Origin of the sequence: Candidatus Galacturonatibacter soehngenii, assembly GCF_008830185.1 — a bacterium.
Taxonomy (GTDB): Bacteria; Bacillota; Clostridia; order Lachnospirales; family Lachnospiraceae; genus Lachnotalea; species Lachnotalea soehngenii.
Genome location: NZ_WAGX01000006.1, coordinates 1 through 57671, shown reverse-complemented (window position 1 = coordinate 57671; position 57671 = coordinate 1). Strand labels below are relative to the sequence as shown.

The following is a 57671-nucleotide window of genomic DNA, read 5'->3' as shown; positions in this document are numbered from 1 at the left end:
AAAATGATTTAGGCTTTATTAAAGATACCAGTGAAATTGAGGACTATATTATAAGCGCCAATGAGCATGATACTACCATTGTAGTTCCTGCCTTTACAGGCTTATCCGCACCGCACTGGATTAATGATGCAAAAGCCATGATTTGCGGCATGACAAGAACGACAAAGAAAGCTGAAATCATTAAAGCAAGTGTAGAAAGCATTGCATTTCAAATTCAAGACGTAATAAGTGCAATGGAAAAGGATAGCCAAGGTAAGATAAAAGAAATGCGAGTAGATGGAGGTCCAACTAGAAATAAGTACTTAATGCAGTTTCAAAGTGATATAGGTAATCTACCTGTAGAAGCTTCAAATACAGAGGAATTATCTGCCATAGGAGTGGCTTATATGGCAGGAATTGCCTTAGGACTTTATAAGGAGAACAAGGTATTTCATAATCTTTCATATCAAAGTTATATGCCAAAAATGTCGCAAGATGAAAGAGAAGAAAAAATGAAGCGTTGGGAAAAAGCGGTAAATATGCTTCAAACATTCTCATAATAAGAGAGATAATGTTTAAAATTTTACTACGCTACAAGTTACAAAAACCGACTAATGTATTGTGAAATGTGCTTAAATATTGTATAATGTGGATATTCGAAGGGAAAGTCGGTGACGTCGTGGATATCTACAATAGTTTTAATGAAATATTAGTGAATCTTTTTAATGATATCATGGATATTGAAGAAAAAGCTCTGATTACAGATGAATTCAAGGATATTACCGGCAATGATATGCATATCATCGATGCAATTGGAATTGGCAGTCCGCGCAATATGTCCACGGTTGCCAAGACCATGTCTGTAACGGTAGGTACGCTTACCATTGCCATTAATAGCCTTGTGAAAAAAAACTATGTAGAACGTGTTCGAAGCGAGGAAGATAGAAGAGTCGTTCTTTTATCTTTGTCAGAAAAGGGCAAAAAGGCATATCATCATCATCAAAAATTCCACGACGATATGATTAAAGCTACTATAAAAGGTCTTAGTAAAGATGAGACACTTGTTTTAGTAAAAGCAATTACGAATATGACGGAATTTTTTAAAAACTACCATTAGTTATTTTTATTTGATTGCTTTTATCCACTCCTGCATATATTTTTCAATAATATAGAAGGGAGCTGGGCCTGTATCCAGTAAAAATTTATGAAATTGAATTAAGGAAAAGTCACTGCCTAATGATTTCTCGGCAGTGTTTTTTAATTCCATAAATTCCAAATAACCAATGCAATATTTTAAATAATTCGTAGGTTCTGATATGATTGCTAAGTAGACTTTTTTGACTGAATCCTCATTATCAATGCCATAGTCTGCCAAATAATCACTTGTATCACTTAGCGTCCAGCCATCATAATTGATTCCTATATCCATATTTGCATATAAGTATAAAGTAATCGCGTTGTTTAATTGCAATAGCTTCGAAAGATTGGAATCAACATCAGCTAACTGATAGGAATACATTTCAACATAAGTTGCCCATCCCTCGGTATAACCACTATAGTTTAGAAGTTTTCGAATAGGTTCGCTGTTGTTGTAATTAAAGTAGATGTTTTGGTATAAGTGTCCAGGATAGCCTTCGTGTGCAAGTGTTGTATAGAGATCAATTTTGGAGTAATTGCTTTGGGGATTAATATAGATTGAGTTATCGGCTATGTTATCAATGGGAGGCGTTAAATAAAAAGCAGGGCTTAAATGTTTTGATAAAGAGGGATGCACATACTTTACAGTATAATAAGCCTCTGGGGGGGCAGGAAAGTCAATCGATATTTTCTCTTTCAAATCTTCTAATATTAAAGAAGGATCAGTTAAGTCAAATTGATAGGAGTCGGATGTAGCTAAAATAGTGGGATCTTTCGCCGCAATTTGTGCCATTTGAGTTAAATCATTTTTCATGTATGCATTAAGAAGCTTTTTTAATTCAAAAACAGATTTTGATGAACCAGTACTTCTTTTTAATAAAGCTTCATAGTATCTTTGACCATTTTCAAAATAACATAGGCCTTGCGAATTTACACTTGAATCAACAAGGGAATTAATTCCGTCAACTAATATTTTATATGCGGGTATTACATCGCTGTATAGAATGGATTTATTTTGTAATTTATAATTTGCTTTGGCAGAATCGCTAATGGTATTTAGTGCATCGATTCTGGTATTAAATGTATCAAGTAAAAAATTATGTTCAGGTTCTTTGATAAAGTCATTGCACTGGTCTATGATTTGTTTTGCGACTTCTTCGGACATAAAAAGTCCCAAGTTAGATTTTTCTTTTTCAAAAGCGATAATAGAGAAATAGTAGTCATCCATTTTCGTTAGTAAAGTTAAATAATCAATTACATCTTGTTCGGAATGAAAGCTATACTCGGCTAAAAGAACAGGAAGCTGAGCCTGTGTACCAGTTGTAGGACTTAACACTTCTGAATAATAAATTAAATCTGAATTTGCAAGTGTATTGGAATAATAATCATATAAAATATCATAGGTTAGCTGCTGATTTGTATTTAGCTCTTTATAAGGAAATGATTTAAGGATATCAAAGTTTTCTTGCGTTTTCTTGTTGATTGCATGAAAGGATTCATTTGAAAAATCACCAAAGGTAATTGGATACTCCTCAATTGCATAATTCTTAGGATTTTGTAAGGTGTAATGGAGAGAAACTGTGTTTTCGATCACCTCGGACTGGAATAACTTTGTGGTAAATGATTGAAAAGAGGCTTGCGTGCTTTCGATATTAGAAGCCTGATGATAAATATCCTTAAGAGTAACAAAGTAGAAAACAATGGCAATTACGAAAAGAAAACAGCAAAAAAGCCCAAGATGCTTTTTAAATTTATGTAACATGATTGCTCCCAATAATATAGTTAATATAATATACAAAAAAAATACTATAAATATGTCTGTTTCAAAGAATCAAAACTTTTAACTTTTTGCTTTACTGGATAATTAAGAAAAGATAAGTTATAGTAGTAAAAGTACATGATTTTTCATTGACAAAAATATATAGTAGATGTATTATATTATTCATATAGGATTAGTATGAAATAAGGTGGTGTAGGTATGAAGCAAAAAGAAAAAGATAATAAAATAAATTCAAATGAAATAGATGAAAAAAGATTAATTGAAGAATTTAAAAAGCTTGTTAGTATTGATGCAATTTCTTTTCAAGAAAGAGAGATGGCAGATTATTTAAAGGATAAGCTTCAAGAGCTTGGTTTTACAGTAACAGAAGATGACGCAGGTAAACATTATAATTCTAATACAGGCAATCTGTTTGCCTTTAAGAAGGGAAGCATAAAAGGAAAACCGATTTTGTTTTCTGCTCATATGGATACGGTAGAACCAGGGCTAAATAAGAAAGCAATCGTTTTAGAAGATGGAAAAATTATAAGTGATGGTTCAACCATTCTAGGAGCAGATGATGTATCGGGAATCGCAGCAATCTTAGAGGCAGTTTGTGTTTTAACAGAGAACCAAAAGGAGCATCGTGATATTGAAGTATTTTTTCCGATTGCCGAAGAAGTTTATTTAAAGGGTAGTGAAGTGTTTGACCATAGCGTTATACAAGCAAAAGATGCCTATGTCCTTGACTTGTGTGGCCCAATAGGAACCGCTGCCTTACAGGCACCAAGCTTAATATCCTTTACGCTTGAGGTGATTGGTAAAGCCTCACATGCGGGTTTTGCACCAGAAGAAGGGGTTAACAGTATACAAACAATGAGTTCGATTATCAGCCAGATTAAGCAAGGACATGTAGACCATGAGACGACGGTTAATATAGGAATCATTGAAGGGGGAACGGCTACAAACATTGTTTCAGACTTTTGTAAAGTAAGAGGAGAAATTCGAAGCTATCGTCATGAAAAAGCGATGGAGCAGTTGGAGATAATTGAAAAGATTGCAAAACAAGAAACAGATAAATTGGGTGCAACCTATCAATTGAAGGAAAACGTTGAGTGTTACGCCTATGAAACCTCAAAGGAGAGTTCAGTTGTAACACGTTATGAAAAGGCATGTAAAGAGTTACAAATACCTGTTCATCTTACAAAAACCTTTGGAGGTAGCGATAACAATAATCTGGTAAGAAATGGGATAGAAGGGATTGTAATTGCTTGCGGAATGGAGCAGGTACACTCATGCAAGGAGTATACGAATGTAGACCAATTGGTGCAAAGTACAAAACTTTTACTAAAGCTAATGGAAAGTGAGATATAGGTTATGAAAAATCCTCTAAGTTATCAAATAACAGAATACGATTGTGGACCTACTACGGTATTAAATGCGATAAATTATTTATTTCCTAGAGAAGAAATATATCCAGATGTTGTAAAAACCATTATGCAGTATTGTATGGATTGTTATAATGACAAGGGTGAAGCCTACAAATATGGAACATCAGGAATGGCAATGAGATTTTTATCTGGTTGGTTGAATCATTTTGGTGAGGTAAAGGACTGGCCGATCTTTTGTGAAATGATAACGGGAAAAGACGTTTACTTAGGCCAAAATAGCCGTATTGTAGAGTGTTTACAGCAAGGGGGAGTTGTTGTTGTGCGAGTTATGCTCGGCTGCTGGCACTATATGCTTTTAACAGGTATGGATGATAAATATGTGTATGCATTTGATCCTTATTATAGAAAGAATCCTTTTAAAGAAAAGGGAATTAAAATGATTTCAGATTCTCCAAAGCGGATGAACCGTAAAATATTACATGCAATCTTAAATGGTGAAGGAAACGGCAACTATGAATTAGGAGAACCAAAACAAAGAGAATGCGTGCTAATTTATAATACAAGAAGCAGAAAAACAATAGATGACATTGAGTATATTATTTAGGATAAGAAATAACACTTTGAACGAAATTTGTATTGATAGCAAGTTATTTCGTATATTAGTAAGAACCACCCTATTATTGAGGATTATATATATTTCCACAATAGTAGGGTGTTTTTTGCGAGATCTTTTAAAGATGGATGTTGGTAATATTTACATAAAATAATCTGAAATATAAATAAATATAAGAAAAATTACTTACAACTGAGGAAGGTGAAAAAATGACAAAAATATGCTAATATTATATTTATAGAGGATATATTGTTAATATTTGAACATATTAATAAAATTAGTAATCATGAGGTTATTTTAAAAAATGACAAGAAATAGAATTAGAAAAAGGACTTAATCGTATTAAAGTAATGGCTAAGAACAAAGCAAAGCTTGATTTAACATTACAGGTTAGCGCTGGTGAGTTAAAGAGTCTCGGATTTTAATTTAGTTGACAATGGGATATAACTTAATCTGGTCTTGACAACTCAAACACACTATGATAACCTTTAAAAAAATGCAATGTAAAACACTGTGATAAAGAGAGTAAATTTGTAATTCATTTTACAGAGAAATCCCATGATGAAAATCATGCTGAGAGGGATATTTGAATGCAGATTGAAGATGGCTTTTGAGTGGCGTACCGACCAGTTTAACTGTTAGGCTACGACAGGAGTTCGCCTGTTATAGCGAAAGAGTATACGGAAATGAGAGTTTCTAAGTACTTTATGAGGTCTGTTTTGCGAAAAACAGATAAAAAGAAGTGGTAACGCGATATAAAATCGCCTTCTGTGTATAAAGCATAGAAGGCTTTTTTTATTTTAAAAATATGTGTTGCTATTTTCATGGATGCGAGCCGATGAGCAAAGCTTACGCTTCGTTATGTGTAATAAGGAAAGAGAGGAAATAAAAATGGAAAAGAAAAAATATTATATGACAACTGCAATCGCTTATACGTCTGGAAAACCACATATTGGAAACACGTATGAAATTGTGTTAGCAGATAGTATAGCAAGATTTAAAAGATTCGAAGGCTATGATGTGTTTTTCCAAACTGGAACGGATGAGCATGGTCAAAAAATTGAATTAAAAGCGCAAGAAGCAGGAATTACTCCAAAGGTATTTGTTGATGGTATTGCCAACCAAATCAAAGGTATCTGGGATTTAATGAATACTTCGTATGACAAATTTGTAAGAACAACAGATGAATATCATGAAAAGCAAGTACAAAAAATGTTCAAGAAATTATACGAACAAGGTGATATTTATAAGGGACATTATGAAGGGATGTATTGTACACCTTGTGAATCTTTTTTTACAACATCTCAATTAGTCGATGGAAAATGTCCAGATTGTGGAAGAGAAGTAAAACCAGCAAAAGAAGAGGCATACTTTTTAAAATTAAGTAACTACACAGAACGCTTAATTGAACACATTAAGGCTAACCCAGAGTTTATTCAACCAGAATCCAGAAAAAATGAGATGATGAATAACTTTTTACTACCTGGATTACAAGATCTTTGTGTATCAAGAACCTCCTTTAAATGGGGAATACCAGTCGATTTTGATGATAAACACGTTGTTTATGTATGGCTTGATGCATTAAGCAACTACATCACAGGAATTGGCTATGACGCCGATGGAAATCACGATGAGAAGTTTATAAAAAATTGGCCAGCAGAGCTTCACTTAATTGGAAAAGACATTTTAAGATTTCATACCATCTATTGGCCGATTATGTTAATGGCTCTTGATTTGCCTCTACCAAAACAAGTATTTGGGCATCCTTGGTTGTTACAAGGAGATGGAAAAATGAGCAAATCAAAAGGTAATGTTATTTATGCTGATGATTTGGTATCTATCTTTGGAGTGGATGCAGTTCGCTACTTTGTACTTCATGAAATGCCATTTGACAATGATGGAGTTATTACTTGGGAGCTTTTGGTTGAAAGAATCAATTCGGATCTTGCCAACACCCTAGGAAACTTGGTAAATAGAACCATATCTATGTCCAATAAATATTTTGGTGGAACAGTAAATAATGCAGATGTAAAGGAAGCAATCGACGAAGAATTAAAAGCCTTAGCACTAGAAACTCCTAAAAAGGTACTGGCGAAAATAGAGAAGCTTAAAGTAGCAGATGCGATATCAGAAATATTTACCCTGTTTAAAAGATGCAATAAATACATTGATGAAACAATGCCATGGATTTTAGCAAAAGAGGAAGAAACAAAGGCTCGATTAGAAACCGTGCTTTACAATTTGATTGAAGGAATTACAATTGGTGCATCGTTGTTAGCATCTTTTATGCCAGAAACAGCACAAAAGATATTGACTCAGCTAAATACCAAACAAAGAACCTTAGAGGAGCTTAGCCAATATGGACTTTATCCATCTGGTAATAAAGTGACAGAAAAGCCTGAAATCTTATTTGCACGCTTAGACTTAGAAGAAGTTTTGGCAAAAGTAGAAGCGCAAAAAGAAGAGACAACACCAGTAGAAGACGATGGTATCGATATTGAGGCAAAACCAGAGATTACTTATGATGATTTTGCAAAGCTTCAATTCCAGGTAGGTGAAATAATAGCCTGTGAAGAGGTAAAAAAATCTAAAAAATTATTATGTTCTCAAGTAAAAGTAGGAAGTCAGATAAGACAGATTGTATCAGGAATTAAGGCACATTATACACCAGAGCAGATGGTAGGAAAAAAAGTAATGGTAGTAACGAATTTAAAGCCAGCGAAACTTGCAGGTATCTTATCAGAGGGAATGCTTTTGTGTGCAGAAGATGAACAAGGGGCACTAAGTCTAATGATTCCAGAGAAAGATATGCCAGCTGGAGCAGAGATTTGTTAATGGAGAAATGTTATGATATTTGAAAGTCATGCCCATTATGACGATGAGGCTTTTGAAAAAGATCAAAAGGAGCTATTAAGTTCCCTTAAAGAAAATGGAATTGAATATGTTGTAAATGTGGGAGCAAGTCTAGCTTCCACAAAAGCAACCATAGAATTAATCAATCAATATTCTTTTCTATACGGTGCGGTTGGAGTGCATCCAAGTGAAACAGCAGAGTTAAATGAAGAAAATTTTAAATGGTTAAAAGAACAATGCCTTCATGATAAAGTGGTAGCGGTTGGAGAAATTGGTTTAGATTACTATTGGGATGAACCTGCTAAGGATATCCAAAAAAAGTGGTTTGAGCGACAGCTTTTGTTAGCAAAGGAAGAAAAACTTCCCATCATTATTCATAGCAGAGATGCGGCACAAGACACATTAGAAATGATGAAGTGTCATGCAAGAGACCTAGAAGGAGTCATACATTGCTATTCTTATTCAAAGGAAACAGCAAAAGAATTCTTGGACATGGGATATTATCTTGGAATAGGTGGAGTAGTAACTTTTAAAAATGCAAAAAAACTAAAGGAAGTAGTAGAATATATGCCAATGGATCGTATTTTGTTAGAAACAGATGCACCATACCTTTCACCAGAACCAAATCGTGGAAAAAGAAATTCTTCCCTTAACTTGGTATACGTAGCAAAAGAGATTGCGGCAATTAAAAATATCAGTTATGACGAAGTAGTTGATATCACGAATCAAAACGCAAAGCAATTATTTCGAATAAAAGATTAGAAAAAGATACAGTTTCTAAGAGTGATTCAATCACTTCTGACTGTATCTGTATCCGTCCAGTTTTTGATTACTGGGCGGTTTTTATTTTATTTAAATCAGTGCTTTATAAATCACCGTAAAGCCACTTATTCTCAGCAATCAGTAAAGACTGCTCTAAAGGATCTGGTTGCTCATATAAAGTTCGGTCTATGTGATGTGATAAGCAAGAACTTTCGCTAAAGTTAATTAATTGTCTTCCACAGATTCCACATTCTTTTATGCTATAAACAAATTTTTTATGCTTTTCATCATAAAAATGTAAATACATAGCTTTGTCTATTTCATTCATTTTATGGTAGGTGATGTGCCTGTGCCAGCGACGAAAATCTTGGAAAGCATAGTCTGCCGCTTCGTTCGTTAAGCCAAATAGATTGGATACATCATTTAAATTTTTACACTTCGCATAATAAATAGCGATACGTGGTGCAAGTAATCTACTTGCAAAGTAATTGGCTTCTTGTTCTATATTTTTTGAGCGATTTTGGGAATGCTGTAATACAATGTGCCCCAATTCATGCGCAAAAGAAAAATTAAGTCTTCCTGGAATTACTTTTTCATTGTATAGAATAAGCCCTTTCCAGCAAAAAGCATCATCGCTCATTTTAAGACAGAACTCTCTGAAATTCTCATCCTTGTAGGTATAGGGGAAACAAGTTATGTTATAGTATTTGAATATTACATCAAAGTTTAAGGGAAAAGATTTAATATTACACGTTTGAAATACCTCTAAAATCTTTTCATCGATATATTTACGATCCATATAAATGTTCCTAACTTAATTATTCTAAGGTTGAAAGCATCTTTATTAGTTCCATTTTCTCATCTTGTGACATCTCTTTTCCGTTTCTTGCAATTAGCTTTTTGATATCTTCATATGATGGTTCGTGTGTTGGTTTGTGATTCGTATCATCGAAGTCGTCAAGAGTTAATCCTAATACTCTTGCAATTGCTTTTAGTGTTTCTAACTTTGGATCTTTTGTTACTCCACTTAGTATTTTATCTAATGTAGTTTTTGGTATGCCTGCTTTTTCCGCTAATTCAGCCGATGTTAGTCCAAGTTTTCTCTTGTATTCTTCAATCTTTTCTAAACCCATGATTATACCTCCTATATAAATATAATTTATCACCGTTAACTGCTAAAGTCAAGGGAAAAGTAATATAAAGCATAGATAAATTAGCAGTTAATTGAAAAATATTTACAAAACTTACTTGACTGTAGCAATTGAAGGTGATATTATTTATAAAAATAGCAATTAAATGCTATAAACAAACCAAACGGTAAAATTATTTATAAAAACAACCAATCAGAACATATGTTCTTAGTGTATCAATGAAATATAATTTTGTCAATAAGGGGAAGGCAGTTTACAAATCAAATCATGGTTGATATGGGACAAGCTAATTATTACAAAGTCAGAGTATAAAATTCCAATGATTATTGAAGTAAACAGACAAATTAAAAGAAAAGGGGTGTTAATTTGACGAAGGAAGAGTTAAAAAAAGAGATGGAAGAAAAGAAGGAGTATCTAAAATCCTATCAAGATTATTATAAAAGAGCGAAGGTATTACAAGTTGAGATAGATGAACTACGACATTCTAAAATGTTTCCCCATGTCAAAAATGATGGAATGCCACATGGTAACAGCATTAGTGATTTGTCCTCCTACGCTGCAAAACTGGATGAATTAATCAACGACTTAGAAGAATTAAAATTAAAGAAAATAAAAAAGTATCAAGAAATTACGCATCAAATCGAGTTAATGGAAAATGAAATGGATAAGAATTTATTAACATTACGATACCTTAGAGATTTTCGTTGGGAAGATATTTGTATTAGTTTAAGCTATGAGTGGGCACAAATACATAGGCTTCATACCAAGGCATTAAAAAATTTTAAAATCCATGATATAGAATGATACACACATATGTGCTAATATGATATCATGTTAATAAATAGATACGGGTAGCTACCTACAAGAATTGCTGGAATATCATAATCGATACGTTCATTGTCAAGAATGAAGGACTAACAAATTCATATCTTTCCTTATATTAAAATTGGAATCATCAAATGATGGTTCTTTTTTTATATAAAACCTTCCGAGGGATTGAAAAAGAAAGTGATAATTTATGTCCGAAATGACATTAAACTATAGCATGACAAGATAAAAATTGATGCATCGCATAAGAAGATCATTCTTAAACAGGCGATAGAAAGGAGTAATATGAAAAATTAAACCAAGTAAAAATGTAAAGGAGGTGCAATACGTTAAATTGGCTATCTAAAAAGCTTAAATCTTTTATAAAGGAGGTCTTTAAGCATTGATTTACAAAACGATAATAGGCATATCACAAGCCTTAAAGGAAGAATTCAAAGAAAACTGTGTTGTGTTTAATGAAGAAGAACAGGAGTTAAAATCTTCTTGCTTCTTAATCGTACCTACTAAATACGAGCAAAAACAAAAATTAGGTAATAGATATGAGCTATTACAATCTTTTGAAATACGCTACATTCCATTAAATGCAAAAGAATATACACTAGAATGTGCTAATGTAATGCCTAAGTTGTTTGCTACATTAGAGTATATAACAATAGACGGTGATTTAACAAGAGGGACAAATATGAGTGCACAGATACAAGATGGTATGTTGCATTTCTTTGTAGATTTCAATCTGTTTGTACTTAAGGTTGAGGAACGATTTAACATGGAGACAATGCAATCTGGTGTATTGTTAAAGGAAGGAGAATAAAATGTCAGTAAAAAAAAGGATGAAAACGTCCAATACATTTACAAAAGAACAGATTTTAAACGCAAAGAAGTATATTCACTTAAAAGATTTGGTGAATGTACTTCTTTTTGATTCTAAGACTTACACATTTGTGGAAGTTGATAAACTAATTCAAGATTTTAAGAAAGGTAAGGTAAAATAATGTTAGGTGGAGGAAGTTATACAATTCAAAACAAAGTACTGCCAGGTGCTTACATTAATTTTGTCAGCGTAGCAAGAGCGAATGCTGCATTATCAAATCGTGGGGTGTGTGCAATTCCCATGCCATTAAATTGGGGAATTGATGGAGAAGTATTCACAGTAGAAAATAGTGATTTTGAAAAAGATTCACTTAAAATATTTGGGTACAGTTATGATGCAAATGAAGTAAGAAACATTAGAGAAGTGTTTCAAAATGCTAAAACGCTACATATTTATCGTATCAATAGTGGAGAAAAGGCGTCAAATGTTTATGCAACAGCACGATACAGTGGAACAAGAGGTAATGATATCAAGATTGTCATTCAGACAAACGCAGATGATGAAACGAAGTTTGATGTCATTACCTACTTAGAAACAGCTAAAGTAGATACGCAAACAGTTACAGAAGCAAAAGAGCTAGTTGCAAATGCATTAGTTACATTTCATACTGATGCTATATTAGAATTAACTGCTGGGATTGAACTAACAGGTGGATCCAACTTAACTACAATATCAGGTACACAATATCAAGAAGCATTGGATAAGCTTGAAAGCTACTCCTTTAACACCCTTGGATGTATATCAAGTTCAAGCACAATTAAGGCATTGTATGGAGCTTATACAAAACGAATGAGAGAGGAAGTAGGCGTTAAGTTTCAAACCGTTATCCATGGATATCCTGCAGATTATGAGGGAATTATTAATCTTAAAAATAAAGTGACTAATGAAGGGGTAGAAGAATCTGCTTTGATTTATTGGACAGTAGGAGCACAGGCTGGTTGCGCTGTAAACAGATCAACTACGAATCAAACATACAATGGAGAATACGAAGTTTTTACTAATTATAAGCAATCTGAATTAAATGCAGCAATTGAAGCAGGCGAATATGTATTTCATAAAGTTGGAACAGAGGTTAGAGTGCTTACCGATATTAATTCTTTTGTAAGCTTTACAAATGATAAAAATTCCGATTTTAGTATAAATCAAGTGATTAGAGTGTTAGATCAGATGGGAAATGATATAGCGGTACTGTTTAATACTAGATATTTAGGAAAGATTCAAAACAACGAGTCTGGAAGAGTTGGTTTTTGGAATGATCTAGTAACCTACAATAAAGAACTTGAAACCTTAAATACAATTGAAGGTTTTCAAAGTACAGATGTTACAGTAGAAGCAGGAGATGATAAACGTTCTGTAGTTGTGACAAATGTAGTGCAACCCGTAGCAGCAATGGAAAAATTATACATGACCGTGCGAGTGGCTTAAGAAGGGAGAACAAAGTATGATGAAAATGAATTTACAGCATTTTGCTGAAACAACAATGAATGCAAAGGACGCCGTAAGTGCTAAGTTAGGTTCTTGCTATGTTACGATTGGGGATAATCGTTACCTGCTTATGCAGTTAAAAAATATTGAGATTAAATACGAAAAGGATAAAAGTGAAGTTCCAATTCTTGGACGTACGACAAAGGGGAATAAAACCAATGGCGGTAAAATTACTGGTTCAGCTACCATTTATCATAATACAGATATTTTTACTGAAATGATTTATCAGTATCAAGAAACAGGATTAGATGTATATTTTGATATGGTTCTTACAAATGACGATCCAACCAGTGCAGCAGGAAGCAGAAGTGTCACGATTAATGGATGTAATATTAATGGATCTTTAATTGCAAGTATGGATGCAGATGGTGAATGGTTAGAACAAGCAATTGATTTCACAGCAGAAAGATTTGATATTGCAAAAGCATATAAAATTTTAAATGGAATGCAATAATAGGAGGATAAAAATGAGTCAATTTAACGCTTTTTTAAAACAAAATAAGGTACAAAGAAAAAATATTCAGTTTGCAGCAAGTGAAAATTTTAAGGATAAAAATGGTGCACCAATTTTATGGGAAATCCGTCCTTTAAGAACAAAAGAAGCAGATTATATTCGTAGTGAATGTACTACCATCAAAAATAAGAAAGTGGATGTAGACAATGCAAAGTTTAATCGAATGATTGCAGCAAAGTGTACGGTATTTCCAAATTTAAACGATAAGGAGCTTCAAGATAGCTATGGTGTAATGGGAGCAGAAGACTTGATTGTAGAAATGCTTGATAACGACGGAGAGTATCAGTTATATTGTCAAAAAATTCTTGAAATTTCTGGATATAACAAAAATGATGCGCAGTTGGTAGAAGAAGCAAAAAACTAATAAGTGAAGGCGATGGAGAAGCAAATTATGCGTACTATTGCCTTCATAAACTTAAAATATTACCTTCGCAATTTGCATCAATGGATCGATATGAGAAAGCATTTATCATTGCCTCGATTGATTTGAAAATTGAGGCAGATAAAAAAGAAGCTGCCAGAGCAAAAAAAGCTGGAAAGAAGTAGCTTCTATAAACGGTTAATCTATATGCAAAAGTGACGTTATCAGTTATGAGATATAAAAAGAATAAATGGTTTTTATAATAATGATATAAAAGCTACTTTCTAACAGGAGGTGGCTTTTATTTTGTTTGGAGGTGGCAAATGGAAAATATAGGTACGGAATTAGCTGTGTATAATACATTACCAACGGTATTTAACACAATGAATCAGTCGATCAGTTTTTGTATTGTTAGTTTTGAAACGTTGCAAAAGATTATGAGAAGAGGTATGAATACAACAGAAATCTATGAAGCATGTGAGGTAATAGATGATACCACTGCGGCGGCACAAAACTTAGAAAATCAGGTAAATGACATTGAACCTGCTACACAAAAGGTTGCATCGGGATTTTCGGGTTGGGACAAAGCCGTTTCGATGGGAAGTAAGGCTTTAGGTTTTGTTAAAGATAAGCTTGAAAAGATTGGTGTCATGGATGTAAGTGGTGCTTTTGATGCATTAGATTCCTCAAATCTTTTTTCAAAAACAGTTACTAATATGACAGGTGATGCAAATTTGGCAAATGCGGCACTTGCAAGTTTAAAAAGTACAGTTTCAGGAACGGCATATGGACTTGATACAGCAAGTAAGTCCGCACAAGGTTTTTTAACAAGTGGAATGTCTCTTAACGATGCAACGAATCAGGTTCGAATATGGGGAGATGCAGTCAGTTATTATGGCGAGGGAACGAACGAGCAATTAGAAAGTGTAGTTGGCGCAATAGGAGAGATGTATAGCCAAGGAACCGTTGAGCCAGAACAACTTAATCAGCTGTTTGACGCAGGTATTGGTGCTGCTGAAATATATGCACAATCAGTAAACAGATCGGTAAGTGACGTAAAAAACGATTTGTCCAACGGAGCTATATCAGCACAAGAGTTTATAGGAACGCTAAGTCAAGCCCTGGACTCTGGAGCATCAAGTGGAGCGGCTAAGACTATGGAAGGAACCTGGGTGTCTACCTTTGATAAGATGAGAAATTTCTTTACAAGCGGGTGGGTATCAATATTAGAAAGCGTTGATACGGCATTAGCCTCACAAGGACTTCCTGGTTTAAAGGAAATGGTGGCAGGATTTGGAGGAATTGTAGGGCAAGTTATGGGTGGAATTGCAAATTCAATGAATGTTGTTATTGCAATTGCAAGCATTTTGTTTAATATTGTAAGCGCCGTAGGTGGGGCTATATATGATAATTGGGATATTCTTAGTCCTGTCATATATGGTATTGCAACTGCAATGGCTTACTATGCAGGTTTTTTAGCTATTACAAATACGCTTGAATTGATAAGCAAGGGACTGAAAATAGCAAATGCTATAGTAATGGCTGTACAAACAGCAACATCATGGGGACAATTTACTGCTTTATTGGCTGTTCAGGGTGCACAATTAGGATTAAATGCAGCTTTGTTAGCGTGCCCACTCACTTGGATAGTATTAGCCATCATAGCGGTTATCTCCATCATTTATATAATTATTGGAGTAATAAATCATTTTGCAAATACTTCCATTAGTGCAACTGGGGTAATAGCTGGAGCATTTGCAGTGCTATGGGCTCATATTATGAACGAATTTATTATACCAACATGGAATATATTGGTGGCAATAGCAAACTTTTTTGCAAATATATTTAATGACCCAATAGCAGCAGTAAAAGTTTTATTCTTTGATTTGGCACAAACGGTTATAGGCTACATTTTAAACATGGCAAATGCAATAGAATCAGTAATTAATAAAATTCCCGGAGTAAAAGTGGATATAACAAGTGGACTCGATAATTTATATAAGCAAATAGAAGTAGCTTCTCAAACGGTAAAGGATGCAGGTGGCTGGCAGTCAACAGTAGAAAAAATGGAATTTATAGACTATACGGATGCAGCAAAGACAGGATATAAATTTGGAGAAGGAATTGACGAAAAAATATCAAATTTATTTTCTGGAACAAATGATACAGCATTTAATTTATTAAAAGAGTTAGATGATAAAAAGTTAAATCCATGGGAAGGAGCTAATAATATAGATACGACCTTAGGTAATATCAATGAAAATACAGCAGTTGGAGTTGACAATACAGGAAAAATTGCCGATTCCATGGAAATAACCGAGGAAGATTTAAAGTATTTAAGAGATATCGCAGAAAGAGAAATCATAGATAGAACAATTTTTCAGTCGCTTAATGTGGATATGGGCGGTGTTACGAATACCGTTAATAACATGAGTGATTTAGATGGTATTGGAGATTATTTGGGTGATTTAATAACAACAACAGCAGCATCAAGCATGGAGGGATAAATTATGTATCGTATGTATTTAGGAAAACTAAGAATACCAGTATTTCCTGAAAAAATTACAATGAAGATAAATGGAAACAATAAAACAGTTAACCTTATAAATGGTGGAGAAGTTAACATTATAAAGCCAACTGGTTTGACTGATATTGAATTTGATATTTTGCTACCCAATCAAAAATATCCATTTGCTACCTATGGCAACGGAGATTTTCGAAGAGCTTGGTATTATTTAGCAAAGTTAGAATGGCGTAAGCAAAAGAAGAAGCCATTTCCGTGGATTGTTTACAGGACCTTACCTGATGGAACAAAGCTCTTTTCTTCAAGTATAATGGTAACGCTAGAAGAATACACAATAAAAGAGGATGCAAAAGAAGGATTTGATGTTGTCGTATCGCTAAAGTTTAAACAATATGCTAATTATGGAGTCAATAAAGTAAAACTTGTAACAAATTCAGATGGAACAGTATCAATAAAACTCCAAAAAGCGAGAGCAATATTGTCTGACAAAAAACTGCGAGTGCCAACTACACACAAAGTTGGCACCAATGAAACGTTATGGAGTATTTGCAAGTATTATTATGGAGATGCTCTTGATTATAGAACCATTTGGTTAGCCAATAGAGACAGGCTAAAATTAAAATCACCGGAAGAGATACCTGTTGGAGTCATATTAGAGATACCAAGACGAGATTGAGGTGCGTTATGAAGATACAATTATTAACTTATACTCAAAATGCTATTTATGAACCTTGCGTAGAGGAAGAAATTGAGCTTACAAGTGAGAGAAAAGGCATGCCAGCAAAGCTTGTGTTTAAGGTGCTAAAAGACAAAGGCTATCCGATGTATGAGGGGCAAGCGGTCACATTAAAAATAAATAATAAAGGGGTTTTTTATGGATACATATTTAGTAAAAGTAGGGATAAAGAGCAAAGAATTACTTATACCTGTTATGATCAACTAAGATATTTGAAGAATAAAGATACTTATGTTTATACTGGGTTAACAGCAGGGCAAGTAATACATTTGATTTGTGCAGACTTTAATCTGCGTGTGGGAAGTATAGCAGATACTGGATATGTAATAGCACAACGAATTGAAAACAATAAAACTTTATTTGACATTATTCAAAATGCTCTTGATATTACAATGACGAATACAAATACCCTTTATTGCTTGTATGACAATTACGGTTCCATTACCCTTAAAAATATATCGGATATGAGAGTCCCTATCGTAATAGATTCTGAAACAGGTCAAAATTTTGATTATAAAAGTAGCATTGATGAACAAACGTACAACAAAGTAAAGCTTACATTTGACAACAAGGAAACAGGCAAAAGAGATGTCTATATTGCCCAAGACAGTAACAACATGAACCAGTGGGGAATTTTGCAATATTTTGATACTTTACAAGAAGGTGAAAACGGTTCGGAAAAAGCAAATCAGTTATTGTCTTTTTATAATAGAAAGAGTAGGAACCTAACAATCAAAGATGCATGGGGCGATGTTAGGGTTAGAGCTGGATCATCAATCATTGTTTCTCTAAAACTAGGAGATATTACAGTCAATAATTTCATGATGTGTGAAAAGGTGGCACATAAATTTAGCAATAACCTACACACAATGGATTTAACATTGATAGGAGGTGAATTTATAGCATAATGGCAAATTTAAATGAATCAATCAAAAAAGTAGCTTTGGCAGCCGTAAACGAAGGAGAGCCAGCTACTTTTTGTTTTGGAACTGTTACAAGTGCAAGTCCTCTAAAAATTCAGGTTCAGGATGATCAAAAGTTATTACTTACAAAAGAGTTTCTTGTGTTAACTAAAAATGTAATCGATTATGATACAGAGGTTCAGATTACTTGGGAAACAGAGTTGGAAAATGGACCTGATTCACATAAGCATGAAATAAAAGGAAAAAAGAAAGTTAAGATATTAAATGCCCTTAAGCAAAATGACAAAGTGGTAATGATAAAACAGCAAGGCGGACAAAAGTATTTAGTAATTGATAAAATAATGGGATGAGGTGGTTAGGTGATTCCTAATTTGAATTTAGATGATGATATATTAGAGGATTTGAATGAAAAAAACGATCCATCATACACTTATAAAATGGATAAAGAGAATTACAGAATTTTAGATTATTGTGATGGATTGGAAGCGGTAAAGCAAGCAGTTTATAAAATACTAAACACAGAGAGGTATGATTACACAATCTATTCTCAAAACTACGGGATTGAACTGGAGGAACTATTTGGAGAACCCACTTCTTATGTCATTCCAGAACTGGAAAGAAGAATAATAGAAGCCCTTTCAATGGATGACAGAATAGAAGAGGTTTATAATTTTGATTTCAATACAACAAGTAAAGGCATTGTTGCAGTGACATTTCATGTTGATACAATACATGGCTCTACGAAAATAGATATGGAGGTAGAATACTGATGTATGAGGATAAAACATATGAATCGCTACTTAACGAAAAATTGAGTAAGGTAGATTCAAAATTTGATAAGCGAGAAGGCTCGATTATTTATGATGCGCTAGCGCCAAATAGCGCTGAAGTCGCCATGATGTATCTTCAACTGGAATGGATGTTTGAGCAAATGTTTGGGGATACCGCAGACAGAGAGTATCTAATAAAGATGGCAAAAGATACAAGAGGGATAGAACCTAAACCTGCAACTTATGCAATATTAAAAGGAGCATTCAATATTGCAGTTCCAATAGGTACGAGATTTAGTCTTGGTACTCTTAATTACATAGTTACAGAGTTAATTGACGATACAAATCATACTTATAAAGTACAGTGTGAAACAATTGGCACAGAAGGCAACAAGCACTTTGGAACAATGATACCTATTAATTACATATCTGGTCTTTCAACATGTGAACTTACAGAGTTATTAATACCTGCCCAAGAGGAAGAAGACACAGAAGTATTTCGTAAAAGATGGAGAGATTCTTTTAATGCAACAGCATTTGGTGGAAATAGAGCCGATTATATGGAGAAGATAAAAGCAATTCAAGGTGTGGGTGGTGCAAAGTGTTATCGAACAACAAATGAGCTTGGAGAGTTAGTAGGAGGGCATGTGAAATGTGTGATAATGTCATCTGATTATGCAATTCCATCTACTACATTAGTACACACAGTACAACAAAGAATTGATCCAACACAGGATATGGAAGGGTATGGATTGGCTCCAATCGGACATATTGCGCACATACAAGCAGTTAAAGGAAAAGTAATTAACATTTCTTGTAAGATTACATATGAACCTAGATATGGATTTGCAGATGTGAAAAGTTATATTGAAGGTGCAATTGATAATTATTTTAAATCATTAATCGAAACATGGGAAGATAGCGACCACTTAATTGTAATATTAAAGAAAATTGAATCAGAAATCATAGACGTTATTGGAGTAAAAGATATATCTGATACTTTATTAAATGGAAGCGCAAGTAACGTTATATTAGATCCTGATGAAATACCGATAAGGGGTGAAGTGATTGGATAGAAAACTTATTAAATATCTTCCTTTATTCATGCAGACATATACAGAAATTGAACAGATTATGAATGCAGAACAAGAACAAATAGAAGGCCTTTGGGACGCACTTAAAGGATTATTAAAAGAAGCTTTTGTGAGTGATGAATCAGAAGTAGGCGCGAAAAGATGGGAAAGTATTTTAAATATCACGCCGCTTGATACAGAATCTTTACAACTAAGAAATTTCAGGATTCAAAGCAGATTGATAGAAGATTTACCATTTACGCGTAGAACTTTAAAAAATCAATTAAAGGCTTTATGTGGAGAAGATGGCTACAAAACTATTCTAGATGGCGATAACTTTACACTTCATGTAAAAGTGGCATTGACAACAAAAAAGTTAAAGGGAGAAGTGGAAAGACTCTGTGAAAGGGTTGTTCCACTTAATTTATTTGTAGACGTAACGCTTATGTATCATACACATAATTTGCTTGGTCCATATGTGCATGACTATTTGTATCTTTACACACAACAACAACTAAGGGATGAACCATTTGAGTAATAGGAGGTATTAGAATTGGAAATAACAACACACGGATTAAAGAAGCCAGGTGGCGATGATTTTTATAACATTCAAGATCATAACGATAACACTGACATAATAGAACAACATTTAAGCGATACTGATATTCACGTGAATTCGCAAGAGATTGCGCAAATAACAGAAGTGGAGACTCTTGCGCAGATAGATGAGTATGATACAATCATTTCAGTGTGGGGAAAAGTAAAAAAAGTAATTAGCACTCTTATAGAACACATTTCCAGTGTTGCAACAGGGAGTACTCTTGGGCATATAAAAATAGGTACAGGGCTTCAAATGAATAGCGGTACTGCATCAGTGAAATTAACGGATAGTGTTTCTACAGATGATAGTACAACGGCTCTTTCGGCGGCTGGTGGTAAAAAGATAAACGACAGTTTAAATAAGATAGGAGTTGTTTATGCTAAAAGATTTCTTAATCTAAGTATACCAATTCCTACCACATGGACACCATTGACAGATACAGTAACTATATCTGAAAGTGGAATATATTTAATATCAATAAATTCAATGTGGATAGTACCAAATTCAACAACAAGATTTACCATACGTGCTTTTATAAACGGTTCAGAGCAACCAAATTTGAGTTGTGAAGCACCTGTTCAGCAACCATTTGTAAGCACCAGTATAACTGCTCCTATTACCCTAGTTGCTGGAAGTACTGTGGATGTTAGAGGTTATGTGACTCCAGCTATCCCATCGGTAGAAAATAATAACAACCTTTCGTTAACAATTACTAGGATAAAATAAGTAACGTATTTATTATTTTATTTTTCCAACACATTAAATCGTTATTATTCATGATAAGCTATTAAGAATTTGCATATATTTGGGTTTGGCATTCCACCGCTAACTCGCCACATAGCACTTATTGCGCTTTCTTGCAAAGGATATAGCGTACCTCATCTATAACATCAGAAATATTTATAGATCCCGCTAGCTGATATCCTCCTAATGAACCAGAATAAGGAACCAATGCGGGCGTTGTTACAGTATGATACTTAAACTTTACTAAACTGTCGTTTAACAAATTTAAAAAATGAAAGAAAGGGTGATTTTTTGAAAGTAAAATTAACAGATGGAACAATAATCGAGGCACAAGTAAAAGAAGAAAAAAACACAGTTACACTTATTACAGAGGTAGCAACCCTCAATGATTTGTCATTTTTGTACAATCAGTTTACAAATTTTAATCTAAGCAATGTTGTTGTTACCTACACGGATGGTACATTTGGGGCATATAAGAATCTAAAGACTATTGAATCGACATGGTCGAAAAAGGCAAATGTTATATCTACCACAATTACATTAACAAGTAAAACAGAATTTGAGATGAAGGTAGATGAATTAGAAAAAGAAGCAAAAAGCAACTTAACAGACTTGACACAAACACAAATTGCATTGACGGAAGTTTATGAAATGCTATTAAACATGTAAGGAGGAATTAAAATGGCTGAAATATACGCTTCCCTTATAAAAAAGGGAATAAAAACAATTGATGAGGTACCAATTAATTTAAAAGAAAAAGTTAAAGCTTTATTAGGAGCATAATTATAAAACACAAGATAAGCTGTAAAATAAGACAGAAAGCCGTAAGGAGCCGTAAAGGCTCTTTTTTGCGGCAGCAGAAAACAAATAAAATAGAAAAGAGGATTAGAGATGGAAAAAATTAATTATATAAAAGCAGTGATAATTACTGTTTTTGGAGGAATTGGAAGTTTTTTTGTAAAAATGATTGGTGGATGGACGCCTGATTTAACAACTTTATTGATTCTTATGGGACTTGATTTTGGTATGGGCCTTTTAATTGCCGCTATCTGGAAGAAAAGTGGAAAGTCAAAAACAGGTGCTTTGAACAGTGTTTCTTCATGGAAGGGTTTGTGTCGAAAGGGAATTACACTAACTATTGTATTAATAGCCTACAGGTTAGATTTAACCTTAAAAGTTGATTATATAAGAACGGCTGTAATTTTAGCATTTTTAGTGAATGAATTAATTTCCATAGTTGAAAATGCAGGAATTATGGGGATACCTCTGCCAAGAGTATTAATTAAAGCTATAGACGTGTTAAAAGAAAAATCAAGCACAGAGGGTGAGTAAAATCACTCTCTTTTTAGGAAAAAGAGGTAATATTATGAGAGCAATAAGCAATGAAGGAGTACAGTTAATAGCAAAGTTTGAAGGCTATCGATCAAAAGCGTACAAAGATGCAGCAGGTATATGGACAATTGGTTACGGCCATACAGGATATGTAAAGTTCTATGGTGAAAATGTATGCGCTGATATGACAATTACAAAAGAGCAAGCGTTAGAACTTTTAAAAGATGATTTGAGTAAGGCTGAAACAGAAGTCAACAAATATTACAGTAGATATACATGGAATCAAAACGAATTTGATGCACTGGTAAGTTTTGCATTCAATGTTGGTAGTATAAATCAGTTAACGGCAAATGGAATACGTTCCAGGAGCGTAATTGCGGAAAAAATAGTATTATACAACAAAGTAGGAGAGAAGATTGTAGCAGGTCTAACGATACGTAGAGAAACAGAAAGGGAGTTGTTTTTAACAGCAATAAATAATACTTCAAGTAAAAAAGTATCCTCTATCAAAGCAGATTGTGCTACTACGGATTCTACATTTCAAGTTAAAGTTACTGCAGGCGCATTAAATATTAGAAATGGACCAGATACAAGTTATGCTATTGTCGGCAGTATTAAAGATAAGGGTATTTATACAATTATGAAATCAGAAAATAACTGGGGATATCTTAAGAGTGGAAAAGGGTGGATTTGCTTAGATTATACGAAAAAGGTGTAAAAACAAGTATTTATATACTTTTATTTTTCATATATATTGCTTTTCCCAATTTTGGACATTATAATGTGGTAGTAAATTTATACTGCAAATAATGACGAACAAAAGGCATTACATTGACTTTTTGCTCACATTGGGATAGCATAAACTATAAACGTTACAAGGAGAAATTAAAACCATATGGAAAATAAATTAGGTAACCCTAAAAATACAATTGAAATTCTAAATAAATATCATTTTGTATTTCAAAAAAAGTTCGGTCAAAATTTTTTGATTGATACGCACGTTCTAGACAAGATTATTGATTCCGCGAATATTACAAAGGATGACTTTATTCTAGAAATTGGTCCTGGAATTGGAACCATGACACAGTACCTTGCAGAAGCAGCAAAGAAGGTAGTTGCTGTTGAAATAGATAAAATGCTAATTCCCATTTTAGAAGATACACTAAGTAGTTATAATAATGTTTCTGTCATCAACCAAGATATTTTAACGTTAGATATCAATGCGCTTGTAACAAAGGAAAACGAAGGGAAGCCTATAAAAGTAGTAGCAAATCTTCCATACTATATAACCACACCAATTATTATGGGACTATTTGAGAATCAGGTTCCAATGGAAAGTATCACAATTATGGTACAAAAAGAAGTGGCAGAACGTATGCAAGCAAATCCAGGAAGTAAAAATTATGGAGCACTTTCTTTGGCGGTACAATATTATTGTGAACCTTATATTGTTGCAAATGTTCCACCTAATTGTTTTATGCCAAGGCCAAGTGTAGGCTCTTCTGTGATACGCCTTACCAGACATAAAATTTCAACAGTAGAGGTAAAGGATGAACGTTTGATGTTTCGATTGATTCGTGCTTCTTTTAATCAAAGAAGAAAAACACTGGTAAACGGATTAAATAACGCAACTGACATTCCGTACAATAAGGAAGAGATTGTAATGTGCTTGGAAAAAATGAATCTGTCTCCAAATATTCGAGGTGAAGCACTCACCCTACATCAATTTGCCGAGTTAAGCAATTTATTAAAAAACTTTAAAGAATAAAACAGTAAGTTGAAATATTTTGTGTTGTATAATATACTCAAAATAAGTATAAGTAACTAATGGGTAAGAATTTTACAAATGAGAATATTTCATGGGGTAGGCAAATGATAAAGACATTAAAAATTGAAAATCTAAAACCTGGAATGATAGTTGGAAAAGACATATATTCTTCATCCTTTGATAGACTTATAGCTAAGGAGAATTCTGTTCTTACAACACAGGGAATTAATAGATTGATAAGGTATTATGTAAGAGAAATATCCGTTAAATTTCCAGAAGAAATAAAGAATGAGAATGAAGATAAAAGGTGGAAGGCAGATTTAAAAAGAGAAGTGGTGGATGAAGAAACACAGACCACGAATCAAACTTCAGCCGAGAAAATGAAGCAGTCAGATAGCTTTAAACAATTTTATAAGACATTTAATGAATCATTAAAGGTTACAGAGAAAGTCATGGATGATATTGCATTTCGTGCAGCAGAGATAAACAGTACTTTAATCGATACTATGATTGATCGTGTTGTGAATGTTAGTAATAATGGAATTTTTATATTTGATATGCTTCACTGTATGAGAGAATTAGATGATTTAACCTATGCCCATTCTATGAGCGTTGCTCTCATTTGCAAAGTGTTTGGTGAATGGCTTCATTTGCCAAAAGCAGAAGTAGATGCATTGAAGATGGCAGGTTTCTTTCATGATATCGGAAAAGTAAAAGTACCAAGAGAAATTCTTTGTAAAAAAGATAAGCTTACACAATCGGAATATGAGATTGTAAAAAAACACACAGAATTTGGTTATGATATACTAAAGAATAAAAACATAGATGAACGAGTGATTATGGCGGCCTTGATGCATCATGAAAAGTGTGATGGCTCGGGATATCCCAATCATCTAGAACGTGACCAAATTGATGAATTTGCAAAGATAGTAGCAATTGCAGACTCCTATGAAGCTATGACAGCAAATCGGTGTTATAGGGAAGCACTTTGTCCTTTTACAGTAATTGAAGAATTTGAATTAAATGCTTTGCAGCATTATGAACCTAAGTATATTCTTCCGTTAATGGAGATGATTGCACAATCATATATTGGAAATAATGTAGTGCTAACCAATGATGTAGTTGGAGAGGTAATTATGTTAAATAAGCATAATTTAGCAAGACCAATTGTCAGAACTGCTGCGGATTATATTGATTTATCGAGAGAGAAATCCTTAAAAATAAAACAAGTCATTTGATAAAAAGACTTTTACAAAACTAATTTGCTTTTGTAAAAGTCTTTTTTTAGATTGAAATTAAGTAACGGTTCTTTTTAGTATGTGGAGAGAATATAATACTTATATAATTTAAAACAGGAGGGCAAGTCCGTGTCTGAGTATCAAAGATTTGTATCATACATATATTTATATGATAGAGGAATCAAAGTAAAAAACTCAGGATTTGCAAAAATAGAGTGCAAAGATAATATTCTTAGGATAAAAATGAACTTAAAGGGAGTTTTTAATAACATTTATGAAAAATGGACTGTTTATTTGCTGGTAGAAGAAAATCAAGAAATGCTAGGGATTTACACAGGAGATTTAAAAGGAAAAGGAAACAGTGCAGAATTTCAAGTGGTTTGCTCAGCCGAAAATCTAAATAAAACCACAAAAAGTTTTCAGGATGTAAAAGGACTTGCTGTAATTTCCTCTGGAAATAAGAAGTATGCAACCTTTTGGAAAGAAACAAACATCACCATTGAAAGTTTCCGAGAGTATACAGAAGAAAAAGACAAAAATCAAAAACGTATATTGAATTTTCGAACCGAAAAAAAGCAAGAGAACAAATACCTAGAAGCAATGTCTGTGGAAAAGGAAGCAAAAGAAAAAGAAGAAAAATCTGTAAAAAAATCAGAAGAAACAAAGGTGCCAGAGAAAAAGTTAGAAAAGGTATTAACAACAGAAGTAGTTGATATGGTTGAGAAACCAGAAGAAAATCACTCCCAATCGAATCTAACAATAGAAGAGGCACAAAAGATTTCTGAGTTTGAACCAGAACCCAAGATAGAATTAGAAGTTAATTTAAATGAGAACTGGAATAAATTAATACAACAATACAAGAGCCTGAATCCGTTTTCTGACCAAGATATAGAGTGTATACGAATTGAGCTTAAAGATTTAAAGATTCTTCCAAAATCTCAATGGGGACTTAGTAGCAATAGTTTTGTATTACATGGATTTTATAACTACCAATACCTGATATTGGGAAGAATAAAAGAGAGATTTATCATTGGTGTACCAGGGATTTATTGCAACAAAGAAAAATTAGTAGCAGGTTTATTTGGGTTTAATGATTTTAGACCAGCGCAGGTGTCAGAATATAAAACAGGAAGGTTTGGATATTGGTATAAATACCTATAACTCATTCAACTAATCATCATTCAATAAAGAATACTGTTCATGATCTTGCCAACGATCCTGAATGTAGATGCTCTTTCGTGCAATCCCTTCGAAGGTAAAACCGACTTTCCTTATTAATCTTTGAGAGGGTATGTTATCAGGCATAATATATGCATTGATTCGATGGAGTTTACATTCTGTAAATATAATTTCGATTATCTTAACAAGGGCTTCGAAAGCATAACCTTGATTATGGTGATTCTTATCAAATTTATAGCCAATGCTACAACTAGAGTAGATATATGGCTGAATATTCGAAAAAGATATGGTTCCGATAATTTTATCGGGATCTTCTTTTTTAAATACCCAAAATCTTACACTTTGCATCTTGGTCATAGCGGTGTATTCACAGGCTAATAGTGCCTTTTGATAAGCTTTTGTATAAAATTTATCAGGTCTTGCTGGTTCATATGGTTCAAAAATATCTTTATTATTGATGTAGAAATCAAGAACCTCTTGCGCATATCCAGTATGAATAATCTGTAGTATTAATCGGTCTGTCTCACAATAAGTTAACATAAAACGATCTCCTTTAATCTATGCCTCTGATTTGAACTTGTTTTACATATCTAGATAAGTGTTTTTGAAAAGCGAGTAGCTCTTCTTTTTCAAAGCCATGATAGATAGGGTTTATTACATGTTCCGTTTCTCTATAATTTTGTATATAAAAATTACGACAGCCTTTCACCCATTTTCCCATCAAATCAATATCCTCAAAGGTATGAAGTTCTTTTACTAAAGTAGAACGAAATTCATAAGCTGTGTTTGCGCTCATAATGATATTGATGGATTCGTTAATTTTATTAAGATCAGTCTCTGCTAATCCGGTAAGCTTAGTATAATTTTCGGGAGAAGACTTAATATCCATAGCAATATAGTCAATTAATTTTTCGTTTAGGAGACCGCGTAGAACCTCTGGACGGTATCCATTTGTATCTAACTTAACAAGGAGCCCTAGATCTTTTATTTGTCTAATAAAATAAGGTAGATCCATAGCTAAGGTTGGTTCGCCACCTGTAATGCAAACACCTTCTATTACATTTCTTCTTTTTGCTAAATGCTCTAATACAATGATAGTAGGGATGACAGGCTCTTTTTGCGGACATAATACAAGTCCTTTGTTGTGACAGAAGGGACAACAAAAATTACACCCACCTAAGAAAATGGTAGAAGCAAGATGTCCAGGATAGTCAAGAAGAGTCGTTTTGTTAAAACCGTGTATTTGCATATTTTTGCCCTCGTATGTTAAAATTGAATGTAAAGAAACAAAATGTTTGATAAGGAATTATATTCAATTATATCGCAAATAGACATATAAAAAAACTAAAACTTCTGTTTTTATGAAAAGAATGGAAAATTATTGATTTATGAATATAAGGTGGACTAAAAGATGACTGTGAATGAACAATTTATGAAAGAAGCGCTGAAACAGGCCAAGAAAGCACTAGCCATTGAGGAAGTACCAATCGGTTGTATCATTACCTATGAAGGTAAAATTATTGCAAGGGCCTACAATAAAAGAAATACAAAAAAAAACACATTGGCACATGCAGAGCTTTTGGCAATTGATAAGGCAAGTAAGGCGATGGGTGATTGGAGGCTAGAGGGGTGTACCATGTACGTAACACTGGAGCCTTGCCAGATGTGTGCTGGTGCAATTGTACAATCAAGAATAGATAAAGTAGTGATAGGTTGCATGAATGCAAAAGCAGGATGTGCAGGTTCAATACTTAATTTGCTCCAAATGAAGGAGTTTAATCATCAGGTTGAGGTAGAATATGGGGTTAAAAAAGAGGAGTGTGCCAATCTTTTGCAATCTTTTTTTAAAGAGCTTAGAAGTCAAAAGAAGTTAAATAGGAAATTAGTTAAAGAATAACATAATAGCAGATATAAAAATGGCATTGCCTTTCTAGGAAAAAGCAGTGCCACTTTTATGTATTATATGTTTGTGATTAATTTTTAGGTTGAATGGTGCCTATGAATAATTTATTTCGCCTTCCTTTTATCATATTATAATTGTCTTCCGTTGTGACTTTGTCATAACGGTAAGCAGAGCAGGCTAAACCAGCTAAAATCATATTAATAGTAATACTGCATTTTCCTTCTGAAATAAATGGAAAAGTGCAAAACCATCCTAATTGGTATCCGATATTGCCAAGTACATAAATGATTACCTGTGTACTTAACGCTATAACGCAAGATAATGCCATAATTTTTCCCATATTATTATTTATTTTTTGAATCATACGGAATAATACCCCGTAGGCAGTTAATATGATGCTGATCAAAACGAAGAATAGAAACCATCCATATTTTAAAATCCAGTATGCCACCCGATAATTATTATGATAATGCAGAGGGAGAATATCTTCTAATATAATACCGTTCTCTGAAGCAAATTGCATCCTATATTTGATATCAGTATCACTTAAGTCATCAAAATACCATTTCCCTGTCAGATAGTTTACAGACTCCTCCTCACTAAGAGAAATTGGACCTATAAACTCAGCTTTGCTTAAGAGCTCTCTTATTAAAATACTGTTATAAGCATCATCCCAATAATCACTTGCTACTCTTTCGGGATAGATAAACTGTTCAAACTCAGACTTAACGTCCCCAAGAAGGGATATGATAAATATAGTTATTACAACCCCCAAACTTACAAGATAAGTAATAATCTGGTATCTCTTTGTTTCTCCAAACAATTTTTTGATAATCATATATAAAAAGGATGCATACACCGTAACGATGAAAATTATATTTGCAGCAATAAGGTAATCACTCAAAAACGTGACGGAGGATGTGATTAGAATAAAGGCAGTAATAATTGTAGTTAAGAGGATGGGTAGATGCTTCTTTTTTCGGTTAAAATAACTAAAGCCGACAACAAATGGAATACAAAGTATTCGCAAGGCAAATGCCAATGATGTATTCAAGAAAGAAATCAAGCTATAATTTTCAAAATATACACTTACTAGTATAAACAAAAAGTATAAAAGCAAAACACTTAATAAAGCATATAATATTTTTTTACAATTCTTAGCAAAAAATTGATAACCAAAATGGTAGGTAATTAATAAAATAATTACGCCGAAAAAGAAGTAGAAAAGGTCAGTGTAGCGTATATAAAAACCAGAAGAAACTTCAGTTCGAATGGTGCCTATCATACCAATTACAGTTAAGGCAATAACAAACAATACGGATAACGAGTTTTTTTGTACTTTACGAATCTCATTTAGCTGGATTCCAACTTCCACAGCATCACCCATAGCGGCAAGAGCCTTACGCCAGGCTTCTGGACCATGAATTCCATAATGTTCATATTCTTCCTTTCTATCTTCTATATGAGCGGCCAGCTCTTTTCTTATTTCATTTCGTATAGGCTTATATTGAATTTGTTGTGTAACATCATCTAAAAATGAATTAACTTCATTCAATGCCCCATGCTGTTGTTCCATATCCACTACCTCCAATCACAAGATTTACTGCTTTTTGATAAGTATTCCATTCAGTTGCTTTGTCTGCTAATAATTTCTTGCCAGTGTTGGTAATGCGGTAATATTTACGAAGCCTTCCATTTGGAGCTGTCTTTTCATAACTTTCAATAGCTCCAGTAGTCTCTAGATTATGTAAAACAGGGTATAAAGTTCCTTCTTTCAATGAAAAGACATGATTGCTTCTAAATTCTAATTCCTTAATCAGCTCGTAACCGTACCTATCCTGTTCTTCTACTAATTTAAGCAACATCATGCTAATGCTGATGTTCATAAGTTTTTTATCCATATTCCCTCCTATACCTATATAATCTAGGTATATTATACATAGATTATATAGGTATGTCAAGCAAATAGAATTATTAAGACAGCTGCACTTTTTATTAAAGACATATAAAAGATAGGTTCAAGACATTGACAAACAAAAGCAAAAACGATATAATTAATGTCTTAGAATTAAATTTTTAACTATGTCTTAAAATTTCCACGCAGCTGGGGAGTTAGCGGTGCCCTGTACCTGCAATCCGCTACAGCAGGAGTGATATTTTGCCTAGGGTATTCTATTGTAAAGCTGCCCTATATAAGTGATGTTGACGTTTGGGTCTTGCGCAACAAAAATCTATGAATCGTGTCAGGTCAGGAATGAAGCAGCACTAAGTAGAACCTTTTGTGTGCCGCAAGGTCGCCTGAGCCGAGTTAACTGTATAGGTAACGTTTATGGTAGATATTCGAAGCAAGATGCGTGGATTAAAATAAATAAATGAAATAGACAAAGAAGTCGTTGCAAAGCAACGGCTTTTATTATTACTTTAATATAGTAGAATCTATCAAAGGCGGTAGTTCTATATACAATTAAAAGGAGCCGGTATCTGTCAATGGGGACAGGTCCTTTGTTCAAACCGCTAAGCGGGCCGGCTCCATTTAAAACAAAATAAATAGCCACATATCTTTCAAAATGAAATATATGGCTATTTATCTATAATAAAACCAAATCTTCTTCTTTTGGAAGTGTAACGATAAAACGGCTTCCCACGTCTACTTTACTTTCGATAGAAATAGTTCCATTATGAGCAGCTATAATCGATTTTACAATTGTAAGACCGATTCCCGCTCCACCAGTTTTACGATTACGAGATTTATCTGTTCGGTAAAAGCGTTCAAATATTAGTGCACTTTCTTCTTTTGAAATACCAATCCCAGTATCTTCAACAATAATACAAGCACTTTTTTCTTGTGATTTGACTTCTAAGCAGACCGTTCCGCCATCTGGCGTATATTTGATTGCATTTGACAATAGATTTGTTACAACTTGGCTCATTCGATCTTTATCCGCGTAGATTAAAACGGCTTCCCCTTTTACGAGAAGTGAAAGGTTTTTCTTAGCCGCTTCAGCAGAGAAATTAGATTTTATTACGTGAATCATTTCAAGCAAATCAAAATGTGTTTTATTTAATTTTAAGTTGTCACCTTCAATTTTTGCGAGTCGTTCCAAATCTGCAACCAAATTACTGAGTCTTTTTACCTCTTCTAAGCAGTTACCAAGTCGCTTGGGTGTAATTTCCCATAGCCCTTCAATCATTGCCTCCAAATAGGAACGGATTGCAGTTAGGGGGGTACGAAGTTCATGTGCAACATTGGTTGTTAATTGTTTTCTTAGGTTCTCTTGACTTGCAAGATTGGTTGCTAAAAAATTAATAGCGGATACGAGATTATTTAACTCCTTTGTTTTAGTCTCGCTTTCAAAACGTATGTTGTAATTTCCATTTGAAATATGTTTTGCAATTTCAGCCGTTTTCGTAATAGGACGCGATATTTTACTTGCAAGAAACCATCCCACTAAAAGTGAAAAAGCACATGAAACCACACCAATAATAAGGATAACGGTATTAAAAGTATTTATAAATTCAAAATCATTTTCACTATAAAAATAAGGGCCATAATAACGAATGGAAACAGCCCCAATTTTTGCATTATTATATGTTAAGTCATACGTATGGTTTGTAAAACTTCCGTGGCTTATTCTCTTACTCATTCGCTTTGTAATATCCTCCATAATTTGTTTGCATAGAGTCATGTCATGACTTTCTGCGTCCCAAATAACTTCGTTTGAAGAATTATATATGGTTAATAGATAACCATCATATAAGGAATACATACCGATGGTGTGAAGATAATCGCTCTTCCAAGTTTGAGAGTTCTTATCATATTGATTGCTTAAATCAGTGACAATATAGGAACTTCTAGTTTCTTTTTGGTTGGTAATATATGTTTCAAATTGCTTGTTAACCATAATATTTGATAAAAGGCTAATAAAAGATACAGTAACCAAAACAACAAGAATAATGGAAAGGGATAATTGCGTACGAAGACCTCGCATCTTATTCACCTCCAAACTTATAACCTAGACCATGTACGGTTACAACATAGATTGGATTCTTAGGATCATCTTCTATTTTTTGCCTTATATTTTTAATATGGCTATCAATGGCTCTGTCATACCCTTCAAAATCATTTTTTAATGCCAATTCTATTAACTCTTCTCTGGTAAATACTTTACCAGGATATTTAATTAGGGCTGAAAGTATGTTCCATTCTCTTGGTGTAAGCGTGATTTGATGTCCTTTTTTTTGAACGATATTTTTGTTAAAATCAATCATTAAATCACCATGCCCCCAAGAATTTCTTGCGGACAATGGAATGAGGTCATGCTCACTTCTTCTAAGTACTGCTTCGATGCGTGCAGAGAGCTCTTTTAAACCAAAGGGTTTGGTGATATAATCGTCAGCTCCTAAAAATAAACCATCTACAATATCCTCCTCATCAACCTTAGCAGTAAGCATAATAATAGGAATACGCGATTTTTTTCGAATGGTTTTGCAAACTTCTTCACCCGATATATCAGGAAGCATCAAATCCAAAAGAACCAAAGAAAAATTGTTTTTATCAAAAAGCTCTAAGGCTTGTTTGCCGTTTTCTGTAAAGGTTACCTGATATCCTTTACTTTCTAAAAGGGAACATACAACTTCTAATATCATTGGCTCGTCATCAACAACCAATATATTTTTAAGCGTTTTATTCATGATTTAATCACTCCAATACATATGTTAAAAGAGAAAGAGGAGCTGAAAGATAACAGCTCCTGTGATTAGAATTATTTGTTGTTAAATAATATCATATCCTTGATCTTCTATTTCTAACTTAATTTGCTCCAAAGTACTTTTGCTAGAATCATATTCTACCGCTACTGTTTTTGCTCCCAAATCAACGGATACGTCAGCCACTCCAGATAATGCACCTACTGCATTTTTAATAGCTTTAACACAATGTTCACATGACATTCCCTCTACGTTTATAATTGATTTTTCCATGATTCATCGTTCCTCCATATCTTAATTATATTTATTATAACTTCATTAACCTAAGTGATAATACAAGTTTATTTTAAGTCAAAAGGCTTTAAAAATTTGTATACATTCGTTGCTTTTCCACTCATTCCATCGTTTACAGTGGTATAAACCCAACCTTCTACCTCATCAGGATTTACGCCTGCCTCTATCAGAGAATCTGGATTTAGTACAAATACAATATCTTTATCCTGAGCTTCTCCTGAAACAGTATTTTTCTCCAAATCCTTTGCCCATTCAAACATATTTCCGTCCAAAAGGCTTACATTGTAATGATCAAGTGCAGTATGATATCCAATTGTCTTTCGATACTTATCTACGATTTGCTCAAAAGAGGCAAGAGGAGAGGATTGCCCTTCATCAGTTGAGGCATCATTACCAAGCTTGGTTCCTACCAGTAGTTTATTGTCATAAAAGGTATAGTTATCAGGTAACTTCTTTGGATCAAGTCCTGCCTTGATAAATGGTGTAGCGTCTATTTCAAGCATAATATCATAAAGTGGACTTTCGCTGTAGTCTTTACTCCAAATGAATCGTACCGAATTATCAGGGGCGGCAAGAGACCAGCCTCCATTTAATTCATCTACAGTAATCTGATCCGGTATTGTTTGTAAAATCGTATCAAAAGCTGGAATGGATTTTTGCCCAATTACATCAAGGCTTGAACAAGCTGCTGTAAAAGCAATTATCAAGGTAATAGCACAAATTAGTCCAACTGATTTAATTCTTTTTTTCATTTATTATACACCTACCTTTACTTGGTGTGAAGCCTTAAATCGTTTTAATCGTAGAGCATTGGTTAAAACGGAAACTGAGCTTAAACTCATGGCAGCGGCTGCAAAAATAGGATTTAACAAAGGTCCTCCAAATAAATGCAACACACCAGCCGCGATTGGAATACCAATTACATTGTATCCAAAGGCCCAGAATAAATTCTCTTTGATGTTACGAATTGTCTTTTTACTTAATTGGATTGCAGTTGGTACGTCCATTAAATCAGAGTGCATTAATACAATATCAGCAGATTCCATGGCAACATCTGTACCAGAACCAATGGCAATACCAATATCGGCTTGTGCAAGAGCAGGAGCATCATTGATTCCATCTCCAACCATGGCAACTTTAAGGCCATCCATTTGAAGCTTTTTCACTTCGTTTGATTTATCTTGTGGCAATACTTCCGCTAAAACGCGGTCGATACCTACTTGCTTTGCAATGGCAGCCGCAGTTTTTTTGTTATCACCTGTAATCATAGCAACTTCGATTCCCATTTTGTGTAGGCTTTCAATGGCTGCTTTACTACTAGGTTTTACAACGTCTGCTACGGCAATAATACCAGCTAGCTTTCCATCAATTGCAACATACATTGGAGTCTTTCCCTCTTCGGCAAGACGATCGCTATCTGTTTCTAATGCAGATAAGGAAATATTACGTTCCTCCATTAGTTTTCTATTACCAGCTAAAACAAGAAGCGAATTAATCTTTGCTTCAATGCCTCGACCCGTAAGTGAATTAAAGTCTTCAACAAAAAGGAGGTCTAACCCTTTTTCTTTTGCCCCATTTACAATTGCTTGGCCTAGAGGATGTTCCGAGCCTTTTTCGGCGGAAGCGGTTAATTGAAGCAAATAATCCTTATTTATTTCACCAGTTGCAAGAACGTCTGTTACGGTAGGCTTTCCTTCCGTAATGGTTCCAGTTTTATCAAAGACTATGGTATTTATTTTATGGGCGGTCTCAAGTGCTTCTCCACCTTTAATTAAAATTCCATTTTCAGCTCCTTTTCCAGTTCCGACCATAATTGCGGTAGGAGTGGCAAGTCCTAGAGCACAAGGGCATGCGATTACAAGTACTGAGATAAAAATGGTTAGAGCAAATTTAATATCTCCACCTGATCCAAAATACCATGCAATACCAGAAAGCAATGCGATGATACATACAACAGGAACAAAATATCCAGAAACAATGTCAGCCATTTGTGCGATAGGAGCCTTTGAACCTTGGGCGTCCTCTACTAATTTAATAATTTGTGCCAATGCGGTGTCACTGCCGACTTTTTCAGCTTTAAACCGAATGGTACCAGTGGTATTTAATGATGCAGTATAGACTGGATCGCCAGATTTTTTATCCACTGGCATACTTTCTCCAGTTAACATAGATTCATCAATTGAGGTATGGCCTTCTAATACCGTTCCATCAACTGGAATTTTAGCACCAGGTTTTACCACAATGATATCTCCAATTTCCACTTCGTCGATTGGAATTTCTTTTTCCTGATTATCTTGTATAATTATGGCTGTTTTAGGTGCGAGTCCCATAAGTTTTTTAATCGCTTCACTGGTACGACCTTTAGAAACTGCCTCAAGTGATTTTCCTAGTAATATCAAGGTAATGATTACCCCTGCTGTCTCATAATAAAGAGCATCAACTGCTTCAAAATGTCCAATTGTAATCTGCCAGGTATTGTATAAACTATAAATCACAGCGGCTGTTGTTCCGATTGCTATAAGCGAATCCATATTTGGGCTTCTTTGTAGTAAGGCTTTAAATCCAATTGTATAGAATTTATAACCAACCATAATAACAGGAGCCACCAGTATTAACTCAATTAAAGCATATATCAAAGGAAACTGCATAGGATCAATCCCTGCTGGAAATGGTAGTTTAACAACTTTAATCATTGGTGCCATCGCAATATATAACAATGGGATAGAAAAGATTGCAGATATAATGAATTTTGTCCATAGTAATTTAATTTCTTTTTGCTTTCTAGCTCTGTCTTCATCTGCAGCATCTTTTTTATTTATTTCTAACGCCTTGTATCCAATTTTTTCAATTGTTTCCTTTATTGTAGAAATCCTTACTGTTTGCGGATCATAGGAAATAGTTGCCTTTTCTGTAGCAAAGTTAACGGATACATTAGCGATACCATCTAGTTTCTGAATTCCTTTTTCAACTCGTTTTGCACAAGCTGCGCAAGTCATGCCGCCGATTGGAATGGTTATATTGCTGGAATTTGTTTTTTCCACAACTTCATAACCTATTTTAGCAACGGCATCCTTGATTGTTGTGAGAGACAAGCTGTTTTCATCATAAGATACAAACAGTTTTTCACTTGCTAAATTTACACTTGCTTGCTCAATTCCCGAAAGCTTTCGTACTGTTTTTTCGATTCTTTGCGCACAAGCTGCACAAGTCATGCCTCTTATATTTAAAACTTGATTATCCATATAGGGTCACCTCACTCATAAATTTATTTGTAATGAATGACTCATTACGTGTTAATTGTATCAGCTATTATTATTTTTGCAAGTATGCACTTTTTTGTGATATACTATACAAAAGGATAGTAAGAATATGTTATTTATAATTGTTACCAAAAAGTAAATATTGACAGCGCATAGAATAAATGCTACCTTTAGGAAAATAACTATATATAAAGTAAGTATATTTAAATATAAAAATAAATAAATCTGCAATAAAGGAGGAGTTTAATTGAAAAATAAATGTCCAGAGTATCATTGTCCTGTTGACACGACTCTTAATTTAATTGGTGGCAAATATAAATCGCTTATTTTATGGCATTTAATAAATAGTACGTTACGGTTTGGTGAACTAAGCAAATTAATTCCACAGGCAACACCCAAGATGCTTACACAGCAGTTAAGAGAGCTAGAGGAAGATAACCTAATTATTCGTACTGTATATCCTGTTGTTCCTCCCAAAGTAGAATATAAGCTGTCCGATTTAGGTAATAGTATACGTCCAATTTTAGAAACCATGTACTCATGGGGCGCTGATTACTTAAAACAAAATGGACTTAAAGCTAGTTGTTCCATGACGCTAAGAGAAGGCGGGAAAGAATAAAAAGGTTCCCTTTCTTACATTAATGGCAACTAGGTGTACTCGTTTCAGATTCAAAGGTCTCTTGTGGCCAAATAAGCGTTTGAAAATTTTTAACTTCATCTTGTATTGCTTGGGTATCTATGTCGTCTAGACGCTCAACAACCTTCACATACCCATAAGCTGTGTTATCTGCGTTTGAAAAATCAAAATCCTGCATTGGATAAAGATAAAGCGGATTTTCTGCTTCATTTAGAGGAAGCTGTTTTTTATAAAGAGGAACTTGTAAATTAAAATGATTGGCTTTTGTTGCTTGATTGTCAATGATCCACTCTACTTCTACGCCTGACTGTACCACAATAACAGCAGGTTTAAATCCTTCATCCGTTAATTCAATGGTTACTTGTTGATAACCATCTTGCATGGTTGCAACCGCAATATCATCTGTTGGTATGTTGTACCCCGCAGGCACTGGTTTAAGTAAAATATCATCGGTTAAAGAAGAAGCGGAACTTTCATCTTCACCTTCTTTGGTAGTAACAGTATCATCGTACGAATTACCTACATCTTCATTTGAATCTACTACAGTGATTGAGCTACGAATCATTCCCATCCAACAACTATAAGCTACTTTTCCTGTTTTAGTAGGAGTGAATTCAATGATGTTTTCTCCTGGTTGAAATTCATAAGAAATATTATATTCTGGAATTAGAATCTTGTAGTTACAGCCATTGATACTTCCGTCTGGAGCAGTAATCGTCCATTTGACAGGTGTATTTGCCTGTACAGTAATGGCAGGATATCGACCAGAGGAAAGTGTACTTTCTACAAGCTGTACGCCATCTTCTATTTTTATTGAGTCAGTTTTCCCTGAACTGTCGTTGGAAGCACTTGGAAGTGCGACACTTATTGATACTCCTGATAAACTAAAACCTTGGGATATCATGGATAAACCAAGAACCACGACTAGGACAGCCCCTACCGTCATAATCTTTTGAGTAAATTTTTTACTAAGTAAAGAGCCTAATGCACCAAGACTAAACATAAGTGGAACAGTGCCTAAGCTAAATAAAAACATAGAAAGCGCACCCGTTAATGGATTACCTGTAGAAAGTGCATATATTTGCATAGCCTGTAGTGGACCACAAGGCATTAATCCATTTAATAAGCCTACCCAAAAAGGACCATGGCTTAAAGACTTTTTATGGTTTATTTTGCGAGCAAAAATGCGAGGCATTCTTGGATTAAATTTACGTAGCCATGGAAATATTCCTAGCATATTTATTCCCATGATTATCATAAAGATACCTGCGATAAGTTTTAATACCCCTTGCATGGTGTTGGAAAAAGTAAAAACCATACCAAGGGCCCCTACCAAGAATCCAACAATTGTATAGGAACAAACTCTACCCAAATTATAAAGAAAAGTTGGTCTTAAGGAAGATAAGGGACTTATATCCTTGGTTATTGATTCTGATTTTGGAATACATTGAGATAAGTTAATACCTCCACACATAGCCACACAATGTACAGACGTGATTAAACCAATTACAAATAACATTCCATAACTCATATTTGTTTGCGCCAATTGGCTTGGAACTAGGAGATTAAGAATCCCAAACTGCTGTAACAGAATGTAAAGTGAAATGATTATAATCATCAGTCCAATTGCCTGATTGGTATCTGGTGTTTTTTTGCTACTATCTGGTAACACTTCATAATCCATTTTATGAATCATAGCAGTTATATCCTTTAATGATATAATGTCTGTATCATAAGTAATATCTGCACTACCTTCGTTGTAACTTACTCTTACACTTTTGATTCCAGCTGTGTTTCTTAATTTTTTTTCAATCTTATTTTGACAGTTTACACAAGTCATTTTCCCAATTCTAATTTTTTTTGATTTAACGCCTGCTTCTATTTTTCTTTTTATAGGTGAAATCTCGCTATTTGATTCAAAAATTTTATTTTTCAATCTGATTTCCTCCTTTCGAAATTAAAATAATCATAGCGAATAGATATGTAGAAGTTATGTTGATTTACTATTTTTTTGTGATTATTAAAATTTAAGAGTTTGAAAATAAATGATTCATTTTGATTTTATATAGGAAAAAAATAGGTATATCAGGAACTTAAAACGATCCTGATATACCTATTTTTTAGAATTCTTCATAGCTTTCTGGATTTTGATTACGAATTCTTCCATCTGGTTTAGTTAATTGATTTATGGTATTTATTTCTGCTTCTGAGAGACTAAAATCAAAAATATCAAGGTTTTCAAGTTGATGTTCGTTAGAAGCAGCCTTTGGAATTGGTAATGCACCAATTTGAATATGCCAACGTAAAATCACTTGAGTAGGTGTTTTCCTATGGCAGTTTGCTATTTGAACAATCGACTCTTCTGTTAGTAGGCCTCTGCCACGCTCTAAAGGACTCCAAGATTGTGTTATGATATGGTGCGCTTGATTCCATTCAATCATATCCAGTTGATTAAAGTATGGATGCAGCTCAATCTGATTAATCGATGGGGTTACTCCTGTTTCATCTATGAGTCTTGTAAGATGTTTGGGCAAAAAGTTACACACACCAATGGATCTTACATATCCTCTTTTCTTGGCTTCTATTAAAGCTTGCCATGCTTCAACATATTGATTGGTAATTGGATTTGGCCAATGAATCAGGTATAAATCATAGTAATCCAAATCAGCACGAAACAAGGATTCTTCAATTGTTTGAATTGCTTCTTGATAACGATGATGGCGTCCAGGAAGCTTAGAAGTAATGATTAATTGATCTCTTGTAACACTGCATTGTTTTACTGCTTTTCCAAGAGCACCTTCATTTTCATAATTAAACGCAGAATCCAAAAGTCGATAACCATTTTCTATGGCCTGCGTGATAGAACTTACACCGCTTGAACCATTCAAACTATACGTACCAAATCCAATCGCGGGTAACTTAAGTCCATCATTTAGAGTTCTTTCGAAGTTGTTTACTGGCATGTGACCTTCTCCTTTCATGGGTGACTACTAAAAATTTCCTTGTTTCTTATTATGATATACCTAATTTTCTTTTCTTACAAGCATCCATACAAATCCAAACAATAATAAAAGTGAACTTATCAGTATTGCTTTTTCTGCCCATATGTTTACAAAGAAGTCTCCTACGATTGCGCCAATTATAAATACAGTAATGATACCAAAGTAAAAAAAACTGTTTTTTAAAGCTGTTTTTTCTTTTGAGGTAATATAATCACATAGGGCTTGTGTTGCGCAGCGAAGATTACCAATGCACATAGTAGTAGCAATACCGCTGCCGTTGACAGTTCGAAAACTTTGAACCTGTGCACCGCAGGCAAAAGAGGTAAGGCTATTTGCAAGTAAGTTAAAATCTTGAGGTATGAATGCCACAAACAATAGTATAAAAGCTTCAATGACTAAGGTGATTTGCCTCCAATGTATATTTGTTTGCTTACTATATTTATATCGTACAATTTCAGCAGTTATAATTCCAAAAACGAAGGCTAAAACTGGAAATAAGTATCGCATAGCATGAAGTAAATTACCGGTTGATAAGTTTACTCCAAATAATAAAAGATTACCAGTTTGAGCATTTGCAAACACTTCACCGCGACACATATAGGAATAAGAATCCATAAAGCCGCCAGAAAGAGTAAGAATAATTGCCAAAGAAAGAGAGTCTGATGCATCGGATTTTTTAATTAGCTTAAATTGTTTCATGTTAATCACCTGATTTTGTAAATTGTTAAATTATTATTATGTAAGGATTCGAATGTTGCTTCCAGCTTTGTTTTTTTCAATTACTATTTGTCGATCGATTCGCTCTTTTAGTTCGCTTACATGAGATATAATCCCTACGAGTCGGTTGCCTGAGGCAAGTCCTGCTAGAGTTTGAATTGCTTGCTCTAATGATTCAGCGTCTAAAGCACCAAAACCTTCATCAATAAACAAAGTATCGATTTCTACTCCACCAGCATAACTTTGTATGACATCAGATAATCCTAATGCCAATGCAAGCGAAGCCTTAAATGATTCACCGCCAGAAAGCGATTTTACCGAGCGGATTCTTCCAGTATAATAATCCATAACATCAAGTTCGAGCCCTGTTTGAGAGCGAAGGTCACTGGATTCTTCTCTTCGTAATAATTCGAATCTATGGCTTGTCATTATTTTTAAGCGCTTGTTTGCCTCTATTAGAATCTGATTAAAATAAGAGGCTTGTACATATTGTTCAAAAGCAATTTTTTGCTTTCCAGACAACTCTCCATTTGCAGTTTTTGAAAGATTGCTAATGGTAAGATACTGAGTCCAAAGTGCACCTATACTGTGAAGAGATTTATCCAAAGCCTTTGCAATCGGCTCGTTTGTTCCAAGGCGGGTTGCATATTGCTGTATTAAGGCTTCTAATCTATGTTTTTGATGTTCAAGAGTTATCTTGCGTTCTTCTAGTAATGTGATGTCTTGTTTTTGTTTATCTTTTGTTTCATTCATAAGCCTTTGTATATCTAGTTCAAGGGTCTTTCTATTGTTTTCATATTCAAAAATAAAATCTTTTAATGCCTCTATCTGTTCATCCTCAAGCAAATAATCATGGTAACTTTCAATTGAATCAAAGTTACATGCAGAAAGTTCCTTTGTAAATAGAACGTAGGCTTGTTCTTTTAATAAATGTATTTTTGCAAGTCTAATCTGGTAATCCTCGAATAAACGTTTATTGCTCTCCAAAAGATTCTTAAGTGTATGGAAGGATTCTTCTGCCTTTTTAAGGCTTGCTTTTAACTCATTTAATTGTTGAGTGCATGTTTGAATGAGTAGGACTACTTGATTCTTGTCTTCGTATTCTAGCGAGCTTTTTCTCGTTTTTAGTTCACCTTGTTTGATTGAAAGAGTGGACAAGAGATTTGTTTTGGCTTGTTCTAGCTCTGATTTTTTTAGGTTTAAATCATGCAGTGTTTGTTCCAAGGTTGATAGCTTTTCTTTGCATTCTTTCTTATAGTTAATTTGCTTCTTAACTTCAAGAAATTCCAATTCATTTGCATGCTTCTTGTCTTCTATATGAATCAATTTGTTGTCTAGCTTTTCTAATAAATCCTCTAAAGTAATAGTAGTGTCAAAATCAGGAAAATAAGTAAGGGCATTGTTAAACAGATCCTCTTGCCTCATATTAAATTCCTTTTTCTTTAGCTCAAAAGCTTTACCTAATTCCACCAGATTCGTTCTAGTATCTTCCATAGACTCTTTTAGAAGATTAAGTTCTTCTTCTTTTGGTGCATTCTCAGGTAATACAGCTTTTTGAGGATGCTCTTTGGAACCGCATACAGGACAAGCCTCTCCCTCTACTAGTGATAAAGCTAATAATCCCGCTTGATTACGATAAAATGCAATTTCACATTGTGTATATCTTGAAGTTGCAGACTTATATTCGGCTTCTAAAGATAAATATTTTTCTTCCAATAAAGAATTTTCTTTTTCAAGTGTTACAAGGGTTTTACAAAGCGTAATCAACCTTTTTACTTCATTTTGTGCGCTTGTTAATTGCTCCTGTTCTTGGGAGCAAACAGAGGCCTTTACTTCAACCGATTCCAAACGATCAAGGACATTAGATAAATTCACCTTTTGTTCTTGACCTTGTAGTATTTGCTGGTCAATATGGTTTGATTTTGCGAGTAAGGTCTTTTGCTCTTGTTCTAATTGAGCTAACTCGGCTTGAACTTTACCAACCAAATCATAGTTGGAAAGCATTTTTGTGTAGGAATCAATTGATGTAGCAAGCTGTTCACGAACGTTATCCTTACTTTGTTCTAACTGATAAGCAGCAGTGGCTGTTTCAAGTTCTTTTTCTTGTAACTGTATTTGAAGTGTGAGGTTTTTTAAATCATTTTGTAAGGATGCCTCGTTCTCCTTCTCTTTTAAATAAGAAGATTCTAGAGGGTGTACTTTTAATCGTGCTTTTTCTGCATTTTGTAAGATTTGCTTTTGGGAATGGTATACTTCTTTTTTTTCGTCGAGTAAGTTCTTATTTTGGGTAGCTGTTAACAGGGCATCAAATGCTTGATTTACATAACGAGCATTTGTAATTTGTGTAATCAAGTTGGAGAGATTTAAATTTAGCTGAGTTACTTCCTTGGTAAAAGAATTCTTTTTTTTAAAATCACTTTCTATTAACTTGGTTAACTCAGAAAGGATTTCCAAAGCGTTATGAATATCCGCTTTTTCAAGTTTTGAGTTCAGACTCTCACCGGATTCATCCGTAGGACAAGAGATAAAAGCAATCGAAGACATAATACTTTGTTCTAACGTTTCGCATGCTTTTTTTGCTTCTCGCTCTCTATCCTTTAGGATATGCTGTGTGTTTTGATAAAGCTGTGTTTGAAACACACGACGAAAAATATCTCCTCTTTCCTTACTGTCTGCAAGTAATAGTGCTAAAAACTCTCCTTGTGCAATCATAGCAATCTGTTTGAATTGTTTATAATGAATTCCCAAAAGATCAATTATTTTCGCATTTACATCTCGATATCCTGTCACAACATCATTGTTGGGTAATTGTAAGATGGCATCTGCACTTTCGGTAGTATAACCATCACCATTTTTTTTAGGACGCTCATACTTTGGATTCCTAGTTATGGTATAGATTTTATTTTTATGTAAGAAAGTAAGTTCAATATAAGTTTTGGTATCAGGAGATGCAAAATCACTTCTAAGGGTATCTACAGTTCTTGTAGTGGTACTGGTTTCTCCAAATAAAGCAAAAGAGATTGCATCAAATATTGTGGTTTTTCCAGCACCAGTATCTCCAGTTATTAAAAATAATCCCTGATTGCCCAAAAGATTAAAATCCAGTGTTGTTGCTTTTTTATAAGGTCCAAAGGCACTCATTATAATTTTTAAGGGTTTCATAAGCTGTTCTCTCCTGATTGTAAAAAGATGTCTTCCATTAACTCCTCTTGTTCTTTGGCAAGTTCACTATTGTTTTGCATTTTATAAAATTCTGAAAATAACGTTAAAGGACTTCGAATGGAAAGTGCGGATAAGTCATAATTGATACTCGTGGTGGCTGCTGTTTGTGTCTTACTGTTCTCGTAATCAAGTCCCATAATATTTGGATAAACGGCTCGAAGTTGTCCAATGGCATCATACAACTCTTCTTCATTTGTTAAAGTAGCATAAATATAATCATACATTCCTTTGGCATCCGCTTTTCCAAGCGCAATCAATTCCTCAATAGGTCCTTTTATTTTTCTCATATCATGTTTGGGTGTAAGAGGAATAAGATTTGTGGTAATCTCTCCCTTGTTTTTTATTTCAAGTACTACAACAGATTTTTTTTGGTGTACCTCTGAAAAAGAGTATTTCAGTGGAGAACCACTATAGCGTATGGTATCACGTCCTATTTTTTGTGGACCATGTAAGTGGCCAAGAGCAACATAATCAAAATCCTTAAAAGCAGAGGCATCAATTTGGTCAAGTCCACCGACTGAAATATTCTCAGAATCAGATCGCTCTGGTTGTATGGAACCATTAATAATAAATTGATGAGCCAATAATATGTTTCGTTTTGAAGTATCAACTGAGGTGGTTTGTATTACTTTTTTAATTGCTTCATCATAAGTATCAATGGGTTCAGCAAAAAAAGGTCTTAACATAGCTGGTTTAAGAAAAGGAAGCAAATATATACGTATTGCCCCATATTCATCTGTTAGCTCAAAAGATTCTAATGTTCCATGAAACATACTAGTGATATATAACTTGTTTTTATGTAAAAGTTTACTACCAAAATTAAGGCGTTCGGGTGAATCGTGATTACCGCTAATAACAAATACAGGGATATCTAAGTCTGTCAATGATGTCAGAAAATAATCTAGTAGTAGTACAGCCTCTGAAGAAGGCTGACTTTTATCATATATGTCTCCAGCAATCAAAATCCCATCTACTTTTTCATTGATTGCAATCTCAATCATTTGTTCTAATATAAATCTTTGATCTTCTATCATACTGAATTCGTTTACTCTTTTACCAATATGTAAATCAGAAATATGCATTAATTTCATGCAGGCTCTCCTATCTTTTTCAAAACATAGTTGTGTCATTTATTTAACTTTATTATACCTGTTAATATAGAGTAATACAAATAAATTAAAATGTTGGTAAAATTGGTACTTTATACCTAAATATTCAAAAAATATTGTAAAGGCATTCTATTTTCTATATAATGTTTATAAAAGTCGAAATTGGTAAAAAATAACAGAATAAAAGGAAGTTTATTATGAAAACAAATCAGGAAAAGCTAGCTTTAAAGAAAAAACGACTATGGTCCAGGCAAATACTCAATTTTACGATATCTATGATAGTCATGTTAATCATTTTTAAAGGATTAGCTCCTGGTATTTCATATTTAAAAGGTCCTAAAAATTTACAAAGCATATTAGCTAAGATAGATATGTTAGAAGACGTCACATTAGAAAAGGAACAATACGTACAACTAGAAGCAGATAATTTATATGGGCCTTATTATAATGCAGAAAAAACAATAGCAAGTGAAGGTAAAAATGGCGTTAAAAGTTCGTTTGATGTTCTCAATCAATATTATTTATATGATAATAGGGTGGATTGTATTTTGTAGCAAATTAATAAACTTAAATAAATATGAGGGGGAAAGCAATTTATGAAAAACAAAAACAAACCAGAAAAAGTATTTAACGAAAAAAGCAGATTTATCCAATTTGAAACGGAACGGATTTATAGTAGAAAGAAGGCCCAGATAAGAGCGGGGTATTTTTTTCTAATAGTCGGGCTTGTGCTACTTATAGTTGGTTTGAAAATGCACATAGATCAATTGGTAAATCCCCCAATACCTGGTTTTTTAATTCTTGCAGGAGCATGCATGGCTCCATCTGGACTTATGCTTTTGATTAGAATGATATTTATTAGACGTGATAAAATTGCCAAACAGTTAGAGAGCCAGTTTGCTTTGTGTAATTTATCTGCAAAAGAGTTTGATGAAGAAATGGAGCAATTTGGAGCATTTTCTTTTGAAAAGGACGTTGTAATAACAAGAAATTTTATAATTTACAGAGAACCGATTAATACGAAAGCATTGTGTATAGATGAGGTTTATTTTGTAACAGGAGCCTTTATTGCTCAAAATAAAAATTATTCAGAAGTTGGACATATGCTTTATGATGGCAAGGGAGCTGTTGATGAACATACTAAGGAAGGATATTCTAGAGTACGAGGTAATTATTTTATTGAATTCTATGATGAAGATGGAAAACCGGTTTACGATTATAAAAACAAGAAATTTACGGTGAAAACAGGAAGTGAAAGAAAAACAAAAGAAATATTGAAAGATATTCATAACTCTCATCCATGGATTTATATGGGAAGAGAGCAAAAATACTGTATGAACGATGACAATGTAGTAGAATACAAACTTCTTTTTGATGAAAATAAAAGAAGATATTTAGAAACCGTATAAAATAAAAAACTCCGTCGAAGCAAACACTTCGATGGTTTTTTATTTTATAGTAAAGTTCTTCAAACTTAGAGATACCTTATCAAGTATCCTCTTTAACGGAGAGCATGGGATTCGAACCCACGGTGCTTATTAGGCACACTGCTTTTCGAGAGCAGCACCATAAACCACTCGGACAACTCTCCCTTTTTGTGTAAGACACACTGGAATATTATAATACAAATTATGAATTTAAGTCAATAGAATAACTTCTTGTGGTAATAATAAAAATATAATATAATTGATACATCGTAGTACGAGCAAAGGATAAATACCACATTTTTAGACTGTCAAGAATGGAGGCACATATGTTAAGAATAGGAATGTTAACCAGTGGCGGTGACTGTCAGGCACTAAATGGAGCCATGAGAGGTGTTGTAAAAGGGCTTACGAACAACACAAAAGAGGTAGAAATTTATGGCTTTTCAGAAGGCTATAAGGGATTAATATATGGTAACTACAGAATGCTTAGTGCAAGTGATTTTTCCGGAATACTAACAAGAGGAGGAACCATTCTTGGAACGTCTAGACAACCATTCAAATTAATGAGAGTCCCAGATGAAAATGGGCTTGATAAAGTGGCAGCTATGAAAAGTACCTATCATAAGTTAAATTTGGATTGTCTCGTTGTTCTTGGAGGTAACGGGACTCATAAAACAGCCAACCTTTTACAAAATGAAGGACTTAATGTGATAACATTACCAAAGACAATTGACAATGACTTGTGGGGAACGGATATGACCTTTGGCTTTCAAAGTGCAGTAGATATTGCCACTCATGCAATTGATTGTATTCATACAACAGCGGCCTCTCATGGAAGAGTTTTTCTTGTTGAGGTAATGGGACATAAGGTTGGATGGCTGACTCTTCATGCAGGTATTGCAGGTGGAGCAGATATCATTTTAATACCAGAGATTCCTTATGATATTGATAAAGTAATTCAAGCAATTGAAAAAAGAAAGAAAATGGGAAAAGGCTTTACGATTCTTGCTGTCGCAGAAGGAGCAATCTCAAAGGAAAATGCTAAGTTATCAAAGAAAGAATTAAAAGAAAAAAATAAAAAGAGCCCATATCCAAGTGTTTCATATGAAATAGCAGCAAAAGTGCAAGAAAAAACGGGACAGGAAATAAGAATTACGGTTCCTGGACATATGCAAAGAGGTGGAAGCCCATGTCCATATGACCGTGTGCTTTCCACGAGGCTTGGAATTGCAGCAGCTAATTTGATACTGAATCAAGAGTATGGAAATATGGTTTCTGTAATAAACGGAGAAATTAGTAAAGTACCATTGGAAAAAGTGGCTGGAAAGCTTAAAATGGTATTGCCAGATTCCAATATAATTAAGGAAGCAAAGCTTGGTGGAATTAGCTTTGGAGACTAAATGGCTCTGGTGTGAAAGGAGTTAAAATGTCTTATACAGCATTATACCGCAAATTTAGACCCCTAGAATTTGAAGATGTAAAGGGGCAGGAACATATTGTAACGACACTAAAAAATCAGATAAAATTCGAACGTATTGGACATGCCTATTTATTTTGCGGAACAAGAGGAACAGGAAAAACTACAGTCGCAAAAATATTTGCAAAGGCAGTCAATTGTGAACATCCAGTTGAAGGTAGTCCGTGTAATGAATGTGCTACTTGTAAAGCAATTAACGCAGGAGCTTCACTTAATGTAATTGAAATTGATGCAGCTTCTAATAACGGTGTCGATAATATTCGAGAGATTAGAGATGAAGTATCTTATTCACCAACCGAAGGAAAATATAAAGTATACATTATTGACGAGGTTCATATGCTTTCTATAGGAGCATTCAATGCACTTCTTAAAACATTAGAGGAACCACCATCTTATGTAATCTTTATATTAGCGACAACAGAATCGCATAAAATACCAATTACCATCTTATCCAGGTGTCAAAGATATGATTTTAAGCGAATAACCATTGAGGCTATTTATGGAAGATTAAAAGAGTTAAGTGACAAAGAAAATGTTGAAGTAGAAGAAAAAGCACTTCGTTACATTGCCAAAATGGGAGATGGTTCACTTCGTGACGCCCTTAGTCTTTTAGACCAATGTATTGCATTTTATTTAGGTAAAAAGCTTACCTATGAAAACGCCTTAGAAGTATTAGGAGCGGTAGATACAGAAGTATTTAGTCGGATTTTACGAAGTATAATGGAAAAGAATATTGTTTCCATTATATCGCAGATAGATGACCTAATTATGCAAGGTAGAGACTTATCGCAATTTGTTTTAGAATTTACATGGTATTTAAGGAACTTGATGTTAGTAAAAACATCTGATAATATAGAGGATGTTCTAGATGTATCAAGTGAAGGTTTAATGCGACTAAAGGAAGAAGCTACACGAATAGACCTTCAAGTAATTATGAGGTATATTCGAATTTTTTCTGAATTATCCAATCAGGTCAAATATGCAACACAAAAAAGGGTTATCATTGAAATTGCCTTTATCAAATTATGCAAACCAGCGATGGAAGCGAATCTAGACTCTGTTTTGGATCGATTGAATTATATTGAGAAGCAGTTAGAAGGTGGAGTAACCATACAAACTGCCTCATCACCTGTATTGCAACAGGAAGAAACGCAAAAAAAAGCAAAGCCAATAAGCGATATACCGCTACCTAAAGCAATTTCAGAAGACATTAAAGAAGTGGTAAGCCAGTGGAGAAGCATTATAGAAGGCATGTCAGGGCTTGTAAAACCGTATTTAAAGACAGCTAAATTAAGCGTAGGAAATGATAATAAACTAATCATTGTGTTTAGTGACTTTATGGCAGATGGAATTGCAAATACGACAGAACGCAAACAAGAACTTCAAGAATGCATTGCAAATAAGATAGGTAAAACAGTGGAAGTCGATATGAGAATGCTAGAAACAGGAACTTCATTTGAAGAAACCTATGTAGATATACAAAAAGTAATCAATATGGATATTGTAATTGAAGATTAAGGAGGATTTTATTATGGCAAAACGTGGAGGATTTCCGGGAGGAATGGGAATGCCTGGAAATATGAACAATTTAATGAAACAGGCACAGAAAATGCAAAAGCAAATGGAAGAGACAACAAAGGCTCTTGAAGAAAAGGAAATTACAGCAACCGCCGGAGGTGGTGCAGTAGAAATTACCATGACAGGTAAAAAAGAAATTAAAAAAGTAAAATTATCAGAAGAAGTAGTTGATCCAGATGACATAGAGATGCTGGAAGATTTGATTATGGCAGCAACCAATGAAGCAATTAGACAAATTGAAGAGTTATCCTCTTCTTCCATGGCTAAAATCACTGGTGGCTTAGGAGGACTTGGTGGAGGATTTCCATTCTAATGGACTTATATAGCAAACAAATTAGCAAATTAATTGAGGAGTTATCAGGGCTTCCTGGGATTGGGAGCAAGTCAGCACAAAGGCTTGCCTTTCATATTCTTAATATGCCACTTGAACGGGTAGAAGGTCTCTCAACTGCAATAATAGAAGCAAAAAAGAATGTTAGGTATTGTGCTCAATGCTATACTTTAACGGATTCTGAATTGTGCCCTATATGCAGCAACCCTAAAAGAGATAGCAAAACTATTATGGTATTAGAAAATACAAGAGATTTGGTAGCATATGAGAAAACAGGAAAGTTTGAAGGTGTTTATCATGTTCTTCACGGTGCTATATCTCCAATGCTTGGAATAGGTCCTAATGACATAAAACTAAAAGAATTGATGCAAAGGCTTCAAGGAGAAATAGATGAAGTTATTATCGCTACAAATTCGAGTCTTGAAGGAGAAACAACTGCTATGTACATTAGCAAGCTGGTAAAACCAACTGGAATTAAAGTAAGTAGAATTGCCAGCGGAGTTCCAGTAGGTGGTGATTTAGAGTACATAGACGAAGTAACCCTTCTTCGTGCACTGGAAGGGCGAATTGAAATATAGAGGTGTTAAATACTGTGAAGAAAAAGAATGAAAAGCTTCAAAAAGTGAAAAAGCAAAGATTATATCAGGAGTTTTGTGAATCAATTGAGGATTTAATTGAGCATCCAGTGGTACTTGAAATGAAAAAATATCCGCACCATTGTAGCACAAGCTGCTATCAACATTGTCTTAATGTAGCCTATTATAACTTTAAAATATGCAAGGCGTTTGGACTAGATGCAAAAGCAGCAGCAAGGGCAGGAATGGTGCATGATTTATTTTTATATGATTGGAGAACACATGCTAAACTTACCAATGATCGTTTTCATGCAATGACTCATCCAAAAGTAGCACTTAATAATGCTAAAAAAAACTTTGAACTAAACGAATTAGAGCAAGAAATTATTTTAAAACATATGTGGCCTCTAACAGTTATTCCACCCAAGAGTTGGGAAGCCTTTATCATTGGCGTAACGGATAAATACTGTGGTTTTTTTGAAATAGCAGATTTTTATTTTGAAACTTTAACGCCTAATTGGCTGCATTTTCCGTTTGGTAAAATACACGTAAAATAATCGTTTCGTTCTGCTAAACGAATCCCTAAGGAGATACAGTCAGCTAAGGTCATAACGGTATCAAGTCTGGTGGTTTGAAGAACAAGATTATCAAGCACGCCAGAAACATTCACAATTCCAGTAATAAAAATATCACCAACAGGTAGTAAGGTCTTCTTCACTCCAGAACCAGGAGTAAGAGGGCCTTTTCCTAATGTTATATATCCCAAATGATTTGAATTACCTAAAGAAGCGTCAATGGCAATAATAAAGGGATTGGAATATTTTTTGTAAATTTCCTTCGTGGTATCAGCCAGATTCAGTGCATGTACCGGATTTTCCAAGGTACCATATACCTTTACATTATGAAGACGGCTTTTTGACAATTTGTAACCTACCAGAGGACCTAAGCTATCACCGGTAACACGATCGGTACCAATGCATAATACGATAATGGTTTCATAAATAAGCTTATGATCAAGCAACAATTTAGATAAGCGTTCTGCAAGTTGGAAGCCTGCAAGCTTATCCTTTGAGTCAAAATAGCAAATAGAATGATCTATAATGAAGCCCTCCTTTTACAAGTGATATAAGATAATTTTAGACTCAACTCACAAAATATATTCCAATGTACAAAAAAAACTTACTGACAAAAAAAACCAACCTACAAAATTCACTGAAAAACCATAAGGAATTGGAGCGTATTAAGTCAGTTTCTTGCACAAAATTAGTAGACCTGTCGCAATTTTGTTAAAACCTTATGACACATATTGATAAAATTGACGCCCACTACATGATAAAATCTATCTGAAAAAGGTAAAACTATTCGGTTGACATGGAGGGGTGTAGACGTGATAGAAATTGTTTACAGTAAAGAAAATGATAAAAAAGAAGATTATTTACGGTTGCCGAAAAACATCAGGCAAATAGGTATACCAGATGAAACAAAGAAGATTTATATTGAGGATTATGCCATAACATTTATCAATCAGTTTGCGGCAAGTTGCATCGAGGAGCCAAAGGCAGCAGTTTTAGTGGGTAGCTCCACTTACAATAATTCTTGTGAATACATTTTTATTAGCGGTGTTATTGAAGTAGACAATATTAAAATAGATACAGAAAGTATTGATTTTACCGAAAAGACATGGACAGGCATTTATAGTAATATAAAAAAATATTTTCCAAATCAAGATATCGTGGGCTGGTTTTTATCTTCACAGGCTTTTCATAGAGAGTCAAGCGATCATATTATAAAAGCGCATATTGATAATTTTGCAGGCAGCGATAAAGTGTTTATGAAAATTGATCCACTTGAGAATGAAGAAATATTTTATATTTTTCAAAATGGACATTTTGTAAGACAGATGGGTTATTACATATATTATGAGAAGAACGAAGAGATGCAAGAATATATGGTTCAAGGAAAGGAAAAAGCAAAAGAAAAAGAAGAACATCCACTAGAACAAGTAGAAGACCACGCTGCAAAGAGCTTTCGAACCATTATTCAAGAACGAAAAGATGAAAAACATCAAAAAAAGATGGCGACCTTTATGTACACAACAAGTACATTTTTAGTTATGATTGTAATGGTAATTGGTATTACAATGATTAATAATTATGACAGAATGAAGAATATGGAAAAAACACTAAATACGATTTCAAAAGTAGTAAGTAATGAAGACGAAAAGATAGCAAACGACTGGTTTGCCAAAAACGAAGAGGAAGAAGATAAAGAAAACAACCAAAACAAAGAGCAGGTTAATTCCTCAAAAAATAGTAGTGTAGACCAAAGTACAAACGAAACACAAGAGGTTATGAATCAGTCAGCAATTCCAGTAGAAACAGTAAGTGGAAACGTGGAAAAGCAAGAAGAACCAGCGACAAATGATGCACAGCAAGAATCTTCGGGGCAAGCCCCACCAGAGCAAGCCCCACCAGAGCAAGCTCCACCAGAAGCACCACCTGCAAATCAAACAACGGGTACAGTTACTGAAATAAGTTCAACCGAAGAGGAAATGAAGAAGACTCTTCAAGACAGCAATGGAAATACCTCCGCTTCAAACGAAAAAAAGACGGAAGAAGCATCTGCGGAGCCAAAATATTATACAGTTGAAAAGGGTGATACGTTAGCAAAAATCAGTCTAAAACTTTACAATACCAAAGATATGGTTGCTAAAATATGTGAATTAAATAATATAAAAAACGATAATAAAATACAGGCGGGGCAAACATTATTGTTACCTTGACTATTCAAACCATTAAAAATACGTTATAATTGAAAATAGAATTTTGTCATGCGCATATGAGTAGACTAGATGAATGGATAAGGGTGTGAAGGAATGCCAGATATAAGAGAATATATGAAGAGCAAGAAAGAAGGTAAGGACTCTTCTTTTATTAAGAAGTTATTGATACATAGAGTTGCAGTTTTTTATAAAATTGTAATTCTTATCGTTGCATTAATTGCGATTGGTGTTGGTATTTATGTTTATTTTGAAAACAAGGTTTATACAAAGTATAATGTGATATCCTCTGTTGAGCGTACCGATACACAGACAACTACCTATTACAAATATGCACAAGGTATTCTTAAATGCAGTAGTGATGGAGCATCCTATACGGATTATTCTAATAAAGTAATATGGAATCAGACATTTGAAATGAACCATCCTATGATAGATATTTGTAATGACTATGTAGCAATTGCAGATAAAGAAGGAAATAAGGTATACGTTTTTAATACAAAGGGTTATCTATCAGAAATTAATGTCAATTTACCAATTGAAAAACTTCAGGTTGCAAGTCAAGGCGTTGTCTATGTTATTTTAAACGATGGAACTGGTTCAAAAGCCAAAGTATTTAGCAAAGAAGGAGAAGAACTTGCAAAAAGCGACTGGGCTATGGTAAAAAGTGGATACCCAATTGATATTGCCGTATCCGATGATGGAGAAAAATTAGGGGTTTCGTTTCTATATGTAGATAGTGGTATTATGAAGACACAAATTGGATTTTTCAATTTTGGATCAGTTGGCCAGAATAAAATTGATAACCTAGTAAGTGCTTATCCTTATGAAAGTAGTGTATTTCCAAGGATTGCATATGTAAATAATGCAACAGCAGTTGCCTTTGGAGATAAAAAAGTAGCGATTTACAAAGGAAATCAAATTCCTGAAGTAGTAAAAGAAATTGAAGTCCAAGATGAGATTAGAAGTATTTATTACTCTGATTCCTATTTTGCGTTGGTATTTGATAATTCAGACCCAGGAGCCAAGTATAGGATGGAATTATATGACTTGGAAGGAAATAAAGTATTAAATTTGAAATTCGACCAAGATTATAATAATATAGTAATAAACGAGAAAGAATTCATTATTGTAAGTGAAATGGGTTTTAGTATTTATAAGATGAGCGGTCTTGAAAAATTTCGATATAGTTCACAAAAGACTTTGTTAAATGTTATGCTAGAAGGCGCTTCGAACAGATACGTAATTATCGACTCAAGCAATACACAAATAATAAATTTGAAACTTAATTAAATAGAACATAAGATAAAAGTTAAATATACAAAAATCACTGTTCTAGATGTTTGATGCAGTGGATTGAAATAGGAGGGTAACATGAATTGGTTACTAATCGTAGTATCGATTTTTTTGATTGTTTGTGCACTCAATGGCTATAGACTTGGTTTTGTAAAGAAACTGTTTACAACAGTTTCTTTTGTCATTACGATTATTGCGGCATCGGCTTTGACTCCATATATCAGCGATTTTTTAGTAAATAGCACTTCGATACATGACACAATCAAAGAAAGTACGATTGGAGTGTTAGAAGGAGATAATTTTAATGAAAGTAAGGAAGAAACAGTTGACGCGATTAAATTACCATCGATTGTTAAGAAAATGATTAAAGAGGATAATGGCAAGGAAAGCATTACAAATAGTATTTATGAATATATAGGAAATGAACTTGCAGATACTATTGTTAACGCTATGTCCTTTGCGCTTGCTTTTATAGTAATAACGTTTGTTTTAAGAACGACTGTATTTACATTAGATATAATAGCAAATCTTCCAATCATAAAAGGAATCAATCAATATGCTGGCCTTATACTTGGTGCAGCAGAAGGGCTTGTCATAGTATGGATACTATTTCTTGTTATAACTATTATAGGAAATACACAGCTAGGAACAATGATGACAAAGTATATCGATGAGAGCCAGTTTCTAAGCTTTATCTATAATTATAACTTTTTTTTCAAATTATTTTAAAAACTTTGAAAAATTAGTTGACATATAAAAAGATAAATGATAACATATAAATCCACCACGAGATAAAAGGTGATTAAGAAATACAAACAAATTATTTTCTTAAAAAAAATAAAAAAAGTTGTTGACAAGGAACACGGGTTATGATATCCTATAAAAGTTGCAAGTCACACAGCAACAAAAGAAATGACAATGAACATTGATAACTAAACAGTAATTACAACCTTGAAAATTCAACGGTTTTCAAAGAAAACCAAGAGAAAAATTCAGAACAAAGTATCCATCTTAACAGATGAGATACGACCTAAAAAACAGTAATTAACGGAAAATAAGCTAGCAGCTTTTTGACGTTAGGATATAAACTTTTATTGAGAGTTTGATCCTGGCTCAGGATGAACGCTGGCGGCGTGCTTAACACATGCAAGTCGAACGAAGCACTTTTTCTTCTTCGGAAGAGAAAGTGACTGAGTGGCGGACGGGTGAGTAACGCGTGGGTAACCTGCCTTATACAGGGGGATAACAGTTGGAAACGACTGCTAATACCGCATAAGCCAACGAGGCCGCATGGCCTAGTTGGAAAAGATTTATCGGTATAAGATGGACCCGCGTCTGATTAGCTAGTTGGTGAGGTAACGGCCCACCAAGGCGACGATCAGTAGCCGGCTTGAGAGAGTGAACGGCCACATTGGGACTGAGACACGGCCCAAACTCCTACGGGAGGCAGCAGTGGGGAATATTGCACAATGGGGGAAACCCTGATGCAGCAACGCCGCGTGAAGGAAGAAGTATTTCGGTATGTAAACTTCTATCAGCAGGAAAGAAAATGACGGTACCTGACTAAGAAGCCCCGGCTAACTACGTGCCAGCAGCCGCGGTAATACGTAGGGGGCAAGCGTTATCCGGATTTACTGGGTGTAAAGGGAGCGTAGGTGGCGATGCAAGTCTGATGTGAAAACCCGGGGCTCAACCCCGGGACTGCATTGGAAACTGTGTTGCTAGAGTGCAGGAGAGGTAAGTGGAATTCCTAGTGTAGCGGTGAAATGCGTAGATATTAGGAGGAACACCAGTGGCGAAGGCGGCTTACTGGACTGTAACTGACACTGAGGCTCGAAAGCGTGGGGAGCAAACAGGATTAGATACCCTGGTAGTCCACGCCGTAAACGATGAATACTAGGTGTCGGGAAGCTAAAGCTTTTCGGTGCCGCAGCTAACGCAATAAGTATTCCACCTGGGGAGTACGTTCGCAAGAATGAAACTCAAAGGAATTGACGGGGACCCGCACAAGCGGTGGAGCATGTGGTTTAATTCGAAGCAACGCGAAGAACCTTACCAAATCTTGACATCCCTCTGACCGGACAGTAATGTGTCCTTTCCTTCGGGACAGAGGAGACAGGTGGTGCATGGTTGTCGTCAGCTCGTGTCGTGAGATGTTGGGTTAAGTCCCGCAACGAGCGCAACCCCTATCTTTAGTAGCCAGCATTTAAGGTGGGCACTCTAGAGAGACTGCCGGGGATAACCCGGAGGAAGGCGGGGATGACGTCAAATCATCATGCCCCTTATGATTTGGGCTACACACGTGCTACAATGGCGTAAACAAAGGGAAGCGAAGTGGTGACATGAAGCAAATCCCAAAAATAACGTCTCAGTTCGGATTGTAGTCTGCAACTCGACTACATGAAGCTGGAATCGCTAGTAATCGCGAATCAGAATGTCGCGGTGAATACGTTCCCGGGTCTTGTACACACCGCCCGTCACACCATGGGAGTTGGAAATGCCCGAAGTCAGTGACCCAACCGTAAGGAGGGAGCTGCCGAAGGCAGGTTCGATAACTGGGGTGAAGTCGTAACAAGGTAGCCGTATCGGAAGGTGCGGCTGGATCACCTCCTTTCTAAGGAAATGAGTAGGCATTAAACACTTAGCGAGTGATAACGAGTTTAGTGTGAAAGCCCACCCGAACACTTAATGAAGCGAAGCTGAATTTAGTGAGAGTGGTGAAGGTTGTAATTACTATTTAGTTATTAAGCTGTCAAAAAGACGAA

General features: G+C 34.4%; 57 protein-coding genes, 1 tRNA gene, 1 rRNA gene and 1 other RNA gene (1 of these 60 running past the window's edge). 41 read left to right on the top strand and 19 right to left on the bottom strand.

Features of this window, described 5'->3' with window-relative positions; genetic code table 11:
* Together F7O84_RS14680 and F7O84_RS14675 are read left to right on the top strand one after the other, a co-directional pair.
* Nucleotides 1-539: the final stretch of an FGGY-family carbohydrate kinase gene (locus F7O84_RS14680; RefSeq protein ID WP_151146947.1), read on the top strand. The gene continues 916 nt to the left of window position 1, outside the view; the window shows 539 of its 1455 coding nt (coding positions 917-1455); the start codon falls outside the window, past its left edge; the stop codon is at nt 537-539.
* An 86-nt stretch (nt 540-625) separates the two neighbouring features.
* Nucleotides 626-1096 carry a MarR family winged helix-turn-helix transcriptional regulator gene (locus F7O84_RS14675; RefSeq protein WP_151146945.1) on the top strand — a complete coding sequence of 157 codons (471 nt, stop codon included), beginning with the start codon at nt 626-628 and terminating at the stop codon, nt 1094-1096.
* 6 nt (nt 1097-1102) lie between these two features.
* Here F7O84_RS14675 and F7O84_RS14670 read toward each other — a convergent pair whose 3' ends face one another.
* Entirely contained in the window at nt 1103-2878 is a 1776-nt protein-coding gene (locus F7O84_RS14670) for a DUF885 domain-containing protein (RefSeq protein WP_151146942.1), read from the bottom strand.
* Between the two features lie 216 nt (nt 2879-3094).
* On the opposite strand from F7O84_RS14670, the gene F7O84_RS14665 reads away from it, so the two are divergent.
* The 4 genes from F7O84_RS14665 to F7O84_RS14650 all read left to right on the top strand — a co-directional run bounded on the left by F7O84_RS14665 (nt 3095) and on the right by F7O84_RS14650 (nt 8494).
* Nucleotides 3095-4249, top strand: coding sequence for a M20/M25/M40 family metallo-hydrolase (locus F7O84_RS14665; RefSeq protein WP_151146939.1), 1155 nt, complete (start codon nt 3095-3097; stop codon nt 4247-4249).
* Between the two features lie 3 nt (nt 4250-4252).
* On the top strand, nt 4253-4870 hold the full coding sequence (locus tag F7O84_RS14660; protein ID WP_151146937.1) for a peptidase C39: 618 nt from the start codon (nt 4253-4255) through the stop codon (nt 4868-4870).
* An 870-nt stretch (nt 4871-5740) separates the two neighbouring features.
* Complete coding sequence (metG, locus tag F7O84_RS14655) at nt 5741-7714, top strand: methionine--tRNA ligase (RefSeq protein ID WP_279238010.1); 1974 nt, start codon at nt 5741-5743, stop codon at nt 7712-7714.
* Between the two features lie 12 nt (nt 7715-7726).
* Entirely contained in the window at nt 7727-8494 is a 768-nt protein-coding gene (locus tag F7O84_RS14650; protein ID WP_151146931.1) for a TatD family hydrolase, read from the top strand.
* A 103-nt stretch (nt 8495-8597) separates the two neighbouring features.
* Here F7O84_RS14650 and F7O84_RS14645 read toward each other — a convergent pair whose 3' ends face one another.
* Together F7O84_RS14645 and F7O84_RS14640 are read right to left on the bottom strand one after the other, a co-directional pair.
* A complete protein-coding gene (locus F7O84_RS14645) occupies nt 8598-9134 on the bottom strand; it encodes an ImmA/IrrE family metallo-endopeptidase (RefSeq protein ID WP_192451779.1) in 537 nt (178 codons plus the stop codon).
* Between the two features lie 178 nt (nt 9135-9312).
* Nucleotides 9313-9627, bottom strand: a complete 315-nt coding sequence (locus F7O84_RS14640) for a helix-turn-helix domain-containing protein (protein ID WP_151146926.1) — start codon at nt 9625-9627, stop codon at nt 9313-9315.
* A gap of 384 nt (nt 9628-10011) precedes the next feature.
* Here F7O84_RS14640 and F7O84_RS14635 point away from each other — a divergent pair, with 384 nt between their 5' ends.
* The 21 genes from F7O84_RS14635 (at nt 10012) to F7O84_RS14535 (ending at nt 26574) form a co-directional block, all read left to right on the top strand.
* Entirely contained in the window at nt 10012-10449 is a 438-nt protein-coding gene (locus F7O84_RS14635) for a hypothetical protein (RefSeq protein ID WP_151146923.1), read from the top strand.
* 406 nt (nt 10450-10855) lie between these two features.
* A complete protein-coding gene (locus tag F7O84_RS14630; RefSeq protein WP_151146920.1) occupies nt 10856-11284 on the top strand; it encodes a phage tail terminator family protein in 429 nt (142 codons plus the stop codon).
* A 1-nt stretch (nt 11285) separates the two neighbouring features.
* Nucleotides 11286-11465 (top strand): hypothetical protein, encoded by a 180-nt coding sequence (locus F7O84_RS14625; protein WP_151146917.1) that lies wholly within the window; start codon nt 11286-11288, stop codon nt 11463-11465.
* Nucleotides 11465-12769 (top strand): phage tail sheath family protein, encoded by a 1305-nt coding sequence (locus F7O84_RS14620; protein ID WP_330578798.1) that lies wholly within the window; start codon nt 11465-11467, stop codon nt 12767-12769. Before F7O84_RS14625 ends, F7O84_RS14620 begins: the two co-directional genes overlap by 1 nt.
* Nucleotides 12770-12785: 16 nt before the next feature.
* A complete protein-coding gene (locus tag F7O84_RS14615; protein ID WP_320411229.1) occupies nt 12786-13283 on the top strand; it encodes a phage tail tube protein in 498 nt (165 codons plus the stop codon).
* Nucleotides 13284-13296: 13 nt separating this feature from the next.
* Nucleotides 13297-13707: a phage tail assembly chaperone gene (locus F7O84_RS14610; protein ID WP_192451778.1), complete on the top strand. Its 411-nt coding sequence runs from the start codon at nt 13297-13299 to the stop codon at nt 13705-13707.
* Between the two features lie 320 nt (nt 13708-14027).
* On the top strand, nt 14028-16211 hold the full coding sequence (locus F7O84_RS14600) for a tape measure protein (RefSeq protein WP_151146905.1): 2184 nt from the start codon (nt 14028-14030) through the stop codon (nt 16209-16211).
* A 3-nt stretch (nt 16212-16214) separates the two neighbouring features.
* Nucleotides 16215-16904: a LysM peptidoglycan-binding domain-containing protein gene (locus F7O84_RS14595; RefSeq protein ID WP_151146902.1), complete on the top strand. Its 690-nt coding sequence runs from the start codon at nt 16215-16217 to the stop codon at nt 16902-16904.
* Nucleotides 16905-16912: 8 nt separating this feature from the next.
* The gene (locus F7O84_RS14590; RefSeq protein ID WP_151146899.1) at nt 16913-17872 is read left to right on the top strand and encodes an XkdQ/YqbQ family protein; all 960 of its coding nucleotides are present in this window, start codon (nt 16913-16915) and stop codon (nt 17870-17872) included.
* A complete protein-coding gene (locus F7O84_RS14585) occupies nt 17872-18237 on the top strand; it encodes a DUF2577 domain-containing protein (protein ID WP_151146896.1) in 366 nt (121 codons plus the stop codon). The genes F7O84_RS14590 and F7O84_RS14585 overlap by 1 nt, the downstream gene beginning before the upstream one ends.
* Before the next feature lie 9 nt (nt 18238-18246).
* Nucleotides 18247-18657, top strand: a complete 411-nt coding sequence (locus F7O84_RS14580) for a DUF2634 domain-containing protein (RefSeq protein WP_151146894.1) — start codon at nt 18247-18249, stop codon at nt 18655-18657.
* Complete coding sequence (locus F7O84_RS14575) at nt 18657-19733, top strand: baseplate J/gp47 family protein (RefSeq protein WP_151146891.1); 1077 nt, start codon at nt 18657-18659, stop codon at nt 19731-19733. Before F7O84_RS14580 ends, F7O84_RS14575 begins: the two co-directional genes overlap by 1 nt.
* Nucleotides 19726-20268, top strand: a complete 543-nt coding sequence (locus F7O84_RS14570) for a putative phage tail protein (protein WP_151146888.1) — start codon at nt 19726-19728, stop codon at nt 20266-20268. The genes F7O84_RS14575 and F7O84_RS14570 overlap by 8 nt, the downstream gene beginning before the upstream one ends.
* Nucleotides 20269-20283: 15 nt before the next feature.
* Nucleotides 20284-21057, top strand: a complete 774-nt coding sequence (locus F7O84_RS14565) for a hypothetical protein (RefSeq protein ID WP_151146885.1) — start codon at nt 20284-20286, stop codon at nt 21055-21057.
* 309 nt (nt 21058-21366) lie between these two features.
* The gene (locus F7O84_RS14560) at nt 21367-21744 is read left to right on the top strand and encodes a hypothetical protein (protein WP_151146882.1); all 378 of its coding nucleotides are present in this window, start codon (nt 21367-21369) and stop codon (nt 21742-21744) included.
* 12 nt (nt 21745-21756) lie between these two features.
* Nucleotides 21757-21858 (top strand): CD1375 family protein, encoded by a 102-nt coding sequence (locus F7O84_RS19395; protein ID WP_279238008.1) that lies wholly within the window; start codon nt 21757-21759, stop codon nt 21856-21858.
* Nucleotides 21859-21966: 108 nt separating this feature from the next.
* Nucleotides 21967-22407, top strand: a complete 441-nt coding sequence (locus F7O84_RS14555; RefSeq protein ID WP_151146880.1) for a phage holin family protein — start codon at nt 21967-21969, stop codon at nt 22405-22407.
* Between the two features lie 34 nt (nt 22408-22441).
* Nucleotides 22442-23125 (top strand): lysozyme, encoded by a 684-nt coding sequence (locus F7O84_RS14550; protein ID WP_151146877.1) that lies wholly within the window; start codon nt 22442-22444, stop codon nt 23123-23125.
* A 177-nt stretch (nt 23126-23302) separates the two neighbouring features.
* A complete protein-coding gene (gene rsmA, locus F7O84_RS14545; RefSeq protein WP_151146873.1) occupies nt 23303-24175 on the top strand; it encodes a 16S rRNA (adenine(1518)-N(6)/adenine(1519)-N(6))-dimethyltransferase RsmA in 873 nt (290 codons plus the stop codon).
* A 104-nt stretch (nt 24176-24279) separates the two neighbouring features.
* The gene (locus F7O84_RS14540; protein WP_192451777.1) at nt 24280-25413 is read left to right on the top strand and encodes an HD-GYP domain-containing protein; all 1134 of its coding nucleotides are present in this window, start codon (nt 24280-24282) and stop codon (nt 25411-25413) included.
* A 129-nt stretch (nt 25414-25542) separates the two neighbouring features.
* Entirely contained in the window at nt 25543-26574 is a 1032-nt protein-coding gene (locus F7O84_RS14535) for a DUF6128 domain-containing protein (RefSeq protein ID WP_151146867.1), read from the top strand.
* Between the two features lie 9 nt (nt 26575-26583).
* Here F7O84_RS14535 and F7O84_RS14530 read toward each other — a convergent pair whose 3' ends face one another.
* Both F7O84_RS14530 and F7O84_RS14525 read right to left on the bottom strand, forming a co-directional pair.
* Nucleotides 26584-27132 (bottom strand): GNAT family N-acetyltransferase, encoded by a 549-nt coding sequence (locus F7O84_RS14530; RefSeq protein WP_151146864.1) that lies wholly within the window; start codon nt 27130-27132, stop codon nt 26584-26586.
* Nucleotides 27133-27145: 13 nt separating this feature from the next.
* Nucleotides 27146-27841, bottom strand: a complete 696-nt coding sequence (locus F7O84_RS14525) for an anaerobic ribonucleoside-triphosphate reductase activating protein (protein ID WP_151146861.1) — start codon at nt 27839-27841, stop codon at nt 27146-27148.
* Nucleotides 27842-28003: 162 nt separating this feature from the next.
* Here F7O84_RS14525 and tadA point away from each other — a divergent pair, with 162 nt between their 5' ends.
* Nucleotides 28004-28489: a tRNA adenosine(34) deaminase TadA gene (gene tadA, locus F7O84_RS14520; protein WP_151146858.1), complete on the top strand. Its 486-nt coding sequence runs from the start codon at nt 28004-28006 to the stop codon at nt 28487-28489.
* Nucleotides 28490-28565: 76 nt separating this feature from the next.
* Here the strand turns inward: tadA and F7O84_RS14515 are convergent, their stop codons facing one another.
* Together F7O84_RS14515 and F7O84_RS14510 are read right to left on the bottom strand one after the other, a co-directional pair.
* Nucleotides 28566-30071: a permease prefix domain 1-containing protein gene (locus F7O84_RS14515; protein WP_151146855.1), complete on the bottom strand. Its 1506-nt coding sequence runs from the start codon at nt 30069-30071 to the stop codon at nt 28566-28568.
* Nucleotides 30043-30396: a PadR family transcriptional regulator gene (locus F7O84_RS14510; protein WP_151146852.1), complete on the bottom strand. Its 354-nt coding sequence runs from the start codon at nt 30394-30396 to the stop codon at nt 30043-30045. The genes F7O84_RS14515 and F7O84_RS14510 overlap by 29 nt, the downstream gene beginning before the upstream one ends.
* Before the next feature lie 195 nt (nt 30397-30591).
* Here F7O84_RS14510 and ffs point away from each other — a divergent pair.
* Nucleotides 30592-30853, top strand: an RNA gene (gene ffs / locus F7O84_RS14505) — signal recognition particle sRNA large type.
* Nucleotides 30854-31083: 230 nt separating this feature from the next.
* Here the strand turns inward: ffs and F7O84_RS14500 are convergent.
* From F7O84_RS14500 to F7O84_RS14480, 5 genes are all read right to left on the bottom strand, one after another.
* Nucleotides 31084-32484 (bottom strand): sensor histidine kinase, encoded by a 1401-nt coding sequence (locus F7O84_RS14500; protein ID WP_151146848.1) that lies wholly within the window; start codon nt 32482-32484, stop codon nt 31084-31086.
* Between the two features lies 1 nt (nt 32485).
* A complete protein-coding gene (locus F7O84_RS14495; RefSeq protein ID WP_151146845.1) occupies nt 32486-33187 on the bottom strand; it encodes a response regulator transcription factor in 702 nt (233 codons plus the stop codon).
* Nucleotides 33188-33268: 81 nt separating this feature from the next.
* Entirely contained in the window at nt 33269-33475 is a 207-nt protein-coding gene (gene copZ / locus F7O84_RS14490) for a copper chaperone CopZ (protein ID WP_151146841.1), read from the bottom strand.
* A 68-nt stretch (nt 33476-33543) separates the two neighbouring features.
* Nucleotides 33544-34248, bottom strand: coding sequence for a hypothetical protein (locus F7O84_RS14485; protein WP_151146838.1), 705 nt, complete (start codon nt 34246-34248; stop codon nt 33544-33546).
* Nucleotides 34249-34251: 3 nt separating this feature from the next.
* Nucleotides 34252-36738, bottom strand: a complete 2487-nt coding sequence (locus F7O84_RS14480; RefSeq protein ID WP_151146836.1) for a heavy metal translocating P-type ATPase — start codon at nt 36736-36738, stop codon at nt 34252-34254.
* 265 nt (nt 36739-37003) lie between these two features.
* On the opposite strand from F7O84_RS14480, the gene F7O84_RS14475 reads away from it, so the two are divergent.
* Nucleotides 37004-37375, top strand: coding sequence for a winged helix-turn-helix transcriptional regulator (locus F7O84_RS14475; protein ID WP_151146834.1), 372 nt, complete (start codon nt 37004-37006; stop codon nt 37373-37375).
* Nucleotides 37376-37394: 19 nt separating this feature from the next.
* Here F7O84_RS14475 and F7O84_RS14470 read toward each other — a convergent pair whose 3' ends face one another.
* The 5 genes from F7O84_RS14470 to F7O84_RS14450 all read right to left on the bottom strand — a co-directional run bounded on the left by F7O84_RS14470 (nt 37395) and on the right by F7O84_RS14450 (nt 45425).
* Complete coding sequence (locus F7O84_RS14470) at nt 37395-39329, bottom strand: urease accessory protein UreH domain-containing protein (RefSeq protein WP_243140907.1); 1935 nt, start codon at nt 39327-39329, stop codon at nt 37395-37397.
* Between the two features lie 184 nt (nt 39330-39513).
* Nucleotides 39514-40356, bottom strand: a complete 843-nt coding sequence (locus F7O84_RS14465; protein WP_151146832.1) for an aldo/keto reductase — start codon at nt 40354-40356, stop codon at nt 39514-39516.
* A gap of 60 nt (nt 40357-40416) precedes the next feature.
* On the bottom strand, nt 40417-41094 hold the full coding sequence (locus F7O84_RS14460) for a YoaK family protein (RefSeq protein ID WP_151146829.1): 678 nt from the start codon (nt 41092-41094) through the stop codon (nt 40417-40419).
* A gap of 36 nt (nt 41095-41130) precedes the next feature.
* Nucleotides 41131-44274: an AAA family ATPase gene (locus F7O84_RS14455; RefSeq protein WP_151146826.1), complete on the bottom strand. Its 3144-nt coding sequence runs from the start codon at nt 44272-44274 to the stop codon at nt 41131-41133.
* Nucleotides 44271-45425 (bottom strand): exonuclease SbcCD subunit D, encoded by a 1155-nt coding sequence (locus F7O84_RS14450; protein WP_151146823.1) that lies wholly within the window; start codon nt 45423-45425, stop codon nt 44271-44273. Before F7O84_RS14450 ends, F7O84_RS14455 begins: the two co-directional genes overlap by 4 nt.
* Before the next feature lie 215 nt (nt 45426-45640).
* On the opposite strand from F7O84_RS14450, the gene F7O84_RS14445 reads away from it, so the two are divergent.
* Nucleotides 45641-45997, top strand: coding sequence for a hypothetical protein (locus tag F7O84_RS14445; protein ID WP_151146820.1), 357 nt, complete (start codon nt 45641-45643; stop codon nt 45995-45997).
* Between the two features lie 42 nt (nt 45998-46039).
* Complete coding sequence (locus tag F7O84_RS14440; RefSeq protein ID WP_151146817.1) at nt 46040-46852, top strand: hypothetical protein; 813 nt, start codon at nt 46040-46042, stop codon at nt 46850-46852.
* Nucleotides 46853-46948: 96 nt separating this feature from the next.
* On the opposite strand, the gene F7O84_RS14435 is transcribed toward F7O84_RS14440, so the two are convergent.
* Nucleotides 46949-47034: transfer RNA gene (locus F7O84_RS14435), tRNA-Ser, on the bottom strand.
* A 162-nt stretch (nt 47035-47196) separates the two neighbouring features.
* On the opposite strand from F7O84_RS14435, the gene F7O84_RS14430 reads away from it, so the two are divergent.
* The 5 genes from F7O84_RS14430 to F7O84_RS14410 are packed head-to-tail and all read left to right on the top strand — an operon-like array spanning nt 47197 to nt 51388.
* Nucleotides 47197-48270 (top strand): 6-phosphofructokinase, encoded by a 1074-nt coding sequence (locus F7O84_RS14430; protein ID WP_151146814.1) that lies wholly within the window; start codon nt 47197-47199, stop codon nt 48268-48270.
* Between the two features lie 26 nt (nt 48271-48296).
* A complete protein-coding gene (dnaX, locus tag F7O84_RS14425) occupies nt 48297-49865 on the top strand; it encodes a DNA polymerase III subunit gamma/tau (RefSeq protein WP_151146811.1) in 1569 nt (522 codons plus the stop codon).
* A gap of 13 nt (nt 49866-49878) precedes the next feature.
* Nucleotides 49879-50238 carry a YbaB/EbfC family nucleoid-associated protein gene (locus F7O84_RS14420; protein WP_151146808.1) on the top strand — a complete coding sequence of 120 codons (360 nt, stop codon included), beginning with the start codon at nt 49879-49881 and terminating at the stop codon, nt 50236-50238.
* Complete coding sequence (gene recR, locus F7O84_RS14415) at nt 50238-50834, top strand: recombination mediator RecR (RefSeq protein ID WP_151146805.1); 597 nt, start codon at nt 50238-50240, stop codon at nt 50832-50834. Before F7O84_RS14420 ends, recR begins: the two co-directional genes overlap by 1 nt.
* 14 nt (nt 50835-50848) lie before the next feature.
* Nucleotides 50849-51388 carry an HD domain-containing protein gene (locus F7O84_RS14410; RefSeq protein ID WP_243140906.1) on the top strand — a complete coding sequence of 180 codons (540 nt, stop codon included), beginning with the start codon at nt 50849-50851 and terminating at the stop codon, nt 51386-51388.
* Here the strand turns inward: F7O84_RS14410 and yyaC are convergent.
* Entirely contained in the window at nt 51325-51918 is a 594-nt protein-coding gene (gene yyaC, locus F7O84_RS14405) for a spore protease YyaC (RefSeq protein ID WP_279238009.1), read from the bottom strand. The genes F7O84_RS14410 and yyaC overlap by 64 nt on opposite strands.
* A 300-nt stretch (nt 51919-52218) precedes the next feature.
* Between yyaC and F7O84_RS14400 the strand changes: the two genes are divergently transcribed.
* The 4 genes from F7O84_RS14400 to F7O84_RS14385 all read left to right on the top strand — a co-directional run bounded on the left by F7O84_RS14400 (nt 52219) and on the right by F7O84_RS14385 (nt 57520).
* The gene (locus tag F7O84_RS14400) at nt 52219-53613 is read left to right on the top strand and encodes a LysM peptidoglycan-binding domain-containing protein (RefSeq protein ID WP_151146799.1); all 1395 of its coding nucleotides are present in this window, start codon (nt 52219-52221) and stop codon (nt 53611-53613) included.
* A 93-nt stretch (nt 53614-53706) separates the two neighbouring features.
* The gene (locus F7O84_RS14395) at nt 53707-54903 is read left to right on the top strand and encodes a DUF5711 family protein (protein WP_151146796.1); all 1197 of its coding nucleotides are present in this window, start codon (nt 53707-53709) and stop codon (nt 54901-54903) included.
* A gap of 81 nt (nt 54904-54984) precedes the next feature.
* A complete protein-coding gene (locus F7O84_RS14390) occupies nt 54985-55635 on the top strand; it encodes a CvpA family protein (RefSeq protein ID WP_151146793.1) in 651 nt (216 codons plus the stop codon).
* Nucleotides 55636-55996: 361 nt separating this feature from the next.
* Nucleotides 55997-57520, top strand: a 16S ribosomal RNA gene (locus F7O84_RS14385).
* The last annotated feature ends 151 nt before the right edge of the window (nt 57521-57671 follow it).

What these genes read in the sequence shown, in the direction of transcription:
- F7O84_RS14620 (WP_330578798.1), top strand. Translation starts at nt 11,465, where the DNA reads ATGTTAGGTGGAGGAAGTTATACAATTCAAAACAAAGTACTGCCAGGT.
- F7O84_RS14645 (WP_192451779.1), bottom strand. Translation starts at nt 9,134, where the DNA reads ATGAGCGATGATGCTTTTTGCTGGAAAGGGCTTATTCTATACAATGAA.
- F7O84_RS14480 (WP_151146836.1), bottom strand. Translation starts at nt 36,738, where the DNA reads ATGGATAATCAAGTTTTAAATATAAGAGGCATGACTTGTGCAGCTTGT.
- F7O84_RS14665 (WP_151146939.1), top strand. Translation starts at nt 3,095, where the DNA reads ATGAAGCAAAAAGAAAAAGATAATAAAATAAATTCAAATGAAATAGAT.
- F7O84_RS14610 (WP_192451778.1), top strand. Translation starts at nt 13,297, where the DNA reads ATGAGTCAATTTAACGCTTTTTTAAAACAAAATAAGGTACAAAGAAAA.
- F7O84_RS14575 (WP_151146891.1), top strand. Translation starts at nt 18,657, where the DNA reads ATGTATGAGGATAAAACATATGAATCGCTACTTAACGAAAAATTGAGT.
- metG (WP_279238010.1), top strand. Translation starts at nt 5,741, where the DNA reads ATGTGTAATAAGGAAAGAGAGGAAATAAAAATGGAAAAGAAAAAATAT.
- F7O84_RS14430 (WP_151146814.1), top strand. Translation starts at nt 47,197, where the DNA reads ATGTTAAGAATAGGAATGTTAACCAGTGGCGGTGACTGTCAGGCACTA.
- F7O84_RS14600 (WP_151146905.1), top strand. Translation starts at nt 14,028, where the DNA reads ATGGAAAATATAGGTACGGAATTAGCTGTGTATAATACATTACCAACG.
- tadA (WP_151146858.1), top strand. Translation starts at nt 28,004, where the DNA reads ATGACTGTGAATGAACAATTTATGAAAGAAGCGCTGAAACAGGCCAAG.
- F7O84_RS14530 (WP_151146864.1), bottom strand. Translation starts at nt 27,132, where the DNA reads ATGTTAACTTATTGTGAGACAGACCGATTAATACTACAGATTATTCAT.
- F7O84_RS14675 (WP_151146945.1), top strand. Translation starts at nt 626, where the DNA reads ATGTGGATATTCGAAGGGAAAGTCGGTGACGTCGTGGATATCTACAAT.
- F7O84_RS14525 (WP_151146861.1), bottom strand. Translation starts at nt 27,841, where the DNA reads ATGCAAATACACGGTTTTAACAAAACGACTCTTCTTGACTATCCTGGA.
- F7O84_RS14640 (WP_151146926.1), bottom strand. Translation starts at nt 9,627, where the DNA reads ATGGGTTTAGAAAAGATTGAAGAATACAAGAGAAAACTTGGACTAACA.
- F7O84_RS14445 (WP_151146820.1), top strand. Translation starts at nt 45,641, where the DNA reads ATGAAAACAAATCAGGAAAAGCTAGCTTTAAAGAAAAAACGACTATGG.
- F7O84_RS14465 (WP_151146832.1), bottom strand. Translation starts at nt 40,356, where the DNA reads ATGCCAGTAAACAACTTCGAAAGAACTCTAAATGATGGACTTAAGTTA.
- F7O84_RS14455 (WP_151146826.1), bottom strand. Translation starts at nt 44,274, where the DNA reads ATGAAACCCTTAAAAATTATAATGAGTGCCTTTGGACCTTATAAAAAA.
- F7O84_RS14590 (WP_151146899.1), top strand. Translation starts at nt 16,913, where the DNA reads ATGAAGATACAATTATTAACTTATACTCAAAATGCTATTTATGAACCT.
- F7O84_RS14485 (WP_151146838.1), bottom strand. Translation starts at nt 34,248, where the DNA reads ATGAAAAAAAGAATTAAATCAGTTGGACTAATTTGTGCTATTACCTTG.
- F7O84_RS14670 (WP_151146942.1), bottom strand. Translation starts at nt 2,878, where the DNA reads ATGTTACATAAATTTAAAAAGCATCTTGGGCTTTTTTGCTGTTTTCTT.
- rsmA (WP_151146873.1), top strand. Translation starts at nt 23,303, where the DNA reads ATGGAAAATAAATTAGGTAACCCTAAAAATACAATTGAAATTCTAAAT.
- F7O84_RS14660 (WP_151146937.1), top strand. Translation starts at nt 4,253, where the DNA reads ATGAAAAATCCTCTAAGTTATCAAATAACAGAATACGATTGTGGACCT.
- F7O84_RS14420 (WP_151146808.1), top strand. Translation starts at nt 49,879, where the DNA reads ATGGCAAAACGTGGAGGATTTCCGGGAGGAATGGGAATGCCTGGAAAT.
- F7O84_RS14550 (WP_151146877.1), top strand. Translation starts at nt 22,442, where the DNA reads ATGAGAGCAATAAGCAATGAAGGAGTACAGTTAATAGCAAAGTTTGAA.
- F7O84_RS14495 (WP_151146845.1), bottom strand. Translation starts at nt 33,187, where the DNA reads ATGAATAAAACGCTTAAAAATATATTGGTTGTTGATGACGAGCCAATG.
- F7O84_RS14390 (WP_151146793.1), top strand. Translation starts at nt 54,985, where the DNA reads ATGAATTGGTTACTAATCGTAGTATCGATTTTTTTGATTGTTTGTGCA.
- F7O84_RS14595 (WP_151146902.1), top strand. Translation starts at nt 16,215, where the DNA reads ATGTATCGTATGTATTTAGGAAAACTAAGAATACCAGTATTTCCTGAA.
- F7O84_RS14625 (WP_151146917.1), top strand. Translation starts at nt 11,286, where the DNA reads ATGTCAGTAAAAAAAAGGATGAAAACGTCCAATACATTTACAAAAGAA.
- F7O84_RS14555 (WP_151146880.1), top strand. Translation starts at nt 21,967, where the DNA reads ATGGAAAAAATTAATTATATAAAAGCAGTGATAATTACTGTTTTTGGA.
- dnaX (WP_151146811.1), top strand. Translation starts at nt 48,297, where the DNA reads ATGTCTTATACAGCATTATACCGCAAATTTAGACCCCTAGAATTTGAA.
- recR (WP_151146805.1), top strand. Translation starts at nt 50,238, where the DNA reads ATGGACTTATATAGCAAACAAATTAGCAAATTAATTGAGGAGTTATCA.
- F7O84_RS14540 (WP_192451777.1), top strand. Translation starts at nt 24,280, where the DNA reads ATGATAAAGACATTAAAAATTGAAAATCTAAAACCTGGAATGATAGTT.
- F7O84_RS14515 (WP_151146855.1), bottom strand. Translation starts at nt 30,071, where the DNA reads ATGGAACAACAGCATGGGGCATTGAATGAAGTTAATTCATTTTTAGAT.
- copZ (WP_151146841.1), bottom strand. Translation starts at nt 33,475, where the DNA reads ATGGAAAAATCAATTATAAACGTAGAGGGAATGTCATGTGAACATTGT.
- F7O84_RS19395 (WP_279238008.1), top strand. Translation starts at nt 21,757, where the DNA reads ATGGCTGAAATATACGCTTCCCTTATAAAAAAGGGAATAAAAACAATT.
- F7O84_RS14510 (WP_151146852.1), bottom strand. Translation starts at nt 30,396, where the DNA reads ATGGATAAAAAACTTATGAACATCAGCATTAGCATGATGTTGCTTAAA.
- F7O84_RS14450 (WP_151146823.1), bottom strand. Translation starts at nt 45,425, where the DNA reads ATGAAATTAATGCATATTTCTGATTTACATATTGGTAAAAGAGTAAAC.
- F7O84_RS14460 (WP_151146829.1), bottom strand. Translation starts at nt 41,094, where the DNA reads ATGAAACAATTTAAGCTAATTAAAAAATCCGATGCATCAGACTCTCTT.
- F7O84_RS14585 (WP_151146896.1), top strand. Translation starts at nt 17,872, where the DNA reads ATGGCAAATTTAAATGAATCAATCAAAAAAGTAGCTTTGGCAGCCGTA.
- F7O84_RS14615 (WP_320411229.1), top strand. Translation starts at nt 12,786, where the DNA reads ATGATGAAAATGAATTTACAGCATTTTGCTGAAACAACAATGAATGCA.
- F7O84_RS14440 (WP_151146817.1), top strand. Translation starts at nt 46,040, where the DNA reads ATGAAAAACAAAAACAAACCAGAAAAAGTATTTAACGAAAAAAGCAGA.
- F7O84_RS14650 (WP_151146931.1), top strand. Translation starts at nt 7,727, where the DNA reads ATGATATTTGAAAGTCATGCCCATTATGACGATGAGGCTTTTGAAAAA.
- F7O84_RS14395 (WP_151146796.1), top strand. Translation starts at nt 53,707, where the DNA reads ATGCCAGATATAAGAGAATATATGAAGAGCAAGAAAGAAGGTAAGGAC.
- F7O84_RS14500 (WP_151146848.1), bottom strand. Translation starts at nt 32,484, where the DNA reads ATGCGAGGTCTTCGTACGCAATTATCCCTTTCCATTATTCTTGTTGTT.